The organism is Acinetobacter sp. ANC 5045, from assembly GCF_004331005.1.
Lineage (GTDB): Bacteria > Pseudomonadota > Gammaproteobacteria > Pseudomonadales > Moraxellaceae > Acinetobacter > Acinetobacter towneri.
On sequence record NZ_SJNS01000012.1, the window covers coordinates 1 to 56,281 of the forward strand.

64 protein-coding genes, 2 tRNA genes and 2 pseudogenes (1 of these 68 cut by a window edge) are annotated in these 56,281 nt (G+C 41.2%); 37 read left to right on the plus strand and 31 right to left on the minus strand.

Annotation, left to right across the window (positions count from 1 at the left end; genetic code table 11):
- The 16 genes from terL to E0H79_RS10225 all read right to left on the minus strand — a co-directional run.
- Window positions 1-1,348: phage terminase large subunit (terL, locus tag E0H79_RS10155; protein ID WP_131261544.1), on the minus strand; the 1,348-nt coding region annotated here is incomplete at its 3' end.
- The gene (locus E0H79_RS10160) at window positions 1,326-1,802 is read right to left on the minus strand and encodes a DUF2280 domain-containing protein (protein WP_131261545.1); all 477 of its coding nucleotides are present in this window, start codon (window positions 1,800-1,802) and stop codon (window positions 1,326-1,328) included. The genes terL and E0H79_RS10160, both read right to left, overlap by 23 nt.
- Before the next feature lie 46 nt (window positions 1,803-1,848).
- On the minus strand, window positions 1,849-2,478 hold the full coding sequence (locus E0H79_RS10165) for a putative metallopeptidase (RefSeq protein ID WP_165492536.1): 630 nt from the start codon (window positions 2,476-2,478) through the stop codon (window positions 1,849-1,851).
- 519 nt (window positions 2,479-2,997) lie between these two features.
- Window positions 2,998-3,074: transfer RNA gene (locus tag E0H79_RS10170), tRNA-Arg, on the minus strand.
- 221 nt (window positions 3,075-3,295) lie between these two features.
- Window positions 3,296-3,436: a hypothetical protein gene (locus tag E0H79_RS15315; RefSeq protein WP_165492537.1), complete on the minus strand. Its 141-nt coding sequence runs from the start codon at window positions 3,434-3,436 to the stop codon at window positions 3,296-3,298.
- Window positions 3,437-3,641: 205 nt separating this feature from the next.
- Window positions 3,642-4,082, minus strand: a complete 441-nt coding sequence (locus E0H79_RS10175) for a hypothetical protein (RefSeq protein WP_131261546.1) — start codon at window positions 4,080-4,082, stop codon at window positions 3,642-3,644.
- A 106-nt stretch (window positions 4,083-4,188) separates the two neighbouring features.
- Window positions 4,189-4,527 carry a DUF1064 domain-containing protein gene (locus E0H79_RS10180; RefSeq protein WP_131261547.1) on the minus strand — a complete coding sequence of 113 codons (339 nt, stop codon included), beginning with the start codon at window positions 4,525-4,527 and terminating at the stop codon, window positions 4,189-4,191.
- A complete protein-coding gene (locus tag E0H79_RS10185) occupies window positions 4,524-4,769 on the minus strand; it encodes a hypothetical protein (protein WP_131261548.1) in 246 nt (81 codons plus the stop codon). Before E0H79_RS10185 ends, E0H79_RS10180 begins: the two co-directional genes overlap by 4 nt.
- Window positions 4,770-4,771: 2 nt before the next feature.
- Window positions 4,772-4,996: a hypothetical protein gene (locus tag E0H79_RS10190; RefSeq protein ID WP_131261549.1), complete on the minus strand. Its 225-nt coding sequence runs from the start codon at window positions 4,994-4,996 to the stop codon at window positions 4,772-4,774.
- Entirely contained in the window at window positions 4,993-5,565 is a 573-nt protein-coding gene (locus E0H79_RS10195) for a hypothetical protein (RefSeq protein ID WP_228258785.1), read from the minus strand. The genes E0H79_RS10190 and E0H79_RS10195 overlap by 4 nt, the downstream gene beginning before the upstream one ends.
- Window positions 5,562-5,840: a hypothetical protein gene (locus E0H79_RS10200; RefSeq protein ID WP_131261550.1), complete on the minus strand. Its 279-nt coding sequence runs from the start codon at window positions 5,838-5,840 to the stop codon at window positions 5,562-5,564. Before E0H79_RS10200 ends, E0H79_RS10195 begins: the two co-directional genes overlap by 4 nt.
- Window positions 5,841-5,910: 70 nt before the next feature.
- On the minus strand, window positions 5,911-6,591 hold the full coding sequence (locus tag E0H79_RS10205; protein WP_131261551.1) for a hypothetical protein: 681 nt from the start codon (window positions 6,589-6,591) through the stop codon (window positions 5,911-5,913).
- The gene (locus E0H79_RS10210; protein WP_131261552.1) at window positions 6,584-7,468 is read right to left on the minus strand and encodes a hypothetical protein; all 885 of its coding nucleotides are present in this window, start codon (window positions 7,466-7,468) and stop codon (window positions 6,584-6,586) included. The genes E0H79_RS10205 and E0H79_RS10210 overlap by 8 nt, the downstream gene beginning before the upstream one ends.
- Entirely contained in the window at window positions 7,468-8,139 is a 672-nt protein-coding gene (locus tag E0H79_RS10215) for a phage antirepressor KilAC domain-containing protein (RefSeq protein ID WP_131261553.1), read from the minus strand. The genes E0H79_RS10210 and E0H79_RS10215 overlap by 1 nt, the downstream gene beginning before the upstream one ends.
- A gap of 43 nt (window positions 8,140-8,182) precedes the next feature.
- Window positions 8,183-8,557, minus strand: coding sequence for a transcriptional regulator (locus E0H79_RS10220; protein WP_075175048.1), 375 nt, complete (start codon window positions 8,555-8,557; stop codon window positions 8,183-8,185).
- Window positions 8,558-8,565: 8 nt separating this feature from the next.
- A complete protein-coding gene (locus tag E0H79_RS10225) occupies window positions 8,566-8,742 on the minus strand; it encodes a Cro/CI family transcriptional regulator (RefSeq protein ID WP_131261554.1) in 177 nt (58 codons plus the stop codon).
- A gap of 126 nt (window positions 8,743-8,868) precedes the next feature.
- On the opposite strand from E0H79_RS10225, the gene E0H79_RS10230 reads away from it, so the two are divergent.
- Together E0H79_RS10230 and E0H79_RS10235 are read left to right on the plus strand one after the other, a co-directional pair.
- A complete protein-coding gene (locus E0H79_RS10230; RefSeq protein ID WP_171458225.1) occupies window positions 8,869-9,567 on the plus strand; it encodes a LexA family protein in 699 nt (232 codons plus the stop codon).
- Between the two features lie 48 nt (window positions 9,568-9,615).
- Window positions 9,616-9,846, plus strand: a complete 231-nt coding sequence (locus E0H79_RS10235) for a hypothetical protein (RefSeq protein ID WP_131261555.1) — start codon at window positions 9,616-9,618, stop codon at window positions 9,844-9,846.
- On the opposite strand, the gene E0H79_RS10240 is transcribed toward E0H79_RS10235, so the two are convergent.
- The gene (locus E0H79_RS10240) at window positions 9,807-10,133 is read right to left on the minus strand and encodes a hypothetical protein (protein WP_131261556.1); all 327 of its coding nucleotides are present in this window, start codon (window positions 10,131-10,133) and stop codon (window positions 9,807-9,809) included. The two genes, E0H79_RS10235 and E0H79_RS10240, sit on opposite strands and share 40 nt — an antisense overlap.
- A 163-nt stretch (window positions 10,134-10,296) precedes the next feature.
- On the opposite strand from E0H79_RS10240, the gene E0H79_RS10245 reads away from it, so the two are divergent.
- From E0H79_RS10245 to E0H79_RS10300, 12 genes are all read left to right on the plus strand, one after another.
- Window positions 10,297-10,671 carry a hypothetical protein gene (locus E0H79_RS10245; RefSeq protein ID WP_131261557.1) on the plus strand — a complete coding sequence of 125 codons (375 nt, stop codon included), beginning with the start codon at window positions 10,297-10,299 and terminating at the stop codon, window positions 10,669-10,671.
- Between the two features lie 46 nt (window positions 10,672-10,717).
- Window positions 10,718-11,590 (plus strand): DUF2303 family protein, encoded by an 873-nt coding sequence (locus E0H79_RS10250; RefSeq protein WP_131261558.1) that lies wholly within the window; start codon window positions 10,718-10,720, stop codon window positions 11,588-11,590.
- A gap of 62 nt (window positions 11,591-11,652) precedes the next feature.
- Complete coding sequence (locus E0H79_RS10255) at window positions 11,653-11,877, plus strand: hypothetical protein (protein WP_131261559.1); 225 nt, start codon at window positions 11,653-11,655, stop codon at window positions 11,875-11,877.
- Window positions 11,874-12,128 carry a hypothetical protein gene (locus E0H79_RS10260; RefSeq protein ID WP_131261560.1) on the plus strand — a complete coding sequence of 85 codons (255 nt, stop codon included), beginning with the start codon at window positions 11,874-11,876 and terminating at the stop codon, window positions 12,126-12,128. Before E0H79_RS10255 ends, E0H79_RS10260 begins: the two co-directional genes overlap by 4 nt.
- 2 nt (window positions 12,129-12,130) lie before the next feature.
- A complete protein-coding gene (locus E0H79_RS10265) occupies window positions 12,131-13,111 on the plus strand; it encodes a YqaJ viral recombinase family protein (RefSeq protein ID WP_131261561.1) in 981 nt (326 codons plus the stop codon).
- Between the two features lie 22 nt (window positions 13,112-13,133).
- Window positions 13,134-14,126: a recombinase RecT gene (locus tag E0H79_RS10270; RefSeq protein ID WP_131261562.1), complete on the plus strand. Its 993-nt coding sequence runs from the start codon at window positions 13,134-13,136 to the stop codon at window positions 14,124-14,126.
- Between the two features lie 139 nt (window positions 14,127-14,265).
- Complete coding sequence (locus E0H79_RS10275; protein WP_131261563.1) at window positions 14,266-15,051, plus strand: hypothetical protein; 786 nt, start codon at window positions 14,266-14,268, stop codon at window positions 15,049-15,051.
- Window positions 15,051-15,374 carry a hypothetical protein gene (locus tag E0H79_RS10280; protein ID WP_228258786.1) on the plus strand — a complete coding sequence of 108 codons (324 nt, stop codon included), beginning with the start codon at window positions 15,051-15,053 and terminating at the stop codon, window positions 15,372-15,374. The genes E0H79_RS10275 and E0H79_RS10280 overlap by 1 nt, the downstream gene beginning before the upstream one ends.
- Entirely contained in the window at window positions 15,374-15,643 is a 270-nt protein-coding gene (locus tag E0H79_RS10285; protein ID WP_131261564.1) for a hypothetical protein, read from the plus strand. Before E0H79_RS10280 ends, E0H79_RS10285 begins: the two co-directional genes overlap by 1 nt.
- Window positions 15,643-16,014: a hypothetical protein gene (locus E0H79_RS10290; protein ID WP_131261565.1), complete on the plus strand. Its 372-nt coding sequence runs from the start codon at window positions 15,643-15,645 to the stop codon at window positions 16,012-16,014. The genes E0H79_RS10285 and E0H79_RS10290 overlap by 1 nt, the downstream gene beginning before the upstream one ends.
- A complete protein-coding gene (locus E0H79_RS10295) occupies window positions 16,007-16,330 on the plus strand; it encodes a hypothetical protein (RefSeq protein WP_131261566.1) in 324 nt (107 codons plus the stop codon). The genes E0H79_RS10290 and E0H79_RS10295 overlap by 8 nt, the downstream gene beginning before the upstream one ends.
- 83 nt (window positions 16,331-16,413) lie before the next feature.
- Entirely contained in the window at window positions 16,414-16,680 is a 267-nt protein-coding gene (locus E0H79_RS10300; RefSeq protein ID WP_131261567.1) for a hypothetical protein, read from the plus strand.
- A 6-nt stretch (window positions 16,681-16,686) separates the two neighbouring features.
- Here the strand turns inward: E0H79_RS10300 and E0H79_RS10305 are convergent, their stop codons facing one another.
- Together E0H79_RS10305 and E0H79_RS10310 are read right to left on the minus strand one after the other, a co-directional pair.
- On the minus strand, window positions 16,687-17,616 hold the full coding sequence (locus E0H79_RS10305; RefSeq protein WP_213072761.1) for a hypothetical protein: 930 nt from the start codon (window positions 17,614-17,616) through the stop codon (window positions 16,687-16,689).
- A gap of 78 nt (window positions 17,617-17,694) precedes the next feature.
- Window positions 17,695-17,770, minus strand: a tRNA-Arg gene (locus E0H79_RS10310).
- Between the two features lie 179 nt (window positions 17,771-17,949).
- Between E0H79_RS10310 and E0H79_RS10315 the strand changes: the two genes are divergently transcribed.
- The 7 genes from E0H79_RS10315 (at window position 17,950) to E0H79_RS10345 (ending at window position 24,103) form a co-directional block, all read left to right on the plus strand.
- On the plus strand, window positions 17,950-18,885 hold the full coding sequence (locus tag E0H79_RS10315; protein ID WP_004972815.1) for an ABC transporter ATP-binding protein: 936 nt from the start codon (window positions 17,950-17,952) through the stop codon (window positions 18,883-18,885).
- Entirely contained in the window at window positions 18,882-19,658 is a 777-nt protein-coding gene (locus E0H79_RS10320; RefSeq protein ID WP_131261568.1) for an ABC transporter permease, read from the plus strand. The genes E0H79_RS10315 and E0H79_RS10320 overlap by 4 nt, the downstream gene beginning before the upstream one ends.
- Window positions 19,658-20,473 carry an NADPH-dependent 7-cyano-7-deazaguanine reductase QueF gene (gene queF, locus E0H79_RS10325; RefSeq protein WP_004972810.1) on the plus strand — a complete coding sequence of 272 codons (816 nt, stop codon included), beginning with the start codon at window positions 19,658-19,660 and terminating at the stop codon, window positions 20,471-20,473. The genes E0H79_RS10320 and queF overlap by 1 nt, the downstream gene beginning before the upstream one ends.
- An 18-nt stretch (window positions 20,474-20,491) precedes the next feature.
- Entirely contained in the window at window positions 20,492-21,142 is a 651-nt protein-coding gene (locus E0H79_RS10330) for a hypothetical protein (RefSeq protein ID WP_070152374.1), read from the plus strand.
- A gap of 369 nt (window positions 21,143-21,511) precedes the next feature.
- Window positions 21,512-22,513, plus strand: coding sequence for a lytic murein transglycosylase B (gene mltB, locus E0H79_RS10335; protein ID WP_131261569.1), 1,002 nt, complete (start codon window positions 21,512-21,514; stop codon window positions 22,511-22,513).
- A gap of 294 nt (window positions 22,514-22,807) precedes the next feature.
- Window positions 22,808-23,416, plus strand: a complete 609-nt coding sequence (locus E0H79_RS10340) for a septal ring lytic transglycosylase RlpA family protein (RefSeq protein ID WP_004972798.1) — start codon at window positions 22,808-22,810, stop codon at window positions 23,414-23,416.
- A gap of 231 nt (window positions 23,417-23,647) precedes the next feature.
- Window positions 23,648-24,103: a DUF962 domain-containing protein gene (locus E0H79_RS10345; RefSeq protein WP_004972797.1), complete on the plus strand. Its 456-nt coding sequence runs from the start codon at window positions 23,648-23,650 to the stop codon at window positions 24,101-24,103.
- A 34-nt stretch (window positions 24,104-24,137) separates the two neighbouring features.
- On the opposite strand, the gene E0H79_RS10350 is transcribed toward E0H79_RS10345, so the two are convergent.
- The 3 genes from E0H79_RS10350 to rpsB all read right to left on the minus strand — a co-directional run bounded on the left by E0H79_RS10350 (window position 24,138) and on the right by rpsB (window position 26,617).
- Window positions 24,138-24,659, minus strand: coding sequence for a DUF3465 domain-containing protein (locus E0H79_RS10350; protein WP_104852266.1), 522 nt, complete (start codon window positions 24,657-24,659; stop codon window positions 24,138-24,140).
- Window positions 24,660-24,851: 192 nt separating this feature from the next.
- Complete coding sequence (gene tsf / locus E0H79_RS10355) at window positions 24,852-25,727, minus strand: translation elongation factor Ts (RefSeq protein WP_004972793.1); 876 nt, start codon at window positions 25,725-25,727, stop codon at window positions 24,852-24,854.
- Window positions 25,728-25,870: 143 nt separating this feature from the next.
- On the minus strand, window positions 25,871-26,617 hold the full coding sequence (rpsB, locus tag E0H79_RS10360; protein WP_004972791.1) for a 30S ribosomal protein S2: 747 nt from the start codon (window positions 26,615-26,617) through the stop codon (window positions 25,871-25,873).
- 208 nt (window positions 26,618-26,825) lie between these two features.
- Here rpsB and map point away from each other — a divergent pair, with 208 nt between their 5' ends.
- The 5 genes from map (at window position 26,826) to E0H79_RS10380 (ending at window position 31,783) form a co-directional block, all read left to right on the plus strand.
- Window positions 26,826-27,653 carry a type I methionyl aminopeptidase gene (gene map / locus E0H79_RS10365; protein WP_004972787.1) on the plus strand — a complete coding sequence of 276 codons (828 nt, stop codon included), beginning with the start codon at window positions 26,826-26,828 and terminating at the stop codon, window positions 27,651-27,653.
- A gap of 341 nt (window positions 27,654-27,994) precedes the next feature.
- On the plus strand, window positions 27,995-29,047 hold the full coding sequence (locus E0H79_RS10370; protein WP_131261570.1) for an OmpW/AlkL family protein: 1,053 nt from the start codon (window positions 27,995-27,997) through the stop codon (window positions 29,045-29,047).
- 195 nt (window positions 29,048-29,242) lie between these two features.
- Entirely contained in the window at window positions 29,243-30,454 is a 1,212-nt protein-coding gene (locus tag E0H79_RS10375; RefSeq protein ID WP_131261571.1) for an MFS transporter, read from the plus strand.
- Window positions 30,447-30,581, plus strand: coding sequence for a hypothetical protein (locus E0H79_RS15560; RefSeq protein ID WP_004972778.1), 135 nt, complete (start codon window positions 30,447-30,449; stop codon window positions 30,579-30,581). Before E0H79_RS10375 ends, E0H79_RS15560 begins: the two co-directional genes overlap by 8 nt.
- A gap of 245 nt (window positions 30,582-30,826) precedes the next feature.
- Window positions 30,827-31,783 carry a TauD/TfdA dioxygenase family protein gene (locus E0H79_RS10380; RefSeq protein ID WP_131261572.1) on the plus strand — a complete coding sequence of 319 codons (957 nt, stop codon included), beginning with the start codon at window positions 30,827-30,829 and terminating at the stop codon, window positions 31,781-31,783.
- A 160-nt stretch (window positions 31,784-31,943) separates the two neighbouring features.
- Here the strand turns inward: E0H79_RS10380 and sthA are convergent, their stop codons facing one another.
- On the minus strand, window positions 31,944-33,359 hold the full coding sequence (gene sthA, locus E0H79_RS10385; RefSeq protein ID WP_042068765.1) for a Si-specific NAD(P)(+) transhydrogenase: 1,416 nt from the start codon (window positions 33,357-33,359) through the stop codon (window positions 31,944-31,946).
- 287 nt (window positions 33,360-33,646) lie between these two features.
- On the opposite strand from sthA, the gene lipA reads away from it, so the two are divergent.
- Complete coding sequence (lipA, locus tag E0H79_RS10390) at window positions 33,647-34,660, plus strand: lipoyl synthase (protein ID WP_096902386.1); 1,014 nt, start codon at window positions 33,647-33,649, stop codon at window positions 34,658-34,660.
- A gap of 211 nt (window positions 34,661-34,871) precedes the next feature.
- Window positions 34,872-35,258, plus strand: coding sequence for a carboxymuconolactone decarboxylase family protein (locus tag E0H79_RS10395; RefSeq protein ID WP_004972770.1), 387 nt, complete (start codon window positions 34,872-34,874; stop codon window positions 35,256-35,258).
- Window positions 35,259-35,335: 77 nt separating this feature from the next.
- On the opposite strand, the gene E0H79_RS10400 is transcribed toward E0H79_RS10395, so the two are convergent.
- Window positions 35,336-35,596, minus strand: a complete 261-nt coding sequence (locus E0H79_RS10400) for a hypothetical protein (RefSeq protein ID WP_004972768.1) — start codon at window positions 35,594-35,596, stop codon at window positions 35,336-35,338.
- Window positions 35,597-35,802: 206 nt separating this feature from the next.
- Between E0H79_RS10400 and E0H79_RS10405 the strand changes: the two genes are divergently transcribed.
- Window positions 35,803-36,315 carry a tetratricopeptide repeat protein gene (locus tag E0H79_RS10405; RefSeq protein ID WP_131261573.1) on the plus strand — a complete coding sequence of 171 codons (513 nt, stop codon included), beginning with the start codon at window positions 35,803-35,805 and terminating at the stop codon, window positions 36,313-36,315.
- Between the two features lie 89 nt (window positions 36,316-36,404).
- On the opposite strand, the gene E0H79_RS10410 is transcribed toward E0H79_RS10405, so the two are convergent.
- Window positions 36,405-36,911 (minus strand): cysteine peptidase family C39 domain-containing protein, encoded by a 507-nt coding sequence (locus E0H79_RS10410; protein ID WP_131261592.1) that lies wholly within the window; start codon window positions 36,909-36,911, stop codon window positions 36,405-36,407.
- 220 nt (window positions 36,912-37,131) lie between these two features.
- Here E0H79_RS10410 and ahcY point away from each other — a divergent pair, with 220 nt between their 5' ends.
- From ahcY to E0H79_RS10440, 6 genes are all read left to right on the plus strand, one after another.
- Window positions 37,132-38,514, plus strand: a complete 1,383-nt coding sequence (gene ahcY, locus E0H79_RS10415; protein ID WP_004972762.1) for an adenosylhomocysteinase — start codon at window positions 37,132-37,134, stop codon at window positions 38,512-38,514.
- A 183-nt stretch (window positions 38,515-38,697) separates the two neighbouring features.
- The gene (gene metF, locus E0H79_RS10420) at window positions 38,698-39,534 is read left to right on the plus strand and encodes a methylenetetrahydrofolate reductase [NAD(P)H] (RefSeq protein WP_131261574.1); all 837 of its coding nucleotides are present in this window, start codon (window positions 38,698-38,700) and stop codon (window positions 39,532-39,534) included.
- Between the two features lie 41 nt (window positions 39,535-39,575).
- Window positions 39,576-40,292 carry a 16S rRNA (uracil(1498)-N(3))-methyltransferase gene (locus tag E0H79_RS10425; RefSeq protein ID WP_131261575.1) on the plus strand — a complete coding sequence of 239 codons (717 nt, stop codon included), beginning with the start codon at window positions 39,576-39,578 and terminating at the stop codon, window positions 40,290-40,292.
- Between the two features lie 186 nt (window positions 40,293-40,478).
- Window positions 40,479-43,355 (plus strand): EAL domain-containing protein, encoded by a 2,877-nt coding sequence (locus E0H79_RS10430; RefSeq protein ID WP_131261576.1) that lies wholly within the window; start codon window positions 40,479-40,481, stop codon window positions 43,353-43,355.
- A 139-nt stretch (window positions 43,356-43,494) separates the two neighbouring features.
- A complete protein-coding gene (locus E0H79_RS10435) occupies window positions 43,495-45,774 on the plus strand; it encodes an NADP-dependent malic enzyme (protein WP_096902382.1) in 2,280 nt (759 codons plus the stop codon).
- Between the two features lie 90 nt (window positions 45,775-45,864).
- Window positions 45,865-47,100 (plus strand): multifunctional CCA addition/repair protein, encoded by a 1,236-nt coding sequence (locus tag E0H79_RS10440; RefSeq protein WP_004972751.1) that lies wholly within the window; start codon window positions 45,865-45,867, stop codon window positions 47,098-47,100.
- Window positions 47,101-47,270: 170 nt separating this feature from the next.
- Here E0H79_RS10440 and epmA read toward each other — a convergent pair whose 3' ends face one another.
- The gene (gene epmA, locus E0H79_RS10445; RefSeq protein ID WP_096902381.1) at window positions 47,271-48,251 is read right to left on the minus strand and encodes an EF-P lysine aminoacylase EpmA; all 981 of its coding nucleotides are present in this window, start codon (window positions 48,249-48,251) and stop codon (window positions 47,271-47,273) included.
- A complete protein-coding gene (locus tag E0H79_RS10450; protein ID WP_131261577.1) occupies window positions 48,248-49,315 on the minus strand; it encodes a 4-phosphoerythronate dehydrogenase in 1,068 nt (355 codons plus the stop codon). The genes epmA and E0H79_RS10450 overlap by 4 nt, the downstream gene beginning before the upstream one ends.
- Window positions 49,316-49,366: 51 nt before the next feature.
- Between E0H79_RS10450 and E0H79_RS15565 the strand changes: the two genes are divergently transcribed.
- Window positions 49,367-49,498 (plus strand): hypothetical protein, encoded by a 132-nt coding sequence (locus E0H79_RS15565; RefSeq protein WP_256732322.1) that lies wholly within the window; start codon window positions 49,367-49,369, stop codon window positions 49,496-49,498.
- 26 nt (window positions 49,499-49,524) lie between these two features.
- Here E0H79_RS15565 and purL read toward each other — a convergent pair whose 3' ends face one another.
- From purL to tagF, 3 genes and pseudogenes are all read right to left on the minus strand, one after another.
- Window positions 49,525-53,361 (minus strand): phosphoribosylformylglycinamidine synthase, encoded by a 3,837-nt coding sequence (gene purL, locus E0H79_RS10455; protein ID WP_131261578.1) that lies wholly within the window; start codon window positions 53,359-53,361, stop codon window positions 49,525-49,527.
- 331 nt (window positions 53,362-53,692) lie between these two features.
- Window positions 53,693-54,460 (minus strand): OmpA family protein, encoded by a 768-nt coding sequence (locus E0H79_RS10460; RefSeq protein ID WP_131261579.1) that lies wholly within the window; start codon window positions 54,458-54,460, stop codon window positions 53,693-53,695.
- Window positions 54,461-54,462: 2 nt separating this feature from the next.
- Window positions 54,463-55,384, minus strand: a pseudogene (gene tagF, locus E0H79_RS10465) (type VI secretion system-associated protein TagF).
- A gap of 47 nt (window positions 55,385-55,431) precedes the next feature.
- Here tagF and E0H79_RS10470 point away from each other — a divergent pair.
- The gene (locus tag E0H79_RS10470) at window positions 55,432-56,094 is read left to right on the plus strand and encodes an IS1595-like element ISAcra1 family transposase (protein ID WP_131261580.1); all 663 of its coding nucleotides are present in this window, start codon (window positions 55,432-55,434) and stop codon (window positions 56,092-56,094) included.
- A 47-nt stretch (window positions 56,095-56,141) separates the two neighbouring features.
- On the opposite strand, the pseudogene E0H79_RS10475 reads toward E0H79_RS10470, so the two are convergent.
- A pseudogene (locus E0H79_RS10475) lies at window positions 56,142-56,281 on the minus strand (IS256 family transposase); it runs 1,082 nt beyond the window's last position.

The window sequence follows — 56,281 nt, forward strand, 5'->3', positions numbered from 1 at the left end:
CCACATCCATAAAGCGGGTCAATTTGTCCTTTTCACGTTGAACAGGAATAATTGGAATACCGCCATATTTCTGCCATGACTGCACCAATTGGGTTCCATGCGCCTTATCCTCAACTTTCATGTATCGAAGTGGCTTTGTTGTGAAGTCATACGCTTTATGTTTATCGATAAATGCTTTCGCTTTCTTATTCATCTCTGGCGCTTCCCATTTGCCGCGCAAAAGATCAATCAAATAAAGCTTGCCATCTACCCCCATACCAACCAAAAGAAAGACAGTGAAGTCATTTTCTTCTTTGACCTTTTGAGCGGTATCCACATATACAGCACGCCAAACCAGTTCAGGTAATTCGTGATATTCACCAAACCACTCGCCCTTGATTAGATCACCACCTAATTTCTTAGGTTGCTGCATGTATTGGCTGCTGAACGTGTAACGTGAAACTGTTGCGCCATCTTTGTCTTGACCACCTTTCTCCAACTGCAGCAAAGACTGCAGTGATTCTTTCAATGGCCAATAGCTTTGACGCCCTTTTTCGTCTCGCTCAACGTCACGTGGTACCTTCTTTTGAATATGCTCAGGCAGTGACTGAATGTAATCATCATCAATCAAGGCAGGGATTGAAATTTGATGCCATTCGCCTGGTACGTTGCCAGTCATCACAAAGTTAGTCGGATCCTCAACGTGCAAACGCTGCATGATCAAAATAATCGGTGTCGATGATTTAGCTTTACGTGAGTTCACCGTGTTTAGAATTTTACGGTTTGCTTTGTTACGTGCTGTCTTACTGAATGCATCTTCTGGTTTAAGTGGGTCATCAAGAATGATAGCCCCTGTGAACCCAAGATCAGCTAAGGTACCAGCACGACGCCCTGTAACCTGACCACCCATCGAGGCGCTATACACATGCCCCGCCTCATAGCCATCTACTGTGGTTTTCCATGATGCCTTTGCATCGGTACTGGTTGAAATTTTGACTGGCCATAAGGCTTGAAAGTCTGGTGACTTCACGATATTTCGAGCTGTGGCCGAAACATCCTCAACCAAAGACTGTGAAAATGATAAATACAGAAAGCGTGAACGCTGGTTACGCCCAATCCCCCGTGCAATCAGGTTGGTAAGTAATTCAGTTTTACCACTGCCTGGTGGTACGTTAATCACAAGGTTGGGAATTTCACCACTGATAACTTTATCAATCGCATCAGCAATATATTCATGGTGCCAATTCACCAAGAATTTAAACCCCATACGTGGCAGGAAAAATGCCCGAGTAAAAAACAAATGCTCATCTTCACATTTGATTCTTTTTGCTTTTAATTTGACTGGGTCAATATTCGCTCTCGAGTTCATTTATCGCCTGCCTTACCTGCTCATCAGTGGCAGTAACAACTACTGTATTTTCGTTCTGAATCGGTCCACCACCTGCACCTGTGATTTCTTGTTTATTTGTAAACTGCCCACCGCAGTCTTTAGCAGCCTGTTCAAGAATCTTGAGTGACATCACTGTGTTCTTTGCATTGCGTTCTAGCTGCTTCTGATATTGCTTTAAGCGGTAATGTTTGTTTGCAATCGGGATATCAATTAAGCCAGCATCAAAATCGGTGCGGGTTTTATGAAACAGCTCGACGAATTTTTTACTTAGATTTCTGCCTGAATATTTTGTTGGATCGTAAGCCTGGCATTGGCTTCGTGAAATTTGAATCCCATACTCTTGTTTGACGAGATCAACCACCTCTTGAGGGGTGTCACGGCATGCAAGAGCTTGAACTATAAATATTTTTACAGGCTCTTTTAGTGCTGCCATAAGCTCCCCTTTGTACAACTACGTACAACAAAGCAGGCAAAAAAATTTAAGCCAACTTCAATAAACACGTACCACATGCATGAGCAATTTTTGCCTTGCCGATTGTTGGACCATCATTTGCAAGCTCCACCATTTTTTGAACGTCTGGTGATGCACCGTAACGCTGAACGACACCGTGAAATTCTTCTACATCATGCGGTCGCAAATAATATTTATACTCACCTGTAGACGGGCTGATTTGGTAATTACCATCTTCATCTTTTTTAGCACCCACGTGATACAGCTCATGTTCGATCAATGCACAAAAATCAGTATCACTGGCATTGTGTGCAAACCATGCATCAATCGTGATGATGAAATTCGGTACACAACCAAACCAGTCAATCATCTGTTTTTCTTGACGCATCTTTCGCCAGCCGCCCGCCATCGGCGCAAACTTTTCAGTCTGACCTAAAACAATTTTTTCAGACTTTTTAAATCCACTTGATGCCCATAGCACCATAAATAAATCATCATCCCACGGCGATATATGCATGTGATCAGGGTTGTGTAGCTCACCATCCTCATCAATGAATGTTTTTAAAATCCATTCTTTTAGTTCGTGTGCAGGCTCAAATCCCACTGGTTCTTCAGGGTCAAGATCAAGCAGGTTTTGAGGCGGCATTGGTCGTTTCACAGCAATACATTCCGTAAGTTTCTAATACGATCTTTTAAGCGGCGCATGATGCCGTCTATCGCTAGCATCTCTGCCCGCGTCAATCCCGATCTACTGAGATTCTGATACTTGGACAGCTCAGCACTGCAAAATTCTAAGTCTTGTTTCGCCTGTACTTTGTCTGTCATAGGTACCACCAATAAGAAAAGAAAAACCCCTCAACATCTAAAATGCGAGGGGGTTTATTTGCCGTAATACGTTCGGCGAATTTTAAGAATAAAAAAGCCTGTTTAACTCTCTCTCTAATTAAACAGGCTTGACTTGCGCTACAACTTATTTCTTATTTGCAGATCAAACATAAAGCTTAAATATTTCATTCTAATGACATGGCTATTTGTTTGAGTGATTGTTATTCAACTTCTTTCAAACAATCCCGACACACTTTGATTTCTTCATCATCAATCGTGTAATCGATCTCAGTCGCACCATGAAAGCCGAATAAGCATTTTAAAAATTGGAGCATATGGGTCTCCTGAATATTGGCGCGCCTGACAGGATTCGAACCTGTGACTATCCGCTTAGAAGGCGGATGCTCTATCCAGTTGAGCTAATGGCGCAATAAGGGGCGGCAATCCAACTTAAACCACTACGAATAAGGAAACCGCCATAAAAAAAGCCCGCTCTGGGTGTAGTGCGGGCTATAAACTAAGGATCTTAAAAGATCATGCAGAAACTACAGCAAGTTTCTGCTCGCTATATTGAAGATTAACGGACCATTACTCATTGGCAAAATATATCAAAAAATAAGAATAAATTTAAATATAAACAAAATCTTAGGTTATCTGGACATGCTATTTTCTTTAGAAAGCTCCTCTAATTCTGTGAGTTTGTCTTTAGAGGCGCTATGCACATAAAAGCCCAATAAAAACACAAGCACCAATAACACTACACCTAAAATCACAACTCTTTTATTTTTCATTTGATTACTCTTATTTTAATGATATACCCCATTATTATATTTAAATACATAAAAAACAATAAAAAAAGCCCACATTTCTGTGAGCCTTTACGGTAACTACCAGTCTTTCCTGATCGTCATTTGCTTTTCGTGGTTAAGTGCGTATACATGACTTTGACCACTTACCATAAATATGCCATATCACGTGCGCACGGTCAAATGATATTCACTCTATTTTTAAACGCTTATCATGTCCTGCAAGGTAGTATTTCCCTGCGTAAACCATATTCTTGATTGATGTTCTTCCAAGCGTGAACTCTCTTGCCATCTGATCAAGTGACAACCCTCGCACATTCTTCTCAATAAACAACTTCACCGCCACCTTTGCTGACTGACAAATCCGATTTGAGAATTGAATATCAATAATCAACTTTCGTATTTCTTCAGCTTCATCATCTGAAATGCTGCACACGATTTGGTTTTTACGACTACCGTAGTCTTTGTTGTTTTCGCAGATCAGCCAGTAAATCTGATTAATGCCTAAACTATCTGGAACATTTCCAGACTTCATTCTGCAGGTTTGGATGTATGCACCATACTGTTTCAACCATTCTTCGATTGAATATTTTGACCAATCCATCACGTGTGTTTTTACTGCTGCATTCATCCCTATTCCCTCTTATTTCCCAAATATTCCCAACAAAACCTGCCCAATGATAAAAACCACCACCATGATCACCAATGCCTTATCTGCACTATTCATCCCCATTCCCCTAAATCTCTCTAATCTCTAAACCGTGTACTGACTTCATCAAGTGCTTTTTCAGGCGATAAACTGGCAAGCTTCGCGTCATCTTGCTTTTGACATCCTCAACCACCAGCCGCCCTTTTTCTTGATAAACAAAATCTGCGATATACTTCACTGCTGGCTTGCGTCTTGGTTCATTTTCAAACTTGACCGACTCAGCCAAAATGAAAGCCTTTTGCAGTTCTAAGTTTTCAATTTCACCCGCACGCTCTAACAGTGACAAATCCCGATAACGCCTTGCTTCTTTCTGACTATCGAAAGTGATGCCGTTAAGCACCACCTTCTTGTTGTTATATTTAGTCATTGGCAGCTCTCCACATCTGTAATGGCTTGTTTCACTCGAATCCAATATGGGTCTGAATAAGAGTCTGAAACCATATATTCATATTCAGCCATTTCTACACCACCCAACTTTTCAACCAATTCATGCGACTCTACAAGGCGTTTTAGGCTCTCATGCATTTCTATCGTTCTAATAATGCCATTCTCAAGAAATTGCTTTACCGATCTCAAACCCACTGCTTTAAAAAACTCATTCGCTTTCATGCTCAATCCCCCTGCACAATCGTCATCGGCGAAATGTGGTTGCGAATATCACTTACATAGTCGGTGCGGTCGTGGTCGGCTAGAGCGGCGCGGAGGTCATTAAGACTTATTGCGCCATCAAGCAAAACACTCCCCATTCGCGTGTAGCCATTACCTGGTATGTAGAAGTTTGCTATTGCAGGCGCCCCATCCACAATTTTCCGCATCTGTTCGATTGTTAAATTCATGCTGCCACCCCTTGATCTCTCAGCATTTTTGCCTGCTTGAAATACAAATAATCTTCAACATTGTTAAATGCGGTCTGCACTCTCAATAACGCATCACTACGCACACGCTCAAAACCTACTGGCACCTCACGCTCCAAAATGTCGCTCAGCTCCTTATTGATTCCTTTCCAGCGTGTTTTTAATCCATAGCCACGATCTACAGACAATTCCGAGCCAAAACGAAAGTCTTCAAAACTCATTTTCGGCATTGAGAATTGAGTCGGCACGGTAATCACTTCGTCTGTTTCTGCGTTGTAGTAATGCGAATCGACTCCTAAAAACCATTCCTGTTCTAATGGAATGAGTAAGTTTTTAAGGCAGATAATCAGGTCACCGTGATACACGTCATAAACCACATGCTTTGGTGTCAATTCCTTGTCAGCCAAATCATTCTCTGCTCGCCATGCGTCAATGCTCTCGTTCACTTCGTCAATATTGAAAGTCATTTCAAGTGTGTGCAGCTGGCTGGCGTTTGACTTGTAGAGATTCGCCATTTTGTTCGGGTTATATTTCTTATTGCGCTTTTTCACAGTCTAATCTCCCCAGTTTTTACCTTTTTCGCCTTCAACGCCCACGCATGGCACTTCTTGCAACGACACCCCATATTTGTGTACTGGGTATTTGTGCCGTGCTTTGCCTCGTATGGTTTTTGCTCAACCTGTTTGATCTGACCACCACGCGCTAAATACTTCTCCATTTCTGCCTCTAGCTCTTCGCGTAAATTACGCTTGGCGATTAACTGTGCATAAGTGATGTCTTTACCAATCTGAACAGCTTGGATGCGTTGGTTTAGTATTTCGTTCACACCCCACCCCACTTAACCAACGCAGCACCAATTGCCATAAATACAAACATCAAAACTTTGTTTAGGTCTTTCATGCTGCACCGCCTGCATTCATAGTTTTGAAAATTGGCTTTGGTTGCCCTAAAACCTCGACTTGAGCGCGATTAAACGCATCTTTCCACCCAAGTCCCTCGGACATGAATTTTTGAGTCAGATCACAAATTGCCTGATCTTTGTCACTGAGTTTTTTATTGAGGTTTTTGGCAATGCCCTTTGGTTGTGCTGTGGCGATCATTTTTGGTGGCACATACCACTCTTGTTGACGTCCTTGCATTTGCGCTTTGGTCAAATAGGTTTCATAGATTGATTTGAACTGCTTGAAAGCCTCTTTCATGCTTCCCTGCTCAACCAACCAATAAACCGAATCCCATGCTTTTTTGGTCAAAGTGGTAACTTTTAGTTTTTCAGCGAGTAATTCACGCTCTGATTGATTCGAGTAATCACAAGCACGCTGCCAAGCTTCCTCAACAGTCCACCACGATCCAGCAACACACCAAGATTGGAACTCAGCAATGTCTGGGCAATAACGGCTTGAATACAGTCTGGCCATACCCTGATTGAATTGCTCATCAGTCAGCATCATCACAGCACCACGAACAACGGTTTCCATCACTTCGGGTTTTAGGTGTGCATAACGCTTTTGGAATTGACCGCCATAGCGTACTTGCAATGTTTGAAGCAAAGTCTGCTCTCTGGTGAACTCATTACGCATGACCCACCTCCTCAATCAGTACCGACTTTTTTGGTGTGACATCCACCATTTCATTTTGGCTAAATTGCTCACCTACTCGTTGGTTGTATTCAGCCCACGGGTTAGTTTGGCTTTGTGAGTGATATGCTTGTTGCACTTGCTGCTGTTCGTTCTGATACCAGGTAGCCATAAACGCACCCCATGGCTTTTGACGCTTCAAACAAAAATCAATTGCTTGTGGCAAACTCAAATTGGCTTTCTGTGATTCCTCAACAAGTTTTTCAAAAGCGTTTTTTGTATTTACAGCTTTCTTGGCTTTTCGCACCTGCATAAACTCAGCAGCCGCTTCCTCAGTTACACCTGCTTTTTTGAGTTCAGTCTTGAATACAAATTTTGGTTGTGGCGGTGGTACGTTTTCGACAACGTCGGAACTACTACCTTCAGGAATCAGGTTAAGGGAATCAGGAATCAGGTTAAGGGAATCAGCACGATCAGTTCCGTTTTGATCGTGATTAATCTCGATATTCTGTAAGTGGTCTGAATTTTCAGGCTTTTTTTCATCAGACATAGAAATATCAGGAATAGAGCTACCACCCTCTCTTTCATTCTTGTGTGGGTTCTGATGTTTGCCAAAATTGATTACTTTTATGTAGCGTTGACCCTGTACGGAATAAATCGAGATAAATCCAGATTTATCTAGAGAACTCACGAGTTGTTCGATATTGCAATCGTCATAAGGGAGAATCTGAACTTTTAAACGCTTTGGTTTGTACTCAAAGCAACCTTTGAAATCAGCAATCGTCCACATTCCAATAAATAGAATTCGAGCTAGCGGCTCAAGCTCTGATAACTCATCATTGGTAAAAAATGATGGTTTAATATTTCTTGCTCTAGCCATTACGCTGCACCCTCACTCACTAATTTTTCGATTGCCCAAGCCTTACCTTTAGTGGTGAACATTGGTTGAGAAAATCCAAGCTCTGTTTGTTTTAATTCGCCATAACCAGCATCGATAAACCATTGCTTAAACACACGAGCGCGCTTCACATTGCGGCTATACACATCTAAGTCATCTAACAACTTATTCATTGCCACAGCAGACATGCCGAGCTTTTGAGCCACCTGCGTTGCATTAAGAAGTGTCGATCGATCTACAACCTTGTCGAAGTATTGAACTTTTGGAGCTGCCAGTTCTAATTGGCGTGCCTGATCCGCTGCAAGCTGTAATGCCTCAGCAAAGGTTTGTGGCAATTTTGGTTGTGAGTTTTCTAGCTCATACCAACGCTTAACGATGGCGGCTGTGAACTCAGGGCTAAGTTGTGCAACCACGGTAATGGAATCCAATTTGCCTTGCTCGCCAGTGAATACATAAACTTCAACCTTGTAGATACGACTATTTGCCACTTTTTCTATAACCGCCATTGGCGGACGTGCTATAACACCACGGTCAGCCAAGCGATCGATCGAGCGCTTTACGTCATCATGGCGCGACTGAACAAGCTCAGAAATTTCCAAGCTACTCATTGATTGTTTGGGATTTCCAAACTGTGGTAAAATCGATGCGTTCATTTAGATTTCCTTTAAACTGAACCAAAAAGCCTGATTTCGCGGATCAGGCTTTTTCTTTGTACCCAAGCTCAATATCAATTCCAAAGTCCTCAATGTCGTCCTGAAAGAGATCATCAATTGTTTGTTTGCTCTCCATCCATGCCTTAGACATCACAAAAAGTGCATTTAACTTTTCTTCACTAATCATTCGATATTTCTTGTGAACAGTTTTAAATCCAAGCAAGTCCAATAAAACTAAACAGCTCTCAAGCTCTGTCAAGCCATTGGATTTCTTATCATTTTTCATTCTCGATAGCGTGCTTGGGTCTATGCCCAGTTGATCTGCAACCTGACTTTGGTTGCTTGATGCAAGCGCTTGCAATACGCGTGAAACTTCATTTCTCGCTCTTGCGGATAATTCAGTTGATACTCTGCTCATGGTTATTCCTAGGCGACACGCTTATGGGGGATTTCAGAATCAGCTTCAAGCAATTTAAATGCAGCAGCTTCTGGAACAAATTCACCCCACTGATAAACAGCTTGGCGAGTAATTTTTAATACCTTTGCTATTTTTGGGGCGTTAAATCGAGCTAGAACATCAGATGTTTTCATCTCAATACGCATATTGACTCCACTTACTTTACACTTGTTTGTCAAGAATACTTTACCTTGTTTTGATTAGCAAGCTTTACAAATAAGAAGTTAAGATTTCTTTACATTTTGGGCTTAATTATGTCCGTGAGATTTTTTATGAGCACCCTTCAAGAAAGAATGTCTTTGGCTATAAAGCATTACGAGAAAACCACTGGGAATCGCTTTAAGAATGCAGAGTTGGCCAGGTATGCGGATGTAACTCGTGCAAATGTGGGGTTGTGGGTAAATGGCCCAACAAAGGAGCTGGAAGGCTCTAAGTTGCACAAAGCCGCTGAATTCTTAAGGGTTAATTCAAAATGGCTTGCAGGTCAAAATGCACCCATGGAATTAACTAGCCTTGATAACAATATCGCCCCTGTAACCGCAAAGTTATTGCCTGTAATTTCATGGGTGCAAGCAGGAACAATGACATCGGTTGAAGCAATTAACCCATCAGAGATTAACGAGTGGCTTCCACCGTTAAGCTCGGATGATCCAGCTAGATGCTTCTATTTAAGGGTTGTTGGTGTTAGTAACTCTCCAACCTATGTAGAGGGTGATTACATTTTAGTAAATCCTAGTTTTCAAACTTCAGACCTAGTATCTGGAGACTTAGTCGTTGTTCGTCACAACTCAGATGCAACTTTCAAGAAGTTTGTCGTCGAAAGTGATGAGCGCAAGTATTTACAAGCACTCAACCCTAATTTCCATCCAAATATTATTGAGTTTGAAGATGGTATGGAATTAATCGGGCTAGTGATTGATGCATTTAGACCATTGGGTGGATCACGCCCAAAGCGTGTTAGGAAGAGTTAAAACTGCGAACCCGACGCAGTCCTTTGAGCAGATCGGGTGGAGAGAAATATGAAAGTGCTATTCATTACAAGTGCCCGTGCGATTACGGATGAGGAAATAGAGATACTAGACCCAAATAAGCTTGGTGGTTTTGAGCGTATTTCTTCAAACGCCTTTGTTTTTGATGTATCAATAGCAGCAGCTACATTGGCTGACCTACAACATAACTGTCGCAATTTGAGAATTAAGTACAGTTTGTTTTATTTTGATAAAGAGCCAGTTGTTTTTACTTCACCATAAGCTGTTAAGCGTAATTGACACACTAAATCCTCAACCTTGTCAAAATTAAATAAGCCAATTACCCCGAGTGCAGTCTCAACATCTCCCTTGTGTGCAGCACCCATATCTGCAGAAATGGTCACTTTGTTAGATTGCGCTTTTTTGGCAAGATTTTCTGGAAATGTTTTCTGAATAACATTCAAATACATGCTATTCACCGCATGATTAATTATTTCTGAATCGGTTAAACCCGCTTCTATTAAAGCAAGCGTGAGTTCCATTTTTATGTCTTCTTGACTTCTATTCATAACAAACTCCATCCAGCCCACCCCAGCGGTGGGTTTTCTTTTGTCTATTAAAACACAAATGGATAGTTAAATTTACAATTAAATGTAAATTACTCTTTACAAGAATATATATGTAAAGTAATCTTTACCTCGTAAACAACAAAACCCTTACGAGGAAAACAATATGTCGATCAAATCAACCTCTTTCACTCAGACGCTGGGCAACCTACGTCACGGTGAAACACTTCAAGAAATTGACGAGCTTCTTACTGACGCTTTGCAAGCATCGGAAGACACAGGGAAAGTGTCAAAAGTCACTGTGACATTAACGATTAAGCCAAATGGAAAAGGCACATACAAGATTATCGATGACATCAAGTCCACCCTGCCTAAGTTTGAGCGTGAGCCAACAATTCTATTTACCGATGGTGATCAGCAATTGGTACGTGAAGACCCGCGCCAACAAAAGCTAAAGCTTGAGCGAATTGATGAATCAGGCCCAGTAGATGTGAAGGCGCTACCTGAAACACCTGCACCAAAATTTAAAACATTGAGCTAATCAGCTTAAACATTCCAACAACTCAATTAACTATCGGTGAAAAACAATGAGCGACTATAAACAAGCACATGAAATTGGACAAACATCACTACAACAAGCTGACAACTTGCCATTCGTGGTTATACCAGAAGGCGGCAACGTCCATACTTTTGAAAACGTACTTAAACGCCCTTTGCAGTTAAATCAAAGCGTTAATTTGCATACCGCTGGAGATTTTGTGGCGTACGTGAATCGTTTTGCAGACAGTAATTCAATGATTTTTGTCAATGTGCTCGCTGGAAAAATTAAAGCCATTCTGGATTATCACGAAGCACGCCAAGACGATGCGGCAACTTCAGATCAGGCAAAAAATCAGGCTCGCCACTGCAAGCACGTTGCCAATTTCAATGTGGAACAAACGCCTGAATTTATCAAAATCCGTGAAGCTTCAGGTCGCACGTTTACCCAATCACAATTTGCATTATTCCTTGAAGATGTATTGCCGTACATCAGCGAACCTGTTGCGGCTGAACTATACGAAATCGTTCAAACCCTATCTGCTAAAACTGGCGTTGACTTCAAATCAGGTATTCGTACCGATAACGGCCAAGTATCACTGACTTATAACGAAACTATCGAAGCTCGTGCAGGTGTGGCAGGCAACTTAACAATCCCTGAGCGCATCGTGTTTGGTGTGAAAGTACATCGTGGTGGTGAGCATTATGCAATCCCTGCTCGTTTCCGTTATCGCATTAAAGAAGGTTGTTTGACGCTCTGGTACGACATTGATCAGCTTGAAAAAGCAATTGAAAAATCTATGGAAGACACAGTGGATTACATCAAAAACGGCAAAGCAAATACTTTTGCTGATGGTGAGCCTGTTGAAATTTCACCTGGTGTGCACTCATTCGTAACTGTGCTTGAAGGTAGTGCAACTTAATTTTTGGCATTAAAAAGCCCCTAGCTTTCGACGGACAGGGGCTTCAACACAACGAGGTCATTATGGCAACAAATACTTCCCAAAACAAGCTAGTCGAAACGCTAATTAAGCGCCAAGACAGAAAACGCCTTGTTTCTAAGCTTAAAAGTTTTGCTTCAAATGCTGCTGCATCTGCGCTAATCGCAGCAAGTACATTCATCTTTTTAGGTGTTGGTTTAAAGGCTTGTGAAGCGGAACAGGTTGCACAAGTGAAAGCGGCTAAGGCACATCAGGAGGCTATGCGATGAGTATTTTCACTCCAAAAGTTGCACCTCCAGCTGGCGCAACACATCACGCTTTAGTGAATGGTGAAGCGCTTGAGTATTACCGCAAAGACACGAATCAAAAATTTGATGGTAGTCACTGGGTAGATTTGAACTCTTATTTCCCGATGTGGCCAACCCCTATCAACCAAATGCCTGCACAAGTAACTCGTGGCTTTGTGCGTTCTGAAATTTACCCACGTAAAAGCGTTTGTGGCGCATATCAAGGGGACTAAATATGAATACTGCAGTTAATTTACAAAGTGCTGAAAACGCTCGCCAAGCATGGCTTGAGTCTCGTCGTTTAGGCATTGGTGGTTCAGATGTGGCGGCAATCCTTGGTTTGAGCAAATATAAATCACCGTACCAATTGTGGCTTGATAAAACCTCACGGTCTGAACTTGAAGATTCTCAATCTGAGGCTGCTTACTGGGGCAACACTTTAGAAGACATTGTTGCCAAAGAGTATGCCAAACGGAATGGCGTTAAGGTGCAGCGTGTTAATGCAACAATCGCCCACCCTGAACATGACTGGATGCGTGCCAATATCGACCGCGCCATTATCAATCCAGAAATTGCAGGCAATGTGCGGATCAAAGATGGCAAGCTGACCACAGACCGAATTCTTGAGTGCAAGACTGCAAACCAATACTTGGCAAAACTTTGGGGTGATGAGCAAACCGAGTCTGTACCTGATTATTACCTGACTCAATGCCAGTGGTACATGGGTATTACAGGTGCATCATTTTGCGGTTTAGGTGTGCTAATCGGTGGTCAAAAATTCCGTACTTATGAAATTCAGTTTGATGCTGAATTGTTTGAAATGCTAATTGAGCAATGCTCACAGTTTTGGCATGAACATGTGTTATCAGACGTACCACCTGCACCAACCACGTTTGATGATGTCTTGCATCGTTGGGCAAAACACAATCCTGATCAGTCTGTAGAAGCAGACGATGAACTTGCACAGATCATCACTGAATACAAAGAGCTAAACAGCAACATCAAGGAAGCTACAACCGAACTTGACCAACTCAAGCTGCAAATCTGCACACGCATGGAAGATGCGGAAATGATTATTGCTGAGGAAAAACGCCTAGCAACTTACAAATATCAGGAACGTAACAGCTTAGACAGCAAGGCATTAAAGGCTGCTCACCCTGATATTTATGAACAATTTTTAAAGACTTCTAGCACGCGCGTTTTGCGTGTGGCTTAACCCATATTGAAAGGACAGAATCATGAGCAACATCACAACAACTCAAAACACTGCAGTTAACTTTTTAACCCCAACATCACTGCAAGAAGCAATGCAAATTGCTGAACTATTGGCTGGTTCTGACATTGTGCCAAAGGACTATCAGCGCAAGCCAGGCAACATTCTTGTTGCTATGCAATGGGGTGCTGAAATCGGATTGCAGCCACTTCAAGCAATGCAAAACATTGCGGTGATTAATGGTCGCCCTTCTATCTGGGGTGATGCAATGCTTGCGTTGGTGCGCAGCTCAGGCTTACTTGACTTCATCCGTGAAGAACTTTCAGAAGATGGTACCAAGGCAATTTGCACAGTAAAACGCAAAGGCGAAGAGCCAACCGTTTCTGAGTTCAGCATGGAAGATGCTAAAAAAGCTGGCTTGTCAGGCAAACAAGGTCCTTGGACGCAATACCCTAAACGCATGTTGAAGTTACGTGCTCGCTCTTATGCTTTGCGTGATGTATTCCCTGACGTACTTAAAGGTATGGCAATTGCTGAGGAAGAAAAGGACAAGGAAATTGACATCACACCTGCAGCCGTCACACCAGAAACAAGCAATGCAAAAGCAAATAGCGGATCATCAGCCTTAAAAGCTCGTATGGCCAAGAAGCAAGCCGTTGAGTCAGTAGCTACAGAACTTGACCTTACTCAGTATTACCAGCGCATTGATAACTCAACTTCTCTTGAGGAATTGAAAAAGGTCGGTGCTGACATTGCAGCTTTAAATCTTGGTGAGCCTGCTAAATCTGAGATTGGCGAAGTCTATAAAGCCAAACATAAAGAGCTTAAAGAAGCTGCTGTATTCCCTGCCGAGTCGGTGAATGCCGTGATTGATGAAATCAACAATACAGCTGACTTGGATGCGCTAAACACTGTTATGGCAACACGCTTTGAACCGTTTACCGCACAAATGACCGAGCAGCAAATCGCTCAAATTAATTCAGCGTATGAAGCTCAAGAAGCAGCTCTAACACCATGAGTTTTTCATATTCAACCATCACCCGAACACTGACAGTGTTCGGGACCAAGATGACGCACATATTTAACAACGTGAGTTTAGGTGAAATTGACAGCCTAATTCTTGACGCAAAATTCAAAGAAGCGAACTGGAGAGCATAATGAATTCAGCAGCTGATATGAGACGCTTTCATGAGCAGACAGCTCTACAAAAAGCAAAACACAAAGTTATTGATGCTTTAAAAAATGATTCGCTTGGTTTGTCTATAAACCAACTAATGAGCATCTGCCGACTTAGCAATAAAACAGTGAAAAACATCCTGGCAACGATTGATGTGCAAGAAGAGCATGGGGTTTATTCCCTGTCAGGTGCTACTAGAGCAGAAATAAAAGCTGAGCCACAGCCACTGCCAGCAGAGCAACCAAAAGCTGAACAACCTAAACAGGTTTCAACCAGAGTGCAGGCAAAAGCTCATGAAGAAATTTTGCAATATTTGCATGACTTTCCTGCAGGTTTAACAAAGCCTGAACTGATGGCTGCTTTGAAATTGAATGATAAGCAATTCACCAATAGCATTTATAAGCTCAATAAGGATGGCGAAATTATCCGTACAGGTAAATTCGGCAGCTACAAATACCAATTAAAAACTAATGGCCAAGAAATGAATACTGAAGTTATTGCGGCACCAGCTGCTGAAGAAAATGTGATTGAAGTGCAACCTGTAGTAGAAACACCAGCTCATGATCCTCACCCAAGTGAGCCTGATGCTATCGCTTTATTAAAAGACCAGATCAAAACAGTGGTCACACGTAAAAGCGAACTGACTCTACAGCAAGACCAACTGAGTGAGCTTTTATCAAGCGTATTCGGCTTAAACACAGTCAATTTCTGTGTTGAAGGTAGCCGCTTAGTGGGTGTGCATCTTTCTCAAGAAGAGGTGGCGTGATGGATATTTCGATCAAACAAGAAAAGTGGCGCCAAGAGCGCCCCCTATTTGAAGCTGAGTTCATTCACTCTCACCTTCTACCGTTTTTCAATTTCAATGAAAGCACTGGTGATTACGAAACCAAAAGTGAATTTGCCGAAGATGAAGATCGTAAATTGGCTTATGAGGTTTTAAACACTGGTTGGGTTATGTGGTTGCGTGCAAAACGTGATGCCAAATCGCAAGCCGATGCACCAGGTCACATAACTGTTACCCATGAGCGTTTGCAAGAGCTTATTGCAATTGGTGTTAAAGCGGCACTTGATGAGCGGGAGAAAGAGTGATGGATTTGCAGAAAGAAAGTGATCTTTTTGAACAGTGGTGGGATGATGAAGGTCAATACCACCGTGCGGGCGGTGATGATTATTGTAAAACCTTTGCTTGGGAAGCATGGATTTTTTCCAAAGCCCAATCCGAAAAAGCCCTGCTAGAACAATTTGAAATCAACAATAAACTTGTTGAGCAAATGGAAAACATGGTCACTTATGAGCGTTTGCAAGAGCTTATTGCAATTGGTGTTAAAGCGGCACTTGATGAGCGGGAGAAAGAGTGATGGATTTGCAGAAAGAAATTGACAGCCTGAAAGTAAAATCAGGATATAGCGGAAAGCCACAGCAATGGCAATTCGGTTTTGACTTGGCTTGCCGTGAGTTGGCCAAAGCCCATGAATCCAAAAAACTCGAAGGCTACGTGTTGGTGCCACACGGTGTTTTAGATTTAACTAGATTCATGTGCAAAACATGGTCTGAAATAGACAAATTCGTTTATAAAAATTGCAGTGACATTGGTCAATACCCTGTTATCCAAGGAACTAAAAATCAACTCAATTTATCAAGAATTGGCGAACAACAAATTAACGCAAATGAAATTAATAAAGGTGTTAATTGGTTGCTAGAAGCAGCACAGGAGCAAGCCAATGACTGAAATAAATCTAATTGAACAGTTGGGCGGGTATGAATGTGCTAAATCCAAGCTAAGAGATAATGGCTCGCTTCATGCAGAACGATTAAAGAAAGCCCTCCTTGAATACCGCCGCCAGCACAATATTTTTGAGGCGGGGGATATTTGCAAACTAAAAATCAAACATGACTTTGGTTTGTATAAATTCCGAAGAATAGACGGTGATCGAATTTATTTAGAAGATCGGCTAGGTTTCGCGGAATTCGGAATCAATAAAGGTGTTGTTGAACACGCCACAGATGCAGAAATCAAAGCGGGTAAAAGATTGGATGCGCTATGACTGAATACTGCTTCATGTGTAAAAAGTTCACGGTTCGCTGTGGTGTGTTTTGTAGTAAATGTGGGTTTAAGTGAGGTAGCAAGATGACAGCAATGGCAAATATGGGCAGCTTGGTTGTTGCCCTGCCTCCTACGGATATTTGGCTTACAGATGAACAGGCGGCAGATTTTTTGGGTTATGCGGGCACATATTTTAAAGCATCTATTATTTGCTTAAAAGGATTCCCAAAGCCAAGATACATCACAGACAATTCAAAAGGTCGCAGATGGAACTTAAAAGCATTATCTGATTGGTTGAGTGAAAGACCAGAAGATTTGAAAATTAAGACAGGTAGACCCCGCAAAATTTAGCGGGGTTTAGTTTTGGTTGTACTGATTAAATATTATTTGGGTTGGTGGCTCTTCGTTATCTGCGAAGTAGTGACCATTTACCAATTTTAGATTTTTCCATAGATCGTCAAGCACCTCTGATGAGTTATGCCCGCAATGATCGCCTGTTGATATGCATAATTCATATTGTGATGAGGTTAGAGCGATAGAGTCAGCTAAGCCAACCGTTGATATAAATAAGGCACCCCATGTTATTAGTAAAATAATGCCTGAAGTGATAGGCACTCGGCTCACAGAATATCTACCACCAATCAAAGCCTTGGAAATGTTTTCAAATAGTTCTGGTGACTTTGATGAGTTTTTTTTAAGTGTTTTATTTTTAACTTTTTGCTCATAAAGGGATTTATCCCCTGTATCATCAAAATCAAATAAGGAAATAAAACCATCGCTTTTTCCAGACAAGGCTACCATCTTATCTTTTAATTTTTTTTCAATGTCGCTTGTTCTCACCTCCCACCACTCTTGCCAATATTTTGCGCCAGCAGCTACTTTAATCTGATGCCATGAAATAAAAAAACCCATTAAACAAATAATAAACTCAACATAGGGTTTGCTTGCTTGGTTACTAAATACAGCACCTAGCAATACCCCTTGGAATAGCATGAAAAAGTTGTTACGGTGAATTAAATTTGAAATCTCGAAATTACGTGTTTCAATGCTTAGCTTATAGACTGACTTTAACTCACTAATTTCTTCTCTCAACTCTTCATCTTTATTTAATTTTATTGAGAATGGTTTAAATTCTTCATCCTTAGTCTTGCTGGCACACCCATTATCCAGTTGACTTTGGTCAGTTTGTTTTTTCTTGTTTAGTACTAATGGGTCTTTAGCTTCTTGATAGCGTAAAGCGAATCTAAAGGCTTTTTCACAGATTAATTTTATTGGATTAGTGAACAAAAGAATTACCCTGAAAAATATGGATTACGCCAATATTACGCCAAAGTGCATATAAGCTACTGTTTTTATGATATGTATTGGTGCGCTCAGCGGGACTCGAACCCACGCCACAGGCTTCGGAGACCTGTACTCTATCCAGTTGAGCTATGAGCGCGCGCTGCACATCATAACAAAAAATTGCTGAAGGTAAAGCAACTATATATAAGTTACGTATTTTTATGCTTATGCTTTAAACAATGTTCCAAACTTGCAACATAGAATTCCATGTAACTTACTTGGTTTATTGACGCGGATCGCTCACAATAGTAGCTCTATTCCTCAAGTGAGAATTTCATGACTGATGCATTGACGTTAAGGGACGTGTCAAAGACCTATCGAAATGGTTTCCAAGCACTGAAAGGAATTAATTTGACCGTTCCTGAAGGCGAGTTTTATGCCCTACTTGGACCTAATGGTGCAGGTAAATCTACAACCATTAGCATCATCAGTTCTCTTACCAAAAAAACGGCAGGTACTGTCGAAATTTTTGGGCATAATCTAGATACCCAACCATCCCAAGCCAAGCAATGTTTAGGGGTAGTACCGCAAGAATTTAACTTTGGTCAGTTTGAAAAGACCTTTGATATTTTGGTCACACAAGCAGGCTATTACGGCATCCCTAACAAAGTTGCCGAACAACGTGCCGAAGAATATTTAGAAAAACTGGGTTTATGGGATAAACGTGCCACTCAAGCGCGAATGCTGTCTGGCGGTATGAAACGTCGTTTAATGATTGCACGTGCCATGATGCACGAGCCGAAACTGCTTATTTTGGATGAACCCACTGCAGGTGTAGATATTGAGCTGCGTCGTTCAATGTGGGATTTTTTAACAGAGATGAATGATAAAGGCACCTCAATCATTCTCACTACCCACTATTTAGAAGAAGCCGAAATGTTGTGTCGTCGTATCGCGATTATTGATCGTGGTGTGATTAAAGAAGACACTTCCATGAAAAACTTCTTAAACCAGTTAAGTGAAGAATCTTTTATTTTCGATTTAGCTGAACCGATTCAACCCATTCATTTAGATATTATTGGTGTACGTTTCAACTTAATTGATGCAGTGACCCTAGAAGTCACTATGGATAAAGCTCACACCTTAAATGATTTATTCCAACTTTTAGAAGCACAAGGCATTCGCGTGCGCAGTATGCGTAATAAGTCCAACCGTCTAGAAGAGTTATTTGTCAAAATGGTCGAAAAGAATTTAGATGGAGCTGCGCAATGAATTTTACCCAACTACGGATTGCACTCTATACCTTAGTGCATAAAGAAGTTCGTCGTTTTATGCGCATATGGCCTCAAACCTTGCTCCCGCCAGCCATCACCATGAGTTTGTACTTTGTGATTTTTGGTAATTTGGTCGGTTCGCGTATTGGTGAAATGGGCGGCTTTAGCTATATGCAATTTATTGTGCCCGGCTTAATTATGATGGCAGTCATTACCAACAGCTATGCCAACGTATCTTCAAGTTTTTTTAGTGCAAAATTCCAGAAAAGCATTGAAGAACTAATCATGAGCCCTGTACCTTTGCATGCCATTTTATGGGGCTATGTTTTGGGTGGTGTTAGTCGTGGCGTATTGGTCGGTATTATTGTCACCACCATGAGTCTATTCTTTACCGACCTTTATATTACCAATTGGTTTGTTACCATTTATACCGTATTAATTACGTCCTTTTTATTTTCATTAGGCGGTTTTATTAATGCTGTTTATGCCAAATCATTTGATGATATTTCTATTATTCCAACTTTTGTACTGACTCCACTGACTTATTTAGGTGGTGTATTCTATGCCATTAGTGCCTTAAGCCCTTTTTGGCAAAATCTCTCTTTAATTAACCCTGTGGTGTATATGGTTAATGCTTTCCGTTACGGCATTTTAGGACATAGTGATGTCAACGTGACGATTTCATTATCTGTGATTACACTATGCTGTGCAGTGCTTTATGGTATTGCCTATCATTTATTACTTTCTCGTGGTTCAGGAATGCGTGAATAATGAGTGTTGAACAATCTCTTCTTGGTAAAGACACCAATTATCCTACAGAATATCAACCCGATATTTTGTTCCCTATTTCACGTGCTGCTGCACGTGAAAAATATGCAGATGTTGAGGGAATTCAACTCGGGCAAGACTGGTGGCACGTTTTTGAAATTTCGTGGTTGAATGCCGCAGGTGTTCCACAGGTTGCGATTGGTCGGATTACGCTACCTGCTTCATCACCTAACCTGATCGAATCAAAATCATTAAAGCTCTACTTTAATAGTATGAACTTTACTCGCTTTCAGTCTGAAGCCAATTTCATTGAAACTGTTGAGCATGATTTAACGGCTGCAGCACAAGCACCTGTTACGCTAACTTTATTTAAGGTTGATGATTTGGCAATTAGCCAACCTGAAGGTATTTGTATTGATCAGCTCACGCCTGAGCGTTTAGAGCAGCATCCTGACCCAAGTTTATTGCAATTCGATTTAGAACAAGCGGAAGATATAGAGGTACAACTTTTCTCACATTTATTACGCAGCAATTGTCCTGTCACAGGACAACCTGACTGGGGCACGGTTTTTATCCGTTATCAAGGCAAAAAACCTTGTTATCGCAGTATTTTGGCTTATATTATTTCTTATCGTCAGCATAATGGTTTCCATGAACAATGTGTGGAACAGATGTTTGCAGACATCTGGCAAAAATTCGCACCAGAAAAACTGATGGTATATGCAACCTATACACGTCGTGGTGGTTTAGACATTAACCCTTGCCGTGTATCGGACTTAACATGGATGCCTCGCCCTATTCGTTTAGCGCGACAATAACAACATTGAGGTTGAACAATGCCATTTTTTGGATTCATTCCATCTGCAGAATTATTAAATACGATTGAAACTGCACAACAGAAAAAAAATTCAAGTGAGCCGCTGTACCCACTGCGCGACAAAACCGCATTAATGATTAATGAAGAAATCATTGATGCCATTTTAACCGAGTTGGTACGTCGTTTTCCTGCCAGCGATAAACGCGACACTGCCGAAAAACTTGCGGGCTATGTCAAATCTACCGTTGCAGTACTCCTAAAACAATTATTAAGCAAAGCGCCAAATGATGTCGTGAAACAATCGATTGAATTTTCTGAGCGCAGTAGCTTTAAAGATGCAGCAGGCAATGCACGTGTAGGTGAAACGCTCGATGCAAGTTTAGTGACCAACCTGAAACACAACTATGCCGAAATTCAAGCAGGCAATGAAGTGAACAAAGCTGCTTTAACCGAACTATATAAACAGTTTGCAGAAGCGACGGTACGCCACTTTATGAGCGACTTTAACAAAACCCTCGATTTGGGCATGATTAAGCGTAAAGCAGCAGATATTGGCGCAGCAGCGGTAATTAAAGCTGTCCATATTGCGGTGGATAAAATCATCCCAAATTTAACCAAAGAGGAACTCTTGGTTTTAGCGGAATATCACGACACCTTATTCCATCATTAATATCAGTGGGTTTAACTCATAATGCGTTTTAAGCCCTTTTGTTGCATGTTAAGTGCAAAATGCCTGATTTTGATCAGGCATTTTTATATGCAATGCAATATCAGGATATGTCTGCAACTTTTGCACAATCAAGAATAACTTTTTGCACCTAGATTGAATTTTGTTACAAATCCTGCGCGCTTTTTACACATTCTTTGTCTATTTTTGTATAAGTTTTTGCAAACCAGTCACGCATGAATGCTATCTTAGCCGCTTACTTCGCTTTCGCAGTTTGGCCCCAATAGCGGCTTATTCTTCATATATAAGTAGCAACTTATTTACTGCATATAAATAAGTTGTGTAAATCATCAATTTGGAATTTTCCTCAATATGTTCAAACTTGATTTTTATAACAAACTAAAACGTCTTTCTTTACTCATTGGTGCATTTTCTATCACCAGTTTTTGTCTGGCCAATGATTTCCAAAATCATCCGTCTTATGCCAGTTTTAAACAAAAAACCATGCAGACCTATGGCTTGAGTGCAGCACAAGTCGATTGGGCGATGGAAGGCTCTAAAAACTTACCCAATATCATCAACATCATGAACCGCCCAGGCGAAAGTAAGCCTTGGTACGACTATAAAACCAATTTCCTTGCAGAAAGCACTATTCAGCGCGGTGTGCGCTTTAAACAACAATATGCAGACACGCTCAATCGTGCTGAACAGCAATTTGGTGTACCGCAATCCATTATTTTAGGGATTCTGGGTGTAGAAACAGGTTTTGGAAGCAATAAGGGCTCTTTTGTAACCCGTGATGCCCTTGCCACCTTAGGCTTTGGTTATGAACGTCGCGCGGAATACTTTAAAGATGAACTCGCAGCACTGATCGCATGGTCATATAAAGATGGTGTGCCAACTTCTTCAATTGTTGGTTCTTATGCAGGTGCTGTTGGTTATCCGCAGTTTATGCCTAGCAATATTCCAAAATTTGGGGTCGATTATGACGGCAACGGACATATTGATCTACGCAACTCGGCAGTCGATGCCATTGGCTCCATTGCAAACTACTTGGCACAACATGGCTGGCAGCGCAATCAACCCATTGCATTTGCTGCACGATATACAGGCAACAATCCTGACAGTGTCATTGCCAAAGATTTGACCCTGCCAACACCTTATGGGGTTTTAAAATCGCAAGGCGTGATGCCAATGAATCCAATTGTGCAAATAGATGACCTCGACTTGGTCAATGTCATTCAATTACAAGAAAATTATGGTCATATCTACTATATAACCTACCCAAATTTTCAGGTGATTACGACTTATAACCGTAGCCGTATGTATGCGACTGCACTGTGGTTATTGGGCACTGAAATTGCGAGTCGCTAAGTACAAATTTAAATATAAAACCAAAAAGTCAAGAAATATTTTTGACAATTTGATCACAAAACAAACTTTTTACATATAATGTTACAATATTGATTATTTTTTAATCAAATAGAGTTGGTTTTTGGTACTTTTTGTCATTATTTTCGTATAAAGACTAGACACCTTTAGTGAGGGATGAATATTATCCATGTCGTCAAATGTAGTCGAAAAAGTGAAATTACAGACAGGATTACCACTATTTCAATCAGTTAAGAGCGAAATAAGTTAAAAATTCTGTCTTCAGGAGTTCAAACCATGCATAGTTCACTTAAATACTTACTTGCACTTTCTGCAGCTGTTGCCCTAAGTCAGTCGCAAGCTGAAATGGTGCAATCATCATTCAACAATGATAATGAGTCATCTAGCCTAGCTGCGCGTGTACTCAACAAAGAAGCACAAAGTTTTAATTCACATTTCTCAAATTTGAATAGCCTTTCAATCACCGAACGTTCAGGCGACCAAATCCGTCGTCAAACGATTGCAGCGAAAATTGAAATTCCTGCTGAAGAGCCTTCAGTGATTGAAAAGTTAAATACAGTGGCATCGAACACTGTACGTAAATTTAGCCAAACAGGTATGGCATCTTGGTACGGTCGTCAATTCCACGGTCGTAAAACTGCAAGCGGTGAAACGTTCGACATGAACGCAATGACTGCTGCACACCGTAGCCTGCCGCTAAACTGCTATATTCGCGTAACCAATAAAAACAATGGTAAAAGCGTTGTAGTTAAAGTAAATGACCGTGGTCCATTCCATGGCAACCGTGTACTCGATCTTTCTTATGGCGCTGCAAAACAATTGGGCATCACCAATGCAGGTACTGCCAAAGTAAGCATTGAGCGTATTGACGGTCCAAACTCTTAAGATTCGCTTACACGACTTCACATTTGACTTGAAAGCCACAGCAATGTGGCTTTTTTAATGCCTGTAAGATTTACAGTCATCCCATGCATGTCTGCACAAAGATGATCCACACAAATTTTGTTGCCACTTCATTTTGAAAATATGAATACTGTTTTGACCGCCTCACTGTTCTCAGTTATATTTTAGACAGTCAAACAATAACAACGGATGATCGGTCTACAGGAGTAGCACATGAAGACAGTAAGCGAGTGGCTAGATGAATACAGCGAGAGCCATCAAAATAAAACCAATAAATTAATTCACTGGGTGTGCGTACCTACGATCTTTTTTTCGATTGTCGGCATCTTGGCGCATTTCAGCGCTTTACTAACAACATTACTTCTGGTGCTCAGTTTTATTTTTTATGCACGTTTAGACTTGGTTCTTGCAGTTGCAATGGCAGCATTAATGCTGGTAATGGCATGGCTGATTTATGTTTTGCCTGTTGGAATGGGTTTTTATATCGCAATTTTTGTTTTGGCGTGGATTGGGCAGTTTTATGGTCACAAAGTTGAAGGGAAAAAGCCTTCATTCTTCAAAGACCTCCAATTCCTTCTCATTGGCCCAATTTGGTGCATGGATGCCTATTTAGGTAAAATCCTACCCTCTTGGAAAACACGTCGTAAAAACAGCATTATGAGCATTTAAACGCTATATCCTATTTTCGTTATCGGAAGAACCGTTATTGATAGGTTCTTCCTTGATGTTTTAACCATCCGCCCACGTGTTTGTTTGCTGGATCATGATGCGTCCAGTGAATCACCCCACCCTTATCTGAGTATTCATATTCACCAAAAAACTCAACAGTATCACCTTTTGCAATATTGGTAATTCGTGGTGCAAGATCAATATTATGTGCAACCAATACAGTTTGCCCATTATTCAGTTTTAAAATAAATTTTTGATGACGTGAGCCTTCGTTGTCATCCGCTAACACTGCAATGACCTGCCCACTCGCACGGACTTGTAAATCGCTCTGTTTGCGCTCAAACGCACGTTCAATCAGCTGAACACCCTGAGCATCATCTTGCAGCGTATCTCGCTGTACGTCTAACTGCTCTTTTTCATCTTGTGATGTGCGAGCAGTGCTTGTAGTTGGCGCGCTTGATGTTTCAGACTGAAACTGTTGTAAATCTATGCCAAAAAATGCAGCAATTAACACCACAATAATTGCGCCAATGCTTAAATTCTTTTTATTTGCCATATAACCTCCTTGTTCTGATTCCACCCTATACGATTAAGTCAATTATTCGTAACATACTGATTTAAAATTAATATCTTTAATCTTCATCTCAATATTTATGCCACGATTGCATATTGCCAAAATCTATATTCACAAAAAAGCCCCAAAATAAATTGGGGCTTTCCTTACAAAATATTTTACCTTAAGTAAAAATTATTTTGCAGCAGCTTGAGCAGCAGCAACTTCTTCAGCGAAGCTCATTTCTGCTTTTTTCTCAATACCTTCGCCTACTTCGAAACGAACGAATTGAGCAACAGTTGTACCAGTTGCTTTTAATACTTCAGCAACTTTCTTCTCGTTGTCAATTACGTACATTTGACGATCAAGCGCAACTTCGTTCAAGTATTTTTCAACTGAACCAGTTACCATCTTCTCTACGATGTTTGCAGGCTTACCAGATTCAACTGCTTTCGCTTCTGCAATTTCTTTCTCTTTAGCGATAAGATCAGCAGGAACTTGTTCAGCAGTAACAGCAACTGGGTTGAATGCAGCAACGTGCATTGCAATACCTTTACCAGTCGCAGCATCACCTGTATAAGAAACAACAACACCGATTTTTAAACCGTGCTTGTACACAGCAAGGTTTTCACCTTCAACGATTTGTGCACGACGAACTTGGATGTTTTCACCAATTTTTTGAACAAGTGCAACACGTGTTTCTTCAACAGTTGCGCCATCTTCAAGTTTAAGTTCAGCAATTTTAGCAGCATCAGTTTCGTTTGCAGCAAGAGCAGCAGCAGCAACTTTCGCAGAGAAACCAGCAAAGTTTTCGTCTTTTGCAACGAAGTCAGTTTGACAGTTTACTTCTAAAAGAATCGCTTTGTTGCCTTCTTGAACGATTGTGATTGCACCGTCAGCAGCAATGTTACCTGCTTTTTTAGCAGCTTTTGCTTGACCAGATTTACGAAGGTTGTCAATCGCTAATTCGATGTCACCGCCCGCTTCTGTTAATGCTTTTTTACATTCCATCATTGCTAGACCAGTACGATCACGCAATTCTTTAACCATGCTTGCTGTAACTGCAGTCATGTTTATCTCCTAAAATCGGTAGAAAATGAATTCTTTTTTTAACAGAAACGGCCCAGAGGGTGTCTCTTGGGCCGTCTGCATACATGACGCTTACTTTGCCACCATCACATGTCGCAAAAATGACAAGCTTACGTCAAAACGCATTAAGCCTCAGAAGCAGGAGCTTCTTCGCCTTTTGCTTGAGCATTGGCTTGAGTTTGAGCGTATTCTTTACCAGCAATGATCGCATCAGCCATTGAAGAAGCGTAAAGTGTTACTGCACGGATCGCATCGTCGTTACCCGGAATAACGTAGTCTACGTTGTCTGGGTTAGAGTTTGTATCAACGATACCGATTACAGGAATACCTAAGTTTTTCGCTTCTTTAATTGCAATTGCTTCGTGATCAACGTCAATTACGAATAATGCGTCAGGTAAACCACCCATGTTTTTCACACCGCCTAAAGCGCGCTCAAGTTTTTCCATTTCACGGCTACGCTCTAAAGCTTCACGTTTAGTAAGCTTAGCAAAAGTACCGTCAGTAGACTGAACTTGAAGATCTTTTAAACGGCTGATAGATTGGCGAAGTGTTTTCCAGTTCGTCAACATACCACCTAACCAACGGTGATCTACATACGGTTGACCAGCGCGTTGAGCTTGTTCACGGATGATTGCAGAAGCAGCACGTTTTGTACCAACGAACAAAACTTTGTTCTTTTTGCTAGCCAATTGGTTTGCAAAGTTCAAAGCATCATTTAACGCAGGAACAGTGTGTTCAAGGTTGATGATGTGAATTTTGTTACGCGCACCAAAGATGTATTGACGCATCTTTGGGTTCCAGAAACGTGTTTGGTGACCAAAGTGTGCGCCAGCTTGAAGAAGGTCGCGCATGCTTACGTTGTAATCTGCCATTTTCTTTACCTTAAATGTTTGGGTTAGGCCTCCATATATCCGCATTCTCCACCCCAAAGGGCACCCAGAGTAATGTGACGATATATGTGCGGATTTTTAATTTCCCTTTTACCAAGCTCTTTGAAACATATTCATAAAAAGCATTTGATAAAATGGGCGGCTATTTATACCATAGTCACACACAAATTTCCAAAAGTTTTTAAAGATCATGAACACAACTTATCAAGCACCTCGTCGACTCATCAAAACCGCAGAAGATATTGAAAAAATGCGCGTGGCAGGACGACTGGCGGCAGAAGTTTTGGAGATGATCAAAGCACACGTTAAACCAGGCGTTACTACGCTCGAACTGGATACGATTTGCCATGACTATATTGTCAATCAGCAACAAGCTATTCCTGCCTGCTTAGGTTATGGTGCTGCTCCGGGTCGTCCAGCATTCCAACACACCATTTGCACATCGGTTAACCATGTGGTTTGTCACGGTATTCCGTCAGAAAGTAAAGTGCTGAAGAAAGGCGATATTTTAAATATTGATGTCACAGTCATTAAAGATGGTTTCCACGGCGATACCAATATGATGTATATCGTGGGTGGTGAAACTTCCATTTTAGCCAATCGTTTATGCAAAGTTGCCCAAGAAGCGATGTATCGCGGTATGGCAACCGTTAAACCCGGTTCAACCATTGGTGATATTGGTCATGCGATTCAAAAATATGTTGAATCTGAACGCTTTAGTGTCGTGCGTGAATATTGCGGTCATGGTATTGGGACGACCTTCCACGATGAGCCACAAGTATTGCACTATGGTCAAGCCAACACAGGCATGATTTTAGAAGAAGGTATGACTTTTACCATTGAACCAATGGTCAATGCAGGCGTATGGCAAACCAAATTACTTGGCGATAAATGGACAGTGGTGACCAAAGACCACAAATTATCGGCACAGTTTGAACACACCATTTTGGTCACCAAAGATGGCTTGGAAGTGCTGACTGCCCGCCCTGATGAAGATTTATCACGCTTTACTGCATAACGTGTTTGCAGCCAAAATCTGTCATTGGCTAAAAATTTAACCCGTATGTCAAAAAGATCAGTTTCGACTGGTCTTTTTTATTAATTTCAACGCATACAATTTCTATAAAATCTTTTTATTTCAAACCAATAGAACTTTAAAGCCATCCAATAAAACAAGCATTTTCACGTATTCAACAGTTTTGGATTTAACAAAACACCTGCACACTTTTCCAGTTATTCACAAAAGTTTAAAAAAATATCTTGTAAAAACAACAGTTTTATTTTTCCAGTCCATTTCATAATGCCTTGCATAACAATGCCGTAAATAACAACAAGCAAAATTGGACATGGAGTTCCACAATGAAAAAAACACTATGCTGTTTGGCACTGAGTAGTTTGCCAGTCATCAGTTATGCCAACTCACCTTATTTTAGTTTAAAAGATGGTGATGGTTTTAAACGCTTTTCTGTTTCGGTAGGTGCGCTGCACGTTATGCCGCAAGGCAAGGCACAACCTTTTCGAGTCAATACAGCTATTCAAAATGGCTACACAGCCGATGTCGGTGAGGTTCAATCCCAAACTGTAAAAGATAATTTACGTGACGGTTTTGAGCCACCCGTATTATTAAGTGGGGCATTAAATTTGCTGCCTACCGTTCCTGCCAACATGAGTGGACAAGCCACAATTTCAGGTTTGGAGCAATGGGATAATCCTGGTACAGGTTTAGAAGCAGATGATGTCACCACGTTGGGTATCATCAGCAACTATTTCTTTACCGATAATATTTCCTTTGAAGTCAAAGGTGGTATTCCCCCTAAAGTTGATTTACAAGGTAAAGGTAAAATCTATGCACCCTTCTCAGCAATTGCACGTCCATTAGGCGGCGCATTGGGTGAGCTTGAATTACAAAATGATATTTTCATTACCGATTTAGAAGCACATGGCCCTGCTGCCTCTGCCCGTGCCTGGACACCTGCATTCGAGTTTCAATACCATTTTGGAAAAACAGGTGTAAATAAATTCCGTCCTTATGTCGGTGTCGGGTTAATGTATGCTTATTTTAATGAATTAGAAATTAACCCACGCACTGAACAAGACCTGATCGCCGCAGGTCACATGATTGCCAATATTAAAGAAGGAAAAGCGGGCGCATCTTTAGAAGGTACACCAAGTGCAGCCAATCCTAAAGTTGAATTAGACGCCACCGATGCCTTTGCGCCCGTTGCAACCGTAGGTTTTACCTATGACTTTAATGAAAAATGGTTTGCTGTCGGTTCTGTATCTTATGCACATCTTAAAAACGAAACCACCATTACTGTGACCGATGCTAAACACGGCGAACTCATTCACTCCAAAGCCGATATTGAAGTGAATCCGATCATTGCATACGCAGGTTTTGGGATGCGCTTTTAAGCTCTAATTTTTCTCTTCCCTCTTTCAACTAAATTTAAGACGGCTACGGTCGTCTTATTTTTTCCTGTACTTTTTAATTAAAGCAATCGCTTCAATCTTAATAACTCAATTTTATCATTTGATGAATTTTATTTTATCGCGATCTTGAGCTGAATCGACTACCATAGCATTCTGTTTGCTGTTGTTGGATGCCTTATGTCGAATGCTCAATTTTCCAAACCTCTGATTTACATGTTAATTGGAAGTGCCATTATTTTGGCATTGTCACTTGGTGTTCGACATGCCTTTGGCTTATACCTTGTGCCAATGAGCCATGAATTTGGCTGGGGACATAATGTTTTCAGTTTAGCCATTGCCATGCAAAACCTCATTTGGGGTGCAGTCCAACCCATTACAGGCGCTTTTGCAGACAAATACGGCAGTAAAATTGTAGTGGCCGTAGGCGGTGCACTGTATGCCATTGGCTTATTACTCATGGCCGTCAGCTCGACAGGCTTGTTGCTAAATTTAAGCGTCGGTTTAATTTTGGGTCTCGCTTTATCTGCCACTTCATTTCCTGTACTACTTTCAGCAGTTGGTCGTGCAGCACCGCCTGAAAAGCGAAGCCTTGCGATGGGTATTGCCAGTGCAGCAGGCTCTTTTGGGCAATTCATTATGCTGCCATCGACCTTATTGTTATTACAAAATGTTGGTTGGTCTGGTGCTTTAATTGTCAGTGCTATTTTAATTGCATTGATTGTTCCTTTGGCATGGATGCTCAAAGCTCCAATGTATCAAAACCCAAGCTCTACAGCGTCCACACAACCAGCTTTGGGGTTTAAGCAAATTCTGATCATCGCTAAAAATCACAAACCATTTTGGTTTTTGGCGCTAGGCTTTTTTGTCTGTGGTTTTCAAGTAGTGTTTATTGGCATTCACTTACCAGGTTATTTAATTGACCATGGTTTTGATGCAACCACAGGAACCATTTTTCTCGCCTTGGTGGGTTTATTTAACATTGTTGGGACATACACAGCAGGTTGGTTAGGCGGTCGCTATTCCAAACCACACTTGCTGATGTGGCTTTACGGACTACGCGGTATTGCCATTATCGCCTTTTTAATCCTGCCTTTAAGCATCTGGACAATTTATGCATTCGGGATCATTATGGGTTTGTTGTGGTTATCTACAGTGCCTTTAACCAATGGTATTGTGGCAAATATGTTTGGGATTAAATACCTGACCATGCTCAGTGGCATTGTGTTTTTTACACACCAAGTCGGCTCATTTTTTGGTGGATGGCTTGGCGGTTTAAACCACGATCTGACAGGTAACTATAATGCTATCTGGATTGTTTCTATTGCTTTAAGTGCGTTTGCGGTCTTGGTGCATTTCTGGGTCAATGAGGAGCACGTCATTCATGACTAATTCTTTATTTAATTTTAAAGTGCTGCTCGCGCTGGCGGTTATTGCCCTGCTCGTCTTTTCAATTTTTTTATGGATGCAAACGCCTCAACTGTTTGAGTATTTTAATCAGGCATTCTGCGCACATTAATTGTCTGCGTCACTCGATCTCTTTATCAATGTATTCAATACTGAAGGAGTAACTTATATAACTTGCTCCATTGACTAGATTGCATTTAAACAGCAAATCTATGCAAAATAAGTTAAATGGTTCAAGATCAAACATTTATTTAAAAAGATAATATTTTTCATAAGCTTAGCATTTCTTTTAATTTTATCTGATGGCTGTTTTTACTTAAATTTTCTTGACCATATACCAAGAAAGAGTAAAACCCAATGAGCAGTCTAAGCCCACTTTCTCAAGCGATTCATGATGCACCACGTTGGCATCAAGCCGATTCATTACAAAATCCTAATGATATTCAAATACAACCTTTAGCAGGTGCTGCCTTAGGTGCTGTCGTGACAGGACTAGATACGAAAAAATCCCAAACAGGGGCAACAATTTATCGTCTAAAACAAGCTTTGGCACAACATCTAGTTTTGATATTTAAACAACAACAGCTAGATGATTTACAGTATTTAGCATTTGCCAGTTACTTTGGTTCTATTTTCCGTCCAAGTTCAGACAATCCTGTTTTAGGCAGTCAAGCCGACACAGGCACACCGCCCGATGTTGTACCGGTATCTAATGCTGTTGGACAAGGTGATTATACGGGACATGCAGAACTCAAACCGCATGCAGACCATCAATGGACACCTCTACCCTCTTTTGCCTCGCTGCTGTATGCCATAGAAATTCCAAAACAAGGCGGACAAACTACGTGGTACAACACCATTAAAGCCTACGATGCCTTAGATGAAACCACCAAAGCGGAAATTAATCACCTTCAACTCATTACATACAACCCTTTTGTTCGTGCGCAAAATACGACTGCAACGGGTAGCTATGGTAATTCGCCGCTGTATCGTTTTCATGATCAACCTATTGTTGGTCATGGCTATCCACACCCTTTGGTGAGAGTCCATCCTGAAACTGGACGTAAAGCCCTTTGGCTGAACACCCATTCTGAAGTTGAGTTGCTCAATTATGACGATCAGGCAGGTAGTGAATTAATTGCTCGGCTCCGCGCACATATTTTAAAGCCAGCCTTCCGCTACACGCATCATTGGGAACAAAGGGATTTGGTATTTTGGGACAATCAAGTGACCTTACACTCTAGGGAGCCATTCCCTGCCGAGCAACGGCGCTTACTTAAAAGAATAAGTTTGGCGGGTAGCCGGCCATTTTAATCTTGCTACTCATGTTAAAAGGCAGCACGCCACTATTGGACTCAAATAAAAAGATGCGCCAAAACTAAAATAACAAACGAACAACTTAGAATAAGAAAACCCGTAAAGCCTAAACTTTACGGGTTCTTTTTTAATGAACTTTAAGCAATATTGCAGCAACTTAGAATAAACGATTCATACCATTTAAAGTTGCTACACGGTAAGCTTCAGCCATGGTCGGATAGTTAAATGTTGTTTCAACAAAATACTTAATTGTATTGTTCGGGCTGTTCATCACCGCCTGACCAATGTGGATAATCTCTGCCGCATTATTACCAAAGCAATGCACACCCAATACTTCTAAAGTGTCACGGTGGAATAAAATCTTCAATTCACCCACTGTATCACCCGTAATTTGCGCACGCGCTAAATGACGGAAAGATGCCTGACCAACTTCATAAGGAATTTTTTCTTCCGTCAATTCCTGCTCAGTTTTACCAATCGAAGAAATTTCTGGAATGGTATAAATACCTGTTGGAATATCGGTCACAGGCGCAACATTTTCTTCGCCACTCATATTTGCACCCGCGCAACGACCTTGGTCATAGGCAGCTGATGCTAACGAAGGCCAACCAATTACATCGCCCGCAGCATAAATATTCTCTACTTCGGTTTGATATTGATCATTGACTGTTAACTGACCACGGCTGTTTGGCTTAAGTTCGACATTTTCAAGACCTAAACCATCGGTATTACCCGAACGACCGTTACACCACAAAATCGCATCGGCTTTGATTTTCTTGCCACTTTGCAAATATAAAACCACATGATCATCAAAAGTTTCTAAATGATCAATTTGCTCATTGTGGCGAATCAGCACCCCTTGCGCACGCAAGTGATATGACAAGGCATCTGAAATTTCATCATCCAAATAGCTGAGCAATTTGTGCTGAGTATTAATCAAATCAACTTTATGATCTAAACCAATGAAGATGGATGCATATTCACAACCAATCACACCCGCGCCATAAATAATAATTTTTTGAATCGAGAAATCCAAATCCAAAATTTTGTCTGAATCAAATACACGTGGATGGTTGAAATCCAACATTTCTGGACGATATGGACGGCTACCTGTCGCAATCACAATTTGCTGACACATAATGGTTTCTTTAATGCCATCTGCACCAAATACCAAGACCGTATTTTTATCTTGGATATAAGCACGACCATGATAAATCGCAATTTCATTACGGTCATAAAAGCGAGAGTGCGTTTCAACTTGCTGCTGAATAACTTTATGCGCACTTTGCAACACTTGCTTCATGGTGAACTGACGCCAATCGCCCATTTTTTTAAACATTGGGTCACGGCGATAACGGATAATATTCGACACTGTCTGACGCAATGCTTTACTTGGAATGGTACCCACATGGGTACAGTTACCGCCAAGCTGCTCACGAACATCTACAATCGCAACACGCTTACCAGATTTGGCAAGTTTCATTGCCGCGCCTTCACCCGCAGGGCCTGAACCGAGAACAACCGCATCGTACTTCACGAAAGTTCCACTAACGACCTCTTTTTTACGTGGCATTCAACGCTCCTTTTCTTTAAATCTGTCTTTTCAATGGGCTATATTATGACGTAAATCTTTTGAATTTTCTGTATTTACTGTGCATATATTACGTGATAACCACATTTTTTATATGAATATCGTTTTTACCCAATTTAAGCACAATTTCGTTATAATAACCGTCTTATGATGAAGTTAAGGTGACATTTTACTTTTGCACTTAGATTCGGTTTAATCAGACTCTATTTCACGTAAAATCTAGCCTACACTAAATCTCTCCCCTTTCAAAAACAGTGGAAAAGTTGAATATGTCTGCAAACCGTAAACCAGAACAGGGTGTCAAACTTCGTGGTGCTGAAAAAGTCGCACGTATTCCTGTAAAAGTTGTTCCTACGGTTGAAACGCCTCGTAAACCTGACTGGATTCGGGTCAAAATGACGGCACCAGAAGAAGTTCAACGTATTAAAACCACTTTGCGTCAGCAAAAATTGCACACCGTTTGTGAAGAAGCCGCTTGTCCAAACCTTCCAGAATGCTTTGGTGGTGGTACAGCAACCTTTATGATCATGGGTGATATTTGTACCCGTCGCTGCCCGTTCTGTGATGTTGCGCATGGTCGTCCAAATGCACTAGATCCTGAAGAACCTCGTCACATGGCAGAAACCATTGCCAACTTAGGCTTAAAATATGCCGTGATCACCTCTGTAGACCGTGATGACTTGTTAGATGGTGGTGCACAACATTTTGTCGATTGTATTAAAGAAGCCCGCTCTTTAAGCCCAAATACGTTGTTAGAAATTTTGGTACCAGACTTCCGTGGTCGTATGGATATTGCACTACGCATTATGACCGAATGTCCGCCAGATGTTTTTAACCACAACATTGAAACTGTGCCACGCTTATATAAAGCCATGCGTCCGGGTTCAGACTATCAGCACTCTTTGAACTTGCTGAAAATGTTTAAAGAATATTGCCCAGATATTCCAACCAAATGCGGTTTGATGGTAGGTATTGGAGAATCTGAAGAAGAAGTTATTGCACTGTTAGATGATCTTAAAGCGCACGATGTAGATTATGTGACCATTGGTCAATATTTACAGCCATCTAAAGAACATGCGCCAATTGACCGCTTTGTAACACCTGAAGAATTTGAGCGTTATACAGCGCATGGTCAAAAGTTAGGTTTTAAAAATATTTGGGCTGCGCCAATGGTACGTTCAAGTTATTTTGCAGACCGTCAATATTATGGTGAACCTGTACCAACAGTACGTCGTAAAGCCGACCCTGCTAAAAAAATTAGCGTGCAAACCATTGAAGCTTAACACTCGCTTATTTCAAAATTTGCGATAAAGCTAAAACAGCCCCGACTTTATGTTCGGGGTTTTTTATACCTTGTGGATATATTAAAAATAGATAGATGTGAATATTTTTTGATGGTCTACGACCAAGTGCGCATGGTGTCATCGCCATAAATTGTTAATCTATGCACTTAATCTATACACCGAGCTCAAACAATAAAACAGGGATAGTAAAATGTCACAACAAGACTATGACAATGGCTTAAAAGTTCGCACTGAAGTCATGGGCGAAAGCTTTGTAAAACGCGCACAGGACAACACTGTACCATTTACCCAACCTTTGCAGGACTGGATTAATGAACATGCATGGGGTTCAACTTGGCAACGTGAAGGTGTGTTACCACGCAAATATCGTTCCTTAATTACTATCGCCTTTTTAACTGCTTTAAAAAGCCCGACAGAGCTTAAAGGACATATTCGTGGTGCGCTAAATAACGGGGCAAGTGTCGAAGAAATTCAGGAAGTCTTGTTACACAGCTTGCCTTATTGTGGCGCACCTGCAACTCAGGAAGCTTTTCGCGCAGCGTTGGAAGTTTTGGCAGAACATACTGCAAATACTTAAACGCAATCTAAATCAAAAAATATAAACGCTCGACATTTCACTAAAACTATTTGGTGAAATGTCGGTAGAGTTGAGTTTTAAATCCAATACACATTAAAGCTATAAAAGAACTCATTTAACTCAAAGCGCACCTGATAACCCAAATCAGTCAGCTGTGCCGATAAATTTCGAATATCTTCTAAAGGTAAATGTTTTGGCAGCACAGTAAAAACTGCGGTATTGCCCTGCTTGGCATTCTCTTCGATTAAAGACGCCAAACGCTGCTTATATAATTCAATATCTAGCTTGGCATGATCTGAATAAACTTTTGCTTGTTCAGCAGTTAAAAAATTTGCCATCTTATTGTTCTCATTATGACCATGTTTAACATTCAGCATATTGAAACTTGACGATATGGCTCAAGTGATTTTTTGTTATTGTCTGCATAAACGCATGATCAATTAACCCTAATTTTTTAAAAAAAATCACACCGAAGATGGCTTTTTCCCAGCAGACCTTTTAGGCTATCGCACAATCTTATGTTGTAATTTTGCTGGATGACATTATGTCAGAATCTGTTTCAATCTCCCCTGCGCTAATGAACCGCGCCATTGCAGGACAAGCCGATGCCCAATTTGAAGTGGCGGTGCTGTATATGCAAAGCGATTTTAATGAAGATATTGAACTTGCCGAACAATGGGCGCTCAAAGCTGCCGCAAACGGACATATCGAAGCCATGTATTGGCTTGGTGAAGGCTATACCGTATATGCCAAAGATGTTCTAGAAGATGACCCTGAAGATGCCAAACAACATTTTGAAGATGCTTTTGTCTGGCTCAAAAAAGCCAGTGATGCACAACACCCTGCCGCTATTTTAGAGTTGGCAGGCTACTACCGTCGTGGTGATGTGGTTGAACAAGATGTCGCTCGCTCTGTGGCATTGGTACAGCAAGCAGCAGAATTGGGCGAAGTACAAGCCATGCGTGACCTTGCTTTTATTTATGCAAATGCTTTGGGTGTAGATGCTGACGAAAATAAAGCTGAATATTGGACACAAAAAGCCGATGCAGCGGAGTAATTTATTTGTCTAGCCAATCAATTGATGGGCTAGACAATTTTTGCATGACTCGAATCGTCATTGAATAAAGCTTAGACTTTGAATAACACTTAGACTTCGACCACAATTACTTGTCTGCAAATGCCCTCTTGCTGACGCTGTTGTTCAAACACAGCCGCAGGCATCGGCTCAAAACTGTCAAAGAAACAAATTTCAGCATCATCAATAGAATATAGCAATGAGTGATTGCCCACGCCTTCTAAAGTGTCGTAGTAGACAATTACAAATTTATTTTCATCAAATGCGTGCTGAATTTGCTGATAGCCGATTGCCGCCAATACAGGCAATTTAAGCTGTTCAGCTTCGGCATAACTTAACTTTTCTGCATCTTGTAAATCTGGGTCAGGGTCAGTATAAAACTGCACATTAAAGCCAAACTTTTTCAGTCCAACAGCCAAGCCAATTGTGGTTGTGCCCTGCTCTGGCGTATAACCACACACTTCAATCAATTGTTGAATCTCGGCATCAATTCCTAAGTGTCGTAGCAACATCCACACTGCGTAAATCCCGCCGTTGGCTTCTAAATTTGCCAACTCTTGAGGAAGCTCTAAAGCCATCATTCAATCTCAAAAATATGTTTGTAGTGATAATAAACAAAACATGATTGGAACTGAATCAATTTCCAAGTACAATATCGCGCTAGTCGAGGGATGCTGCGACGTTTTACAGGCACGAAATGTAAAATCGCCAGGCTCGACCAGCATAGCAACGCGTTTGCTATGCAAGAAACGGCATCCGCGAACTGAATGATCAATTGTTTTTTATAAGGAGATCGTGATGAACGCGGTTAATGCTTCATTTACAGATTATAAAGTTGCCGATATCACACTAGCTGATTTTGGTCGTAAAGAAATCAAACTTGCAGAAGCAGAAATGCCAGCCCTTATGGGTTTGCGTAAGCGCTACTCAGCTGCAAAACCTCTTGCAGGCGCGAAAATTCTCGGCTGTATCCACATGACCATTCAAACTGCTGTTTTAATTGAAACGCTAGTTGAATTGGGCGCAGAAGTTCGTTGGACTTCTTGTAACATTTTCTCTACTCAAGACCACGCTGCTGCAGCAATTGCTGCTTCAGGTGTGCCTGTTTTTGCTTGGAAAGGCGAAACTGAAGAAGAATATGTATGGTGTCTTGAACAACAAATTAATGTAAATGGCACACCATGGGATGCCAACATGATTTTGGACGATGGCGGTGACTTAACTGCACTTGTTCACGAGAAATATCCTGCATTATTAGAGCGCATTCACGGTATTACTGAAGAAACCACTACGGGCGTACAACGTCTAATTGAAATGTGGAAAGATGGTTCTTTAAAAGTGCCTGCAATTAACGTCAACGACTCTGTGACTAAATCTAAAAACGACAATAAATACGGTTGCCGTCACTCACTCAACGATGCGATTAAACGTGGTACAGACATGTTATTGTCTGGTCGTCGTGCATTGGTTATTGGTTATGGTGATGTAGGTAAAGGTTCTGCACAATCTTTACGTCAAGAAGGCATGATTGTTCGTGTTTCTGAAATTGACCCAATTTGTGCAATGCAAGCATGTATGGATGGTTACGAAGTTGTATCTCCGTACAAGAATGGCGTACAAACAGGCAATAAAGCAGACGTCAACCTAGAGCTTTTAGAAAATACTGACTTGATTGTGACTACAACAGGTAACTATCACGTGTGCGACGCAGCAATGCTAGATACACTTAAAGCAGGCGCTGTTGTATGTAACATTGGTCACTTCGATACTGAAATCGACACCAACTACTTACGTGGTTATAAGTGGGTTGAAGTGAAGCCACAAGTACACCAAGTGTATCGTTCAGAAAACGAAAACGATTATTTAATCTTGCTTTCTGAAGGTCGTTTAGTGAACTTGGGTAACGCAACAGGTCACCCATCACGTATTATGGATGGTTCATTTGCTAACCAAGTATTGGCACAAATGCACTTATTTGCAGAGAAATTTGCCGATCTTCCTGCCGATCAAAAACAAGCGGCAATTCGTGTTGAAATCTTACCGAAAAAACTAGACGAAGAAGTTGCTGCTGCAATGGTTGCTGGTTTTGGTGGTGTATTAACACAATTGACTCAAGTACAAGCGGACTACTTAGGTGTAGCTGTTGAAGGTCCGTTTAAATCGGATGCTTATAAATACTAAGTTTTTAATCCTTCTCCCTAACCCTCTCTCATAGGGAGAGGGAATGATTCATTGTTTAATGAATGTATTCGAGGGTAAGTCCTCTCCTGAGCAAGTTTAAAGCACTGCTTTTAAACCCAGCGCAAGAGAGGATTTAGGAGAGGTGAAAAAATATAAATAAGTATTTATAACAAGGATTTAATCATGACCAAACAAGTTCCTATTTCATTTGAATTTTTCCCATCTAAAACCGATGTAGGTGCAGAAAAACTCAAAGTTGTGCATCAAGAATTACAACTTTTAAATCCAGAGTTTTTTTCTATCACTTATGGTGCAGGTGGTTCTACTCGTGAACGTACTTTATCGACCATTAGCGACTTCAATGGCAAAGGCACACCTATAGCGCCGCACCTGTCTTGTATTGGTGATGACAAAGCGCGTATTGCTGAATTGCTTGATATTTATAAAGCACAAGGCATTGACCGCATTGTGGCTTTGCGTGGTGATTTACCTTCAGGTCAAGTTGGTTTAGGCGAATTGCCGTATGCGTCTGACTTGGTACGTTTTATTCGTGAACATTCAGGTGATCATTTTCACATTGAAGTTGCGGCTTATCCTGAAATGCATCCACAAGCAGACCACTTTGATCAAGACATTAAAAACTTTGTCACCAAAGTAAATGCTGGTGCCAATGCTGCCATCACCCAGTTCTTTTTTAATCCAGATGCGTACTTTTACTTTGTAGAACGTATTCAAAAGCAAGGTGTGAATATTCCTGTTGCGCCTGGCATTATGCCGATTACCAATGCCAGCAATTTAATTCGCTTTGCAGATGGTACAGGTGCAGAAATTCCACGCTGGATTCGTAAGCAATTAGCAACCTATGGTGATGACACAGCTTCAATCAAAGCCTTTGGTCATGAAGTGATTATTAAACTGTGCGAACGCCTGATTGCAGGGGGTGCACCAAGTTTGCATTTTTACACCATGAACAACACCGAACCGACTCGTCAATTAGTGACAGATCTTGGTTTGGCTTAAGCTGTATTTTTCATATTTATTGACTTGAACGAGTAATCCCTATGCCCCGTTTTTATATTGAGGCTGAATTAGCAGTAGATACACAAGTTGAACTGACTGAAACAGTATTTCATCACTGGGTGAAAGTACTACGCGCACAAGTCGGTGAAACCGCCACCTTGTTCAATGGGCAAGGTGGTGAATATGAAGTGGAACTGGTTGAAGTTACCAAAAAAACAGCGCAAGTGCAGATTAAAAGTTTTAATCCAGACAATCGCATCCCAAGCTTTAGCGCCTTATTAGGACAAGTAATGAGCAAAGGCGATCGTATGGATTATGCGATTCAAAAAGCGGTAGAGCTTGGCGTAACTAACATTCAGTTGCTCACCTCTGAACGCTGTGAAATGCGCTTAAAATATGACCGCGATCAAAAAAAATTAGATCATTGGCAAGGCATTGCCATTGCAGCCTGTGAACAATGTGGCATGAATATCGTACCGAAAATTTTAGCCCCACTACGTTTAGAGGACTGGCTGAATAGCGACCTTCCTGCCACCAAACTAGTGTTAGCACCGAATAAAGATCAAGTAGATGTACTAAACAATGCCAGTAAAGATTTGGCTTTATTAATTGGGCCTGAAGGTGGTTTAAGCGAAACAGAAATTAGCGCTGCCAATGCGGTTGGCTTTCAAAACTGGTGTATTGGTACTCGGGTATTACGCACTGAAACCGCACCTGTGGTTGCTTTAGCTCTCTTAAATTATCGCTTGGCTGATTAATTTATCCGTTTTTACAGAAATCGATTGCCAATAACATTGCAATTTATAAAGTACAGGATTAATCTCGAACAATATATTAAAAAATTTGCATAAAATTTAAACACAAAACAGCAATATTTTATGCATGAACGTGATGTTATTTAAAAATATAAATGATGGAATCATTTAACTAGATTTTGGGGAAGTATGTCAGACGCTCAAGATGAATTGTTGCAGCAGTACTTAGATGCTGCGCAAATCACCAATACCATTCGGCTTATTCGATTCTTTTTGGTCAGCATCCTGATTGTTTGTCTGTATGTGTTTTTTATTTATCAAATTTCTTTCTCACATTCATCACCCTACCTCAATATCTGGTTTATTCTCACTGAACTGACCATTGGTTCGTGTTTACTGCTCACAGCAGTTCACTTTAAAGCGGGACAATATCAACTCCAACAAGCACATCGTTGGTTAAAATTGGTGTGTTTCTTGATCGGAACAGCAATCGCGGTTGGGGTAAGTTTACTGTATTACTTTTTACCTCAGCAAAACCCTGAACTGAGCAACTATGAAGCGATTATTTTAGCGGCCTTATTAATTATTGTGAGTCAAACCTTTGCCCTCACCTTTTTAACGCAGCGCTTGAGTTATTTTTGCTGGGTATTCATTCCAGTGATTACACCCTATATTGCCGCACAGTTTTTAGTTCACTCCGAAACTTCCGCCTTCTTTTTTCTCGCGACAAATTTTGCCTTAATTACCTTACTGATTTGTGCCAATACTTCAATGCACATGCATCGTCGTTTATCGAGCGTCAATTTTAAAAACGACCAATTAAAAAAAGCCGCAGAGCAACAAGTTGACTGGACAGATCAACTCCGCCAACAATTGCAAGTGGAAATGAACAAATCTAAAGATATTGAATTGCAACTGCAATTTAACAATCAAATGCTGGAACAAAAAATTAGAGAACGTACCTTTGACTTAGAACAAACCCATCTAGACTTAATTAAACAACAACATAGTTTAATTTTGGCACATGAAGCCGCAGGTATTAAAGCGTGGGACTGGAATATCCGAGAAAGAAGGATTGTCTTTGGCACTGGCTCACAGCAAACTCGTTTAAAAAATTCCAAAAAGCATCGGAATAAATTACAGCAATTAATTCACCGTGATGATATTGCACACCTTCATCAAACCATGAAAGAGCATTTACGTGGTCAGACAGAACGCTATCAAGCCACATATCGCATACAACATAATTCAGGTCAATGGTATTGGGTGCAAGATATTGGGCGGGTAATTGAGCGTGATCCTGTCACCAATAAACCTTTACGCATGGTCGGGGTTCGCCGTGACATTCACCAAGAACGGATTGCACAAGAACGCTTAAAACTCACTGCTAGCGTACTTGAACAAGCAGCTGAAGGTATTTTTATTTTAGATGAAAACCTGCGCTATATTGAAAGCAATCCATTCTATGCACAAATGAGTGGATTTCAACGTGACCATATTATAGGTAAATATCTGTTTGATTTAGTCAAATCCAACAAAGCAAATCCACGCATGACACAAGAGGAAATTGTTCAACAATTACTCAGCAAGGGTGAATATCATACTGAAAGGAATATAAAATTCCGCTCAGGAAAAGAATTAGAAGTTCGTATGCATATCAATGCAGTCAAAGATGAGCAAAACCGTATTATTAATTATATTGGAATTGTGTCTGATTTAACCGAACATAAACTACAAGAACAGCGTTTATCCTATTTAGAAAATTATGATGCGCTGACCGATCTCCCCAATCGTTTTTATTATAATTATCAACTACATCAATATCTTATTTCACAGCAAGATTCATTGCAGCAATTGGCGGTCATTCGACTCAATATTGACCGTTTCAGACCTTTAAACGAATATTTAAGCAATAATGGTGGCGATGAATTACTCCGCCAAGTGGCGCAGCGTTTACGTATCACCAATGCCGAAGCGCTGTTTGTTGCACACTTAAATGGCGATGATTTTGCAATTGTTTATGAAATTTCTCACATTCGCCCTTCAATCGAAGAGCACTGTGAACGTATCACCAAAGCCTTTAATTTGCCGTTTAATGTACAGGGACAAGAACATATTATTACCCTATCGATGGGGGTTTCCCTCTATCCTGAACATGGACGCCAGTTGGATTATCTAAATAATTGTGCTGAACAAGCCTTGTCTGAGGCTAAGCGTTTAGGTGGCAATACCATTAAATATTACACTTTAGACAACACCAAACTGCTAGAGCAGGATGTACATTTAGAGCGTGACTTACGCCAAGCCATTAAAAATGATGAATTAATTGTATATTATCAACCTAAAATTGATTTCCATAATTATCAGGTGATCGGGTTTGAAGCATTGGTGCGCTGGCAGCATCCAACCAAAGGCATTATTCCACCCAACCTATTTATTCCTATTGCAGAACAAACCAGTTTAATTTCCGATATTGGTCGGGTTGTAATTCAACAAACTGCCAAGCAAATTCGTGAATGGAATCTGTTAGGTTTTGATCATATCCAAGTATCGGTTAATGTAGTTGCACAACAACTGCAACGTGGTCAATTGCTGCAAGATTTAGATGATGCGATTAATACCTATCAAATTTCAGGTGCAAGCTTAGAATTAGAAATTACCGAATCCTCTTTAGTGGAAAACTCCACAACCGTGAAGTCTTTATTAGATGAAATTAAACAACGTGATATTCATATCGCCTTAGATGATTTTGGTACAGGCTATTCTTCACTTTCTTACTTAACAGACTTCCCAATTGACAGTTTAAAAATAGACCGTAGCTTTGTTTCTAAAATTGGAAATACCAAACAAGAAGCCATTGTTAGTGCCATGATTGCTATGGGCAAAGCCATGGGCATGAGTGTGGTGGCTGAAGGGATTGAAACTGAGCAACAACTGCAATATTTGCAGAATTTAAATTGTGATATTGCGCAGGGGTATTTATTCTCTAGGCCTTTGCCTGAAAGTGAAGCGACCCAATTTCTAAAAGCCAATTTAGTATCGCGCGCATATCGCTCCTTAATCTGAAACTAGACCCAAAAGCTCTAAGTTTGTTCTAAAAATAAACAGTGACGTCTGTGCTAAGGGGGCAAGTAATGGTATATTCGATAAGATTCATAAAAAAACCACCAGCATCGCTGGCCAACTTGTCACACACGAGATTCAGATGGACGATCAATCATTAAAACAGCAGGCACTTTACTATCACGAATTTCCAACACCAGGAAAAATCAGCGTTACTCCAAGTAAGCAGCTGGTCAACCAACGTGACTTAGCGCTCGCTTACTCACCAGGTGTCGCAGCACCATGTTTAGAGATTGAACGTGATCCTTCAACAGCTGCACTTTATACCGCTCGCGGTAACTTGGTTGCTGTCGTTAGTAACGGTACAGCAGTATTAGGTTTAGGTAATATCGGTCCTTTGGCGTCTAAACCTGTGATGGAAGGTAAAGGCGTACTCTTTAAAAAGTTTGCTGGTGTCGATGTATTTGACATCGAAATTGCTGAAAATGATCCAGACAAAATTGTAGATATTGTTGCAGCACTAGAACCAACTTTTGGTGGTATTAACCTTGAAGACATCAAGGCACCAGAATGTTTCTACATTGAGCAAAAACTTCGTGAACGCATGAATATTCCTGTGTTCCACGATGACCAACACGGTACGTCAATCATTGTAGGTTCTGCCCTACTCAATGCCTTGTTACTTAACGGCAAGAAAATTGAAGAAATCAAAATCGTTGCTTCAGGTGCAGGTGCAGCCGCACTGTCTTGTTTAGACCTGTTATGTGCATTGGGCGCGAAAAAAGAAAATATCATTGTTGCGGATTCGCGTGGTCTAATCACCACCAAACGTGAAGGTTTGGATGACTCGAAAAAACGCTATATGCAAGACATTGAAGGAACGCAACTTGCTGATGTAATTAGCGGTGCGGATATGTTCCTTGGTCTTTCTGCAGCGGGTATCTTGACCAAAGCTATGGTCAAAGAAATGGCTGAAAATCCAATTATCTTTGCTTTGGCTAACCCAGATCCAGAAATCTTACCTGAACATGCGCATGAAGTACGTCCAGATGTGATTATGGCGACTGGTCGTTCGGACTACCCGAACCAAGTTAACAACGCACTTTGCTTCCCGTATATTTTCCGTGGTGCATTAGACGTTGGCGCAACTACCATCAACGAAGAAATGAAAATTGCTTGTGTACACGCAATTGCACGCATGGCACACATTGAAGCAGATGCTGCGACTTATGGTGAAAAATCTGCATCATTCGGTCGTGACTATTTAATTCCACGTCCACTTGATCAGCGTTTAATTCTTGAAATTGCACCTGCAGTTGCTCAAGCGGCAATGGATTCAGGTGTAGCAAGTCGTCCAATTCAAGACTTCTCTGCATACCGTCAGCGTTTGTCTGAGTTTGTATATAACTCGGCATTTATGATGAAGCCTATTTTTGCTCAAGCAAAAACTGACCCTAAGCGTATTGCTTATGCAGAAGGTGAAGACTTACGCGTACTTCGTGCAGTACAAATTGCAGTGGATGAAGGCTTGGCTAAACCAATCCTTGTAGGTCGTACCTCAGTGATTGAAGCGAACATTAAAAAGCTAGGTTTACGTCTGGAACATGGCGTGAATATGGAAATTGTAGATCAGGAAAACAACCCGAACTACGAAAAATTTGCAGATGATTACTACACCATCATGCAGCGTAAAGGCGTTACACCTGAATACGCGCAGCGTGAAGCACGTCGTCGCTCTACCCTCATTGCAGCAATGTTAGTGAAACATGGTTTAGCCGATGGTATGTTATGTGGTACTTATTCTAGCTACGATATTCACCTTGATTTCGTGAAAAATGTGATTGGTCTAAAAGAAGGTCGCACTAACTTCTTTACCCTTAACGCATTGATGCTTGAAGATCGCAACTTGTTCATTGCCGACACTTATGTCAACACTAACCCAACTGCTGAACAGTTGGCTGAAATGACACTTTTAGCGGCTGAAGAAGTACGCCGTTTTGGTATGACACCACGCGTTGCTCTACTTTCTCACTCAAGTTTTGGTTCTGACCAACAAGACTCTAGCGCACAAAAAATGCGTAAAGTCTTTGAAATCTTGAGTGAGATTGCACCTGAGCTTGAAGTTGAAGGTGAAATGCACGGTGATGCAGCATTAGACGAAAATATTCGTCAATTTGCTTTCCCGAACTCACGCTTCAAAGGTTCTGCAAACTTGTTGATTATGCCGAACTTAGATGCTGCCAATATTTCATTTAACTTGTTGAAATCGACTTCAGGTAACAATGTTACGATTGGCCCTATCTTGTTAGGTGCAGCAAAACCTGTACATATTTTGACTCCGACTGCAACGACACGTCGTGTTGTGAATATGACTGCACTCACTGTTGCTGAAATTCAACAAACAGCACAAGTTAAAGCATAAACCTATATTTCTGAGTGACTGACTCAGAATTATAGACTTGAGAAAACCTCTATTCTGTAGCATGATTGCTTGAAGAATAGAGGTTTTTTCATGCAAGTTTATTTAGTAGGCGGTGCAGTTCGAGATCACTTACTCGGGCATCCCTATCACGAAAAAGATTATGTTGTGGTTGGCGCAACGCCCGAACAACTTTTGGCTCAAGGCTTTCAACCTGTGGGCAAAGACTTCCCTGTTTTTCTTCATCCTGAAACCAAAGATGAATATGCACTTGCTCGCACTGAGCGCAAATCTGGACACGGTTATCACGGTTTTGAATTTCATACCGACCCAAGCGTGACCTTAGAAGAAGATTTAATCCGTCGTGATTTAACCATTAACGCCATGGCAATGGATAGTGATGGCAATGTCTACGACCCTTACGGTGGACAGCAAGATCTGTGCAATAAAGTGCTGCGCCATGTTTCCAATGCTTTTGTAGAAGACCCGTTACGGGTGCTGCGTATTGCTCGTTTTGCAGCACGTTATCATGCTTTAGGCTTTGTGGTTGCACCTGAAACCTTGTTATTAATGCAAGAGTTGGCAGAATCTGGTGAGTTACATGCGCTGACACCTGAACGCGTATGGAAAGAAACTTCACGTGCCTTAATGGAAGCACGTGCCGATGTTTATTTTGAAACATTGCGTGCCTGTGGTGCTTTAAAAGTTTTATTTCCTGAATTAGATGCTTTATTCGGTATTCCACAGCGTCCTGAATATCACCCTGAAATTGACAGTGGTGTGCACACCATGATGTCACTACAACAAGCCTGTCGTGCCAATTACTCACTCGATGTACGCTTTGCAGTGTTATTGCATGATTTAGGCAAGGCCTTGACCCCTGCCGATGAATTACCACGGCACATTATGCATGAAGAACGTGGGATTCGACCTGTAACGGAAGTGTGTGAACGCCTGCGCGTACCGACCAATACCAAACAACTTGCACTTGCTGTATGTAAAGAGCATTTAAAATGCCACCAAGCATTGAGCTTAAAGCCTGGCACGTTATGGCGCTTATTACAGCGTTTGGATGTCTTGCGTCGTCCTGAGCGTGTAGAAGCCTTTGTACAAGCCTGTGAATGTGACTCTCGTGGGCGTTTAGGTTTGGAAGATCGTGACTATCCGCAAGCGAGCTATATTTTGGAAGCGATTCAAGTGGTACGCAGCATTAAGGCGCAAGACTTACCTGCCGATGTCCAAGGCCCCGATATTGGTGAAATGCTGATTGAACGACGCATTAAAGCGATTGAGCAATTAAAGGCACGTCACTTGGCTGCTACTGCTTAGGCTATTTAAGTCTATAGAACGTCATTACATGCGTTCTTTGATCTATCATTCTTAACCTATTTAAGTCAGCCTAAATTTCTGATCGAAAAGCCGTAATCTTCTAAAATATAGAAGCTACGGCTTTTTAGCTCAAATAAATCCTTCTTGAAATAAGAAACTGTCTTTTGCTTTTAGGCAAGCTGCGCAGGAAAGCTAATCACTTGCTCTAAACGCATCTGCTCAGTTGCAATCATCAATAAGCGATCTATGCCCAAGGCGATACCTGAACATTCAGGCATGTTCGGCAACGCAGCCAATAAATATTCATCAATTGGCATCACATGTAAACCAAGTTGTGCGCGTTCTGCATTATCGGCTTCAAAACGAGAACGCAGCACAGTAGCATCAATCAATTCATCATAGGCATTGGCAAGCTCTAAACCTTCGATATATAGCTCAAAACGGGCTGCGACCAATTCCCCATCATCATCTGTTCTGGTTTTAGCCAAAGATGCTAATTCAGGTGGAAAATCGGTTAAAAATACAGGAGCATCAAAGCCCAAACTTGGTTCTACAAAATGTGAAAACAATAGGTCGATGTAGCCTAGACGGTCATCACCCAAATCCAGATGCAAACCCACACGATGACAGCAGTCTTTCAATTGTTGCAGACTTGCCTGTAAAGGATTTAAATCCAAACGATCCATAAATGCGTGTTTATAACTCAACACTGTTGGACGTACTTCGCCAAAGCGTTGTTTTAACGTCAGATTAAGTAAATCTGTCACCTCAAACATAAGCTCTTTCAGGCTAAATTCGGGACGATACCATTCCAACATGGTAAATTCGCTGTTGTGTTTACGTCCATGCTCATCATCACGAAAGACTTTGCAAATTTGATAAATAGCACCACTACCACTGGCCAATAAACGCTTCATGGCAAATTCAGGTGAGGTCTGTAAATAGTGCGTATGCAATTTGCCCTGCACATGGCGCTGTGCTTGCACTGAAGCCAAATGCACATCTGTCACTCCTGCCTGTGACAAAATTGGCGTTTCAACTTCAAGTACTTCACGTTCCGCAAAAAACTGGCGTATTTGTGCATACAATTGTGCACGTGCGCGCATGCTGTTTAAGTCGCAAGTTGGTTGATATTGGAGATTTGAACTCATGCTTGCGGGCCTCCGTGTGCTGCCCATTCACGACGCAGAGGATAGGTTTTTCTTAAATGATCAAAAGCCTGCTGCTCAACTTTGCCCGCTTTGACACAGGCACGTAAATTGGCATCATCCTGTGCAATATCATAAATTTGACTTAAATGTGCATGCAGACTATTGTTCAAATCTTGGGTTTTGAAATATTGCGCGCAGCTTGGCAATTGAGTTTCAAATTGTTTTGTGGCATCTAAACCAAAATTTTCACAAAAAGCCTGATAAATCATTTGTGTGCCGCGTGCCTTGCCTTCTAGGCTATACCCTGCAATATGCGGGGTTGCCAAAGCAAGCAAATCTAATAATTCTGCAGAGATTTCAGGTTCATATTCAAAAACATCTAATACCACTAAACGCTGAGTATGTTGAATATCCTGCATTAAAGCCGCTTCTTCTACCACTGGCCCACGCGCTGAATTAATCAGAATGGCTTGAGGCTTCATACATGCCAAACGCGCTGCATTAATTAAATGATGAGTAGGATGTTCACCAGTTTCTGTTAATGGCACATGAATGGAAATTGCATCTGCCTGTTGTAATAGTGCATCTAAGTCACATTGCTGCACATTGGGCAACTGCACAAATGGATCGTATGCGATGACATCCCAACCTAATAATTGTGCCATTTTGACCAAGCGCGAGCCGACATTGCCCAGTCCAATAATGCCAAGTTTAAAGTTTTGATTGGCATGTAGTAATTCAGGCTCGAGATGAAGCAATGCGGTAATCACATACTCACTCACCGCCTGCGCATTACAACCTGCCGCATTTGACCATGCAATGCCCTGCTGCTCGATGGCTGGGATATCAAGGTGGTCTGTGCCAATGGTCGCGCTGCCAATAAATTGAAGCGCGGTCTGTTGAATCAATGCTGCATTCACTTGGGTGACGGAACGAACTAGCAGCGCATCAGCATCTTGCACATCTTGATGCGTTAGACGGCGTCCAGCCTTGTGCTCTATTTCTGCCAAATCTGCAAAGAAATAATCGGTATATGCCAGATTTTCATCTGCAATGATTTTCATAACGCCATCCCATGTGTGTTTGCTTGTTTATGATAGCTTGAGTTGTCTAGGATGACTATGATTGTTGAGATTAATGCAGAATTGTTGAACAGCAAGCCGACGATTCATTTAGGTGGAAACATGCACGTCTATATAAAAGTTGCATATTCACAGCAAAAAAATCAGCCACCCGAAGGTGGCTGACTGCTATAGATTAAGCGAGTGAAATCTTAACCAATAAATTTACGCGCATTGCGGAACATACGTAACCATGCACCATCTTCAGTCCATTCTTCAGGTTTCCAAGAATGTTGAAGCGCACGGAAATTACGTTCAGGGTGCGGCATCATAATTGTTGCACGACCATCTTTTGAAGTTACGCCTGAAATACCTTCTGGCGAACCATTCGGGTTCATTGGATAATGTTGAGTCGCATTTCCGTGGCTATCGACATAACGTAAAATCACTTGGTTACCTGCATTTAAGGCTGCCAAATTAGCTTCTGGTGCAACGACGCGACCTTCACCATGTGCCACTGCGATTGGTAAAATCGAGCCTTCCATATCTTGCAATAATACAGAGTTTGATTTTTCCACACGGACGTTAACGCTACGCGCTTCAAACACTTCTGAAGTATTGCGATGGAAACGTGGCCACGCTTCTGCACCTGGAATGAGTGGTGCTAATTGTGACAACATTTGACAACCGTTACAGATACCCAGTGAGAACGTTTCTTGACGGTTAAAGAATTTCTCAAACTGGTCGCGTAATTTCGGGTTGAACAAGACTGACTTCGCCCAGCCACCGCCAGCACCTAATACGTCACCGTAAGAGAAACCACCACACGCCACTAAGCCTTCAAAGTCGTCTAAATCGACACGCCCTGCAAGCAAGTCACTCATGTGTACGTCAACGGTGTTAAAGCCGACTTTGTCAAATGCTGCCGCCATTTCTACATGACCGTTTACGCCTTGTTCACGTAAAATCACCATGTTAGGACGACGTGTGTTGATGTACGGTGCTTCAACTGGCTCATTTAAGTCAAATGTCGGTTGAGCAATTAAGCCTTTGTGGTTCTTGTCTGTGATCAAAGCAAATTCTTGATCAGCAGTTTCTGAGTTGTCACGTAAACGCTGGATTTGATGTGATACTTCACTCCAAGCCGTTTGCAAATCGGCCCGTTCAAGCACCAAGCCATTTACTGCAAGTTGGTCGGTGTTATTGACTGTACCGACTACAGAAATTGTATCTTTCAGGGTAGATGCAGCAACTTCAGCAGCTAAAGCTGCCCAATCTGCTTTAGAAATTTGTAGTACTGCACCAATTTCTTCAGCAAACAATGCCGCAACAGATTGATCTTCAAGCGCTACGCCTAAACGCGAAGCGAACATCATTTCAGTCACAGTTGCCAATAAACCACCATCACCAATGTCATGGTAAGCTTGAATCAAGCCGCGGTTATTCCAGTCTTGCACCAAAGCAAAGAATGCTTTGAATTCGTCAAAGTTATCGACATCTGGTGTTACTGAACCAATAGCTTTATACACTTGCGCTAAAATTGAACCGCCTAAACGAAACTGACCTTTAGACAAGTCAATACGCACCAATACTGAATCGGTATTTTTTAATTCAGGGGTTAGCGTTTTGCGTACATCAGTCACTGGTGCAAATGCGGTAATTACACCTGACATTGGTGAAGTTACAGATTTATCAACGCCTTCGTCATTCCAGGTGGTACGCATAGACAATGAGTCTTTCCCTACTGGAATTGCAATTCCTAGTGCAGGACACATTTCCATACCAATGGCTTTTACACCTTCAAACAAGGCTTGGTCTTCGCCTTTTTGACCTGCTGCTGCCATCCAGTTTGCAGACAATTTAATGTCGCTAATCTGGTCAATTTTGGCTGACATGATATTGGAAATAGATTCTGCCACTGCCAAACGCGCAGATGCTGCAGGGTTTAATAAAGCTACAGGTGGACGTTCACCCATCGCCATTGCTTCGCCTGTAAAGCCTTGCAAGCTGGTAGTGGTTACTGCCGCATCTGCAACAGGCACTTGCCATGGGCCAACCAATTGATCACGTGCAACCATACCTGTAATTGAACGGTCACCAATCGTGATTAGGAATGATTTAGAAGCAACAGTTGGATTCTTAATCACACGGTAAATCGCATCTTTCAGATCAATAACTTGAGCTACATCAAAATCATCACCTTGACGTTCAATGCTTTCATAAGAACGGCTCATGCGTGGCGTACCGCCTAACATGACCTGCATTGGCATATCTACAGCTTTGTTATTGAACAAAGGATCTTCAACCGTTAAATGACGCGCTTCTGTCGCTTCACCCAATACCGCAAACGGACAACGCTCACGCGCACAGATTGATTCAAATAATTCTAAAGAACTTGGACGAATCGCCAATACATAACGCTCTTGCGCTTCGTTTGACCAAATTTCCATTGGTGACATGCCCGGTTCTAAAGATGGAATCTTACGCAAATCAAGCACTGCACCTAGTTCGTGATCATTTACCAACTCAGGCATTGCGTTAGAAATACCACCTGCACCGACATCATGCACCGATACGATTGGGTTGGCATCTTCCAAACGCCAGCACGTATCAATCACTTCTTGGCAACGGCGTTCCATTTCTGGGTTTTCACGTTGTACTGAAGCGAAGTCAAGGTTTTCACCCATGGTTCCGCTATCTACAGAAGATGCAGCACCACCGCCCAAACCAATCAACATCGCAGGGCCGCCTAAAACGATTAATAAATCGCCTGGCTGGATTGGGTCTTTTTCGACATGGTCTGGACGAATGTTGCCGTAACCACCTGCAATCATGATTGGTTTATGGAAGCCTTTTACTTCACCATTCACGTTTTGCTCGAAAGTACGGAAGTAACCATTTAACGCAGGACGACCAAATTCGTTGTTAAACGCTGCACCGCCCAATGGGCCTTCAATCATAATTTGTAATGGCGATGCCATACGTGAAGGCTTGCCATAGTTTTCTTCCCAAGGCTGTTCAAAACCAGGAATATTTAAATTCGATACTGTAAAGCCTGTTAAACCTGCTTTTGGTTTACCACCACGACCTGTCGCGCCTTCATCACGGATTTCACCACCCGAACCTGTCGCAGCACCTGCAAATGGTGCAATTGCAGTTGGGTGGTTGTGTGTTTCCACTTTCATAAGAATGTGGGCAGCTTGGCTCTTATATTTATAAACGTAGTGACCTGTTGCAGCATCTTTTTTCGGATAGAAACGCTGCGTATCAAAACCAACAATCACCGAAGCGTTGTCTTTGTAAGCCGACAATACGTCTGTTGGTGATTCTTTATAAGTATTTTTGATCATTTGGAACAATGACAATGGCTGTACTTCGCCATCAATTGTCCATTCAGAACCAAAGATTTTGTGACGGCAGTGCTCAGAGTTGGCTTGTGCAAACATCATCAATTCAATGTCATGCGGATTACGGCCTAACTTGATAAATGCTTCGGTTAAATAATCAATTTCTTCATCAGACAAGGCAAAACCAAACTCACTGTTGGCTTTTACCAATGCCGCTTTGCCTTCACCCAAAATATCAATGCTATTTAAAGGTTTTGGTTCAGTTTCAACAAATAACGCTGCAGCATCGTTAATGTGGTTAAACACACTTTCGGTCATGCGGTCATGCAATACTTGTTTTACTTCGTTTGAAACGTCTGTAATACCTTTTAAGGTAAACAAAACACCGCGTTCTAGGCGGTGTACAGGCGTATTACAGTTGGCAAAAATATCGGTTGCTTTTGATGACCAAGGAGAAATTGTGCCCACACGTGGTGTCACTAAAATTTGAACTTCATCACTTGCAGCTTGGCGTAATTCAAAAGATGCACCATCGTTTAAAAGCTGTAAAGCAGATTGCTGTTGTTGCTCGTCGAGCGCTTGGTCAAATAAATAAACCCATTGGCTATCGAAAGATTGAACAGAACTCATTGACGCTAAACGGTTTAAGAGTTGAGTTTTCTTAAAAGATGAATGTGCAGGTGCACCGGCAACGATAAACATGCTGATTTTGGCTCCACGGGCTGATCTTTTGGACCATGCCACAATGTGACTTGAAGAGAGCGCATATTCTACTGTGAAATGCCATAATCAGCTAGATGGAAAATGGTTTTCTTGGCGCGTTTCGGCAGTAAAACTTCCGAATGTTGATTTAAAGCCTCTATTTCAGATCAATGTATTCAAGATTCGTGCTTTAAATTGCACAAAGCACTCTCACTGTGGAAATTACTTAATGATTGATGCTGTTTTTATTTTCTATGCCATCTGTTTACACACAGATGCTCTAAAGATCAGGACATGACGCTCAACTTCCGCCTTGCTCGATATCAACTAATCAAAGCACCTCAAATTCAATACGTCGATTTTTCTTACGTCCTTCTAGCGTTGTATTGTCTGCGACAGGCTGATTAGAACCTTGACCTTCGGTGCTTAAATGCGTTGCCGTAATACCTTTATCGACCAAGTAATTTTTTACCACTTCTGCACGTGATTGGCTTAACACTATATTTTTATGCGCGTCGCCCGAACTGTCTGTATGTCCAACAATTTTCACTTTTTTGGTGCCAACTTGCTTCAATGCCACAACCATTTCATCCAGAATTTTTTGACCTGCATCAGTTAAAATCGCACTACCCGATTCAAACTCAATAATCCTGTTTTTGAGCGTAGCATCCAGCATCTTTTGTTCATACTGATTCCCTGAAAGCTGCGTGTTTAAACGATAAGGCTGCTGTACCAAAGCCTGAAAGTTTGCTGTCGTAGCTTGAATTTGATGAGCAGCACTCACCTTTCCTATCAAATCAATTTGAGTCCCTTTCACACGTAACTGCCCTTGCGAAATCTTTTTTAAATCCGCTGTAATCATACGCGAAACTGAGTCATCCCAACCATTCGGTGCAACAACTGCACGGACTTGAATTTTATCTAGTACCTGCGTTTCACCATACACAGCTTGCATTTTCGCCAAAATAGCTTGTTTACTTGCTTCGTTTGGCACCACACCTTCTATAACAATGGGCGCTGCATAGATCAAATGACTTTGGACTAAAAAACACAAGCCAATAAGTAGACTTACGCGAATACGTTTTTGATTATTTTTCATATTTATTTATCTAAAAAAGTTTGCCTAAACAGCTTCAAGGCTTGGTTAAGATTTAACTGCCGCTGACAAAGTAATTGTTCCAATGTTGCAAGACCTGCATTTTGTTCTAAATAAGCATCAATCCAAGTGGCTTGAATTAAAGAAACCCAATGTTCATCCTGCATATTTTGAATAAATAGATCGCGCAGCGTCATGACATCAGCCCCCTGAAAATCAATGATCAAAATGGGTGCCTCAAAATGTAGTATCCCCAGCAAAATTTCAGTATGATGCGCGCCTAAAAACCGCCCGATCATGCCCATCCAAAATGCTGCGATTTCAAAGCAATATCGCGGATGATTCAGCGGTAAAATCATCACTTTGTTTAAACGACGAGTGCCATTTTTGAGGACGGGTTGCAGTAAAAGTCCCAACCCAATCATACTCTGAGCCAAGTCATTGACACTGATTTTCATTAATTGTGCCAATGAATGCGTGCTGTGTTTTTCATAAAAGTCTTGGTATTCTTCTGCACTCAAAAGTTGAACCCTATTCGGCAATTGATTCAACAGTTCAAATGACATATTGGGATCACGGATATTGCTTAAGACCTGATTGCGTTGCAATAAATCAGTCCAAATAGCTTTGTAAAAAAAACGGCACAAATAATAACTTTTGACTCGGCTGTTCGACCTCAAACAACTGCCCCAGTAGCATTGGAAATGCCCGCCCCGAGCTATCTTGGCTCGCCTTTAAATTAACAGCTAAAAACATTGGTTCTGCTGGATGGGCAATCAAAAAATCTAAAGCAGGCAAAGTTGCATAACGCTGTTTAAAATCTGCGCTCTGCATGGCATGTTCCAGTGCATTACTAATCCACTGATCGAGCTGCTGAATGAGTTCCGATTGCCCTTTAGACTTTATAAAATCACCACGGGCAGGTATTTTCCATAGGCTCTAGACTAGCAGAATGATTATGTTAGTCTAGAATCATGATAGAAAACAGTAAATTAAGTCACTACAAGATTAAAAAAATTATTCAATGCTTTTGCGTTGATATTCCTGCTTCCAAAACAGCCTTATTACTCAATTTAAATCGTAATACGATTAACTATTGGTACATGCTTTTTAGAGAAACTATCTATGATCATCAAACAGATTTAAGAGCTAAGTTTGTTGGTTCAATAGAAGTAGATGAAAGCTATTTTGGAGCGAAAAGGCAACGTGGGTTTCATGGAAAGTTAAAGCGCGGTCGTGGGACTCTAAAACAGCCAGTATTTGGAATATTCGAACGTAATGGGCGCGTCTATACTGAAATCGTACCTGACTGTAAAATGAAGACTTTACAAGAGGTTATAGTTGGTAAAGTTTCACTTGAGAGTGTGATTTATAGTGATGGATGGCGTGGCTATAATGGTCTTGTTGATGTGGGTTATTCAAAGCATTTTAGGGTAAATCACGGAGCAAATGAGTTTGCTAGAGGACAATGCCATATAAATGGAATAGAATCATTTTGGAGCTTTTGTAAAAGAAGGCTAGCAAAGTTTAACGGCATATCAAAAGAGTACTTTGATTATCATCTTAAAGAAACTGAATGGCGTTGGATGAGGGAACCTAATGAGTTAGCAACTGAGCTGTGGAACCTCATTAGGTAAAATTAAGTGTAAATCGAGGGTGTAAATAATTCTGTGTAAATACAGTTTTAAAAATACTTGGTTACACGCTCTTCAAACATGATACTAAAGCGATTCATGGCAGCTTTCCAATTCTGAATAGGCATCGTCCATTTTTTGCTTGCTGCCATAATTGCTAAATATACCACCTTTTTCACGGAATCATCAG

Excerpts from the sequence above, each read along its gene's own strand:
- E0H79_RS10160 (WP_131261545.1), bottom strand. The coding sequence starts at position 1,802 with ATGGCAGCACTAAAAGAGCCTGTAAAAATATTTATAGTTCAAGCTCTT.
- E0H79_RS15315 (WP_165492537.1), bottom strand. The coding sequence starts at position 3,436 with ATGAAAAATAAAAGAGTTGTGATTTTAGGTGTAGTGTTATTGGTGCTT.
- E0H79_RS10175 (WP_131261546.1), bottom strand. The coding sequence starts at position 4,082 with ATGAATGCAGCAGTAAAAACACACGTGATGGATTGGTCAAAATATTCA.
- E0H79_RS10180 (WP_131261547.1), bottom strand. The coding sequence starts at position 4,527 with ATGACTAAATATAACAACAAGAAGGTGGTGCTTAACGGCATCACTTTC.
- E0H79_RS10185 (WP_131261548.1), bottom strand. The coding sequence starts at position 4,769 with ATGAAAGCGAATGAGTTTTTTAAAGCAGTGGGTTTGAGATCGGTAAAG.
- E0H79_RS10190 (WP_131261549.1), bottom strand. The coding sequence starts at position 4,996 with ATGAATTTAACAATCGAACAGATGCGGAAAATTGTGGATGGGGCGCCT.
- E0H79_RS10205 (WP_131261551.1), bottom strand. The coding sequence starts at position 6,591 with ATGCGTAATGAGTTCACCAGAGAGCAGACTTTGCTTCAAACATTGCAA.
- E0H79_RS10210 (WP_131261552.1), bottom strand. The coding sequence starts at position 7,468 with ATGGCTAGAGCAAGAAATATTAAACCATCATTTTTTACCAATGATGAG.
- E0H79_RS10215 (WP_131261553.1), bottom strand. The coding sequence starts at position 8,139 with ATGAACGCATCGATTTTACCACAGTTTGGAAATCCCAAACAATCAATG.
- E0H79_RS10220 (WP_075175048.1), bottom strand. The coding sequence starts at position 8,557 with ATGAGCAGAGTATCAACTGAATTATCCGCAAGAGCGAGAAATGAAGTT.
- E0H79_RS10225 (WP_131261554.1), bottom strand. The coding sequence starts at position 8,742 with ATGCGTATTGAGATGAAAACATCTGATGTTCTAGCTCGATTTAACGCC.
- E0H79_RS10230 (WP_171458225.1), top strand. The coding sequence starts at position 8,869 with ATGAGCACCCTTCAAGAAAGAATGTCTTTGGCTATAAAGCATTACGAG.
- E0H79_RS10235 (WP_131261555.1), top strand. The coding sequence starts at position 9,616 with ATGAAAGTGCTATTCATTACAAGTGCCCGTGCGATTACGGATGAGGAA.
- E0H79_RS10240 (WP_131261556.1), bottom strand. The coding sequence starts at position 10,133 with ATGAATAGAAGTCAAGAAGACATAAAAATGGAACTCACGCTTGCTTTA.
- E0H79_RS10245 (WP_131261557.1), top strand. The coding sequence starts at position 10,297 with ATGTCGATCAAATCAACCTCTTTCACTCAGACGCTGGGCAACCTACGT.
- E0H79_RS10250 (WP_131261558.1), top strand. The coding sequence starts at position 10,718 with ATGAGCGACTATAAACAAGCACATGAAATTGGACAAACATCACTACAA.
- E0H79_RS10255 (WP_131261559.1), top strand. The coding sequence starts at position 11,653 with ATGGCAACAAATACTTCCCAAAACAAGCTAGTCGAAACGCTAATTAAG.
- E0H79_RS10260 (WP_131261560.1), top strand. The coding sequence starts at position 11,874 with ATGAGTATTTTCACTCCAAAAGTTGCACCTCCAGCTGGCGCAACACAT.
- E0H79_RS10265 (WP_131261561.1), top strand. The coding sequence starts at position 12,131 with ATGAATACTGCAGTTAATTTACAAAGTGCTGAAAACGCTCGCCAAGCA.
- E0H79_RS10270 (WP_131261562.1), top strand. The coding sequence starts at position 13,134 with ATGAGCAACATCACAACAACTCAAAACACTGCAGTTAACTTTTTAACC.
- E0H79_RS10275 (WP_131261563.1), top strand. The coding sequence starts at position 14,266 with ATGAATTCAGCAGCTGATATGAGACGCTTTCATGAGCAGACAGCTCTA.
- E0H79_RS10280 (WP_228258786.1), top strand. The coding sequence starts at position 15,051 with ATGGATATTTCGATCAAACAAGAAAAGTGGCGCCAAGAGCGCCCCCTA.
- E0H79_RS10285 (WP_131261564.1), top strand. The coding sequence starts at position 15,374 with ATGGATTTGCAGAAAGAAAGTGATCTTTTTGAACAGTGGTGGGATGAT.
- E0H79_RS10290 (WP_131261565.1), top strand. The coding sequence starts at position 15,643 with ATGGATTTGCAGAAAGAAATTGACAGCCTGAAAGTAAAATCAGGATAT.
- E0H79_RS10295 (WP_131261566.1), top strand. The coding sequence starts at position 16,007 with ATGACTGAAATAAATCTAATTGAACAGTTGGGCGGGTATGAATGTGCT.
- E0H79_RS10300 (WP_131261567.1), top strand. The coding sequence starts at position 16,414 with ATGACAGCAATGGCAAATATGGGCAGCTTGGTTGTTGCCCTGCCTCCT.
- E0H79_RS10315 (WP_004972815.1), top strand. The coding sequence starts at position 17,950 with ATGACTGATGCATTGACGTTAAGGGACGTGTCAAAGACCTATCGAAAT.
- E0H79_RS10320 (WP_131261568.1), top strand. The coding sequence starts at position 18,882 with ATGAATTTTACCCAACTACGGATTGCACTCTATACCTTAGTGCATAAA.
- queF (WP_004972810.1), top strand. The coding sequence starts at position 19,658 with ATGAGTGTTGAACAATCTCTTCTTGGTAAAGACACCAATTATCCTACA.
- E0H79_RS10330 (WP_070152374.1), top strand. The coding sequence starts at position 20,492 with ATGCCATTTTTTGGATTCATTCCATCTGCAGAATTATTAAATACGATT.
- mltB (WP_131261569.1), top strand. The coding sequence starts at position 21,512 with ATGTTCAAACTTGATTTTTATAACAAACTAAAACGTCTTTCTTTACTC.
- E0H79_RS10340 (WP_004972798.1), top strand. The coding sequence starts at position 22,808 with ATGCATAGTTCACTTAAATACTTACTTGCACTTTCTGCAGCTGTTGCC.
- E0H79_RS10345 (WP_004972797.1), top strand. The coding sequence starts at position 23,648 with ATGAAGACAGTAAGCGAGTGGCTAGATGAATACAGCGAGAGCCATCAA.
- E0H79_RS10350 (WP_104852266.1), bottom strand. The coding sequence starts at position 24,659 with ATGGCAAATAAAAAGAATTTAAGCATTGGCGCAATTATTGTGGTGTTA.
- tsf (WP_004972793.1), bottom strand. The coding sequence starts at position 25,727 with ATGACTGCAGTTACAGCAAGCATGGTTAAAGAATTGCGTGATCGTACT.
- rpsB (WP_004972791.1), bottom strand. The coding sequence starts at position 26,617 with ATGGCAGATTACAACGTAAGCATGCGCGACCTTCTTCAAGCTGGCGCA.
- map (WP_004972787.1), top strand. The coding sequence starts at position 26,826 with ATGAACACAACTTATCAAGCACCTCGTCGACTCATCAAAACCGCAGAA.
- E0H79_RS10370 (WP_131261570.1), top strand. The coding sequence starts at position 27,995 with ATGAAAAAAACACTATGCTGTTTGGCACTGAGTAGTTTGCCAGTCATC.
- E0H79_RS10375 (WP_131261571.1), top strand. The coding sequence starts at position 29,243 with ATGTCGAATGCTCAATTTTCCAAACCTCTGATTTACATGTTAATTGGA.
- E0H79_RS15560 (WP_004972778.1), top strand. The coding sequence starts at position 30,447 with ATGACTAATTCTTTATTTAATTTTAAAGTGCTGCTCGCGCTGGCGGTT.
- E0H79_RS10380 (WP_131261572.1), top strand. The coding sequence starts at position 30,827 with ATGAGCAGTCTAAGCCCACTTTCTCAAGCGATTCATGATGCACCACGT.
- sthA (WP_042068765.1), bottom strand. The coding sequence starts at position 33,359 with ATGCCACGTAAAAAAGAGGTCGTTAGTGGAACTTTCGTGAAGTACGAT.
- lipA (WP_096902386.1), top strand. The coding sequence starts at position 33,647 with ATGTCTGCAAACCGTAAACCAGAACAGGGTGTCAAACTTCGTGGTGCT.
- E0H79_RS10395 (WP_004972770.1), top strand. The coding sequence starts at position 34,872 with ATGTCACAACAAGACTATGACAATGGCTTAAAAGTTCGCACTGAAGTC.
- E0H79_RS10400 (WP_004972768.1), bottom strand. The coding sequence starts at position 35,596 with ATGGCAAATTTTTTAACTGCTGAACAAGCAAAAGTTTATTCAGATCAT.
- E0H79_RS10405 (WP_131261573.1), top strand. The coding sequence starts at position 35,803 with ATGTCAGAATCTGTTTCAATCTCCCCTGCGCTAATGAACCGCGCCATT.
- E0H79_RS10410 (WP_131261592.1), bottom strand. The coding sequence starts at position 36,911 with ATGGCTTTAGAGCTTCCTCAAGAGTTGGCAAATTTAGAAGCCAACGGC.
- ahcY (WP_004972762.1), top strand. The coding sequence starts at position 37,132 with ATGAACGCGGTTAATGCTTCATTTACAGATTATAAAGTTGCCGATATC.
- metF (WP_131261574.1), top strand. The coding sequence starts at position 38,698 with ATGACCAAACAAGTTCCTATTTCATTTGAATTTTTCCCATCTAAAACC.
- E0H79_RS10425 (WP_131261575.1), top strand. The coding sequence starts at position 39,576 with ATGCCCCGTTTTTATATTGAGGCTGAATTAGCAGTAGATACACAAGTT.
- E0H79_RS10430 (WP_131261576.1), top strand. The coding sequence starts at position 40,479 with ATGTCAGACGCTCAAGATGAATTGTTGCAGCAGTACTTAGATGCTGCG.
- E0H79_RS10435 (WP_096902382.1), top strand. The coding sequence starts at position 43,495 with ATGGACGATCAATCATTAAAACAGCAGGCACTTTACTATCACGAATTT.
- E0H79_RS10440 (WP_004972751.1), top strand. The coding sequence starts at position 45,865 with ATGCAAGTTTATTTAGTAGGCGGTGCAGTTCGAGATCACTTACTCGGG.
- epmA (WP_096902381.1), bottom strand. The coding sequence starts at position 48,251 with ATGAGTTCAAATCTCCAATATCAACCAACTTGCGACTTAAACAGCATG.
- E0H79_RS10450 (WP_131261577.1), bottom strand. The coding sequence starts at position 49,315 with ATGAAAATCATTGCAGATGAAAATCTGGCATATACCGATTATTTCTTT.
- E0H79_RS15565 (WP_256732322.1), top strand. The coding sequence starts at position 49,367 with ATGACTATGATTGTTGAGATTAATGCAGAATTGTTGAACAGCAAGCCG.
- purL (WP_131261578.1), bottom strand. The coding sequence starts at position 53,361 with ATGTTTATCGTTGCCGGTGCACCTGCACATTCATCTTTTAAGAAAACT.
- E0H79_RS10460 (WP_131261579.1), bottom strand. The coding sequence starts at position 54,460 with ATGAAAAATAATCAAAAACGTATTCGCGTAAGTCTACTTATTGGCTTG.
- E0H79_RS10470 (WP_131261580.1), top strand. The coding sequence starts at position 55,432 with ATGATAGAAAACAGTAAATTAAGTCACTACAAGATTAAAAAAATTATT.